The 57,671-nt window shown below is 42.4% G+C and carries 46 protein-coding genes (1 of these 46 running past the window's edge); 21 read left to right on the top strand and 25 right to left on the bottom strand.

Features of this window, described 5'->3' with window-relative positions; all coding sequences use genetic code 11:
* The 5 genes from PR766_RS16465 to PR766_RS16445 all read left to right on the top strand — a co-directional run.
* Positions 1-537 carry the 3' portion of a M48 family metallopeptidase gene (locus PR766_RS16465; RefSeq protein ID WP_006660532.1) on the top strand. 219 nt of this gene lie to the left of the window's left edge, so only the last 537 of its 756 coding nucleotides appear in the window; its start codon lies beyond the left edge, outside the window; the stop codon is at positions 535-537.
* A 236-nt stretch (positions 538-773) separates the two neighbouring features.
* Positions 774-1,415 carry a lysophospholipid acyltransferase family protein gene (locus PR766_RS16460; RefSeq protein WP_006663196.1) on the top strand — a complete coding sequence of 214 codons (642 nt, stop codon included), beginning with the start codon at positions 774-776 and terminating at the stop codon, positions 1,413-1,415.
* Entirely contained in the window at positions 1,412-2,356 is a 945-nt protein-coding gene (locus tag PR766_RS16455) for a phosphatidate cytidylyltransferase (RefSeq protein ID WP_006660530.1), read from the top strand. The genes PR766_RS16460 and PR766_RS16455 overlap by 4 nt, the downstream gene beginning before the upstream one ends.
* Before the next feature lie 406 nt (positions 2,357-2,762).
* On the top strand, positions 2,763-3,740 hold the full coding sequence (gene pfkA, locus PR766_RS16450) for a 6-phosphofructokinase (protein WP_154636058.1): 978 nt from the start codon (positions 2,763-2,765) through the stop codon (positions 3,738-3,740).
* Positions 3,741-3,920: 180 nt separating this feature from the next.
* Positions 3,921-4,937: a sulfate ABC transporter substrate-binding protein gene (locus PR766_RS16445; RefSeq protein WP_154601267.1), complete on the top strand. Its 1,017-nt coding sequence runs from the start codon at positions 3,921-3,923 to the stop codon at positions 4,935-4,937.
* A 68-nt stretch (positions 4,938-5,005) separates the two neighbouring features.
* On the opposite strand, the gene PR766_RS16440 is transcribed toward PR766_RS16445, so the two are convergent.
* From PR766_RS16440 to PR766_RS16430, 3 genes are all read right to left on the bottom strand, one after another.
* Entirely contained in the window at positions 5,006-5,956 is a 951-nt protein-coding gene (locus PR766_RS16440) for an OmpG family monomeric porin (RefSeq protein WP_006660527.1), read from the bottom strand.
* A gap of 520 nt (positions 5,957-6,476) precedes the next feature.
* On the bottom strand, positions 6,477-7,247 hold the full coding sequence (tpiA, locus tag PR766_RS16435; protein WP_006663192.1) for a triose-phosphate isomerase: 771 nt from the start codon (positions 7,245-7,247) through the stop codon (positions 6,477-6,479).
* A 217-nt stretch (positions 7,248-7,464) separates the two neighbouring features.
* On the bottom strand, positions 7,465-8,070 hold the full coding sequence (locus PR766_RS16430; protein ID WP_006663191.1) for a DUF1454 family protein: 606 nt from the start codon (positions 8,068-8,070) through the stop codon (positions 7,465-7,467).
* Between the two features lie 52 nt (positions 8,071-8,122).
* Here PR766_RS16430 and PR766_RS16425 point away from each other — a divergent pair, with 52 nt between their 5' ends.
* Positions 8,123-8,545 carry a DUF805 domain-containing protein gene (locus tag PR766_RS16425; RefSeq protein WP_006663190.1) on the top strand — a complete coding sequence of 141 codons (423 nt, stop codon included), beginning with the start codon at positions 8,123-8,125 and terminating at the stop codon, positions 8,543-8,545.
* Between the two features lie 11 nt (positions 8,546-8,556).
* Here the strand turns inward: PR766_RS16425 and fpr are convergent, their stop codons facing one another.
* Positions 8,557-9,303, bottom strand: coding sequence for a ferredoxin--NADP(+) reductase (gene fpr, locus PR766_RS16420; RefSeq protein ID WP_112860534.1), 747 nt, complete (start codon positions 9,301-9,303; stop codon positions 8,557-8,559).
* Between the two features lie 440 nt (positions 9,304-9,743).
* Here fpr and emrD point away from each other — a divergent pair, with 440 nt between their 5' ends.
* A complete protein-coding gene (gene emrD / locus PR766_RS16415) occupies positions 9,744-10,928 on the top strand; it encodes a multidrug efflux MFS transporter EmrD (RefSeq protein ID WP_036962605.1) in 1,185 nt (394 codons plus the stop codon).
* Between the two features lie 61 nt (positions 10,929-10,989).
* Here the strand turns inward: emrD and PR766_RS16410 are convergent, their stop codons facing one another.
* The 3 genes from PR766_RS16410 to PR766_RS16400 form a co-directional block, all read right to left on the bottom strand.
* Positions 10,990-14,982 (bottom strand): hypothetical protein, encoded by a 3,993-nt coding sequence (locus tag PR766_RS16410; protein WP_154636057.1) that lies wholly within the window; start codon positions 14,980-14,982, stop codon positions 10,990-10,992.
* A 219-nt stretch (positions 14,983-15,201) separates the two neighbouring features.
* On the bottom strand, positions 15,202-16,728 hold the full coding sequence (glpK, locus tag PR766_RS16405) for a glycerol kinase GlpK (RefSeq protein WP_006663187.1): 1,527 nt from the start codon (positions 16,726-16,728) through the stop codon (positions 15,202-15,204).
* A gap of 53 nt (positions 16,729-16,781) precedes the next feature.
* Positions 16,782-17,612 carry an MIP/aquaporin family protein gene (locus tag PR766_RS16400; protein WP_154636056.1) on the bottom strand — a complete coding sequence of 277 codons (831 nt, stop codon included), beginning with the start codon at positions 17,610-17,612 and terminating at the stop codon, positions 16,782-16,784.
* A 304-nt stretch (positions 17,613-17,916) separates the two neighbouring features.
* Here PR766_RS16400 and zapB point away from each other — a divergent pair, with 304 nt between their 5' ends.
* Positions 17,917-18,156, top strand: coding sequence for a cell division protein ZapB (zapB, locus tag PR766_RS16395; RefSeq protein WP_006660518.1), 240 nt, complete (start codon positions 17,917-17,919; stop codon positions 18,154-18,156).
* Positions 18,157-18,393: 237 nt separating this feature from the next.
* Here zapB and rraA read toward each other — a convergent pair whose 3' ends face one another.
* From rraA to priA, 7 genes are all read right to left on the bottom strand, one after another.
* Complete coding sequence (gene rraA, locus PR766_RS16390; protein ID WP_006660517.1) at positions 18,394-18,912, bottom strand: ribonuclease E activity regulator RraA; 519 nt, start codon at positions 18,910-18,912, stop codon at positions 18,394-18,396.
* 119 nt (positions 18,913-19,031) lie between these two features.
* Positions 19,032-19,949: a 1,4-dihydroxy-2-naphthoate polyprenyltransferase gene (locus tag PR766_RS16385; protein ID WP_006660516.1), complete on the bottom strand. Its 918-nt coding sequence runs from the start codon at positions 19,947-19,949 to the stop codon at positions 19,032-19,034.
* Positions 19,950-20,120: 171 nt separating this feature from the next.
* Entirely contained in the window at positions 20,121-21,455 is a 1,335-nt protein-coding gene (gene hslU, locus PR766_RS16380; protein ID WP_006660515.1) for an HslU--HslV peptidase ATPase subunit, read from the bottom strand.
* Positions 21,456-21,466: 11 nt separating this feature from the next.
* A complete protein-coding gene (gene hslV / locus PR766_RS16375; protein WP_006660514.1) occupies positions 21,467-21,997 on the bottom strand; it encodes an ATP-dependent protease subunit HslV in 531 nt (176 codons plus the stop codon).
* A gap of 168 nt (positions 21,998-22,165) precedes the next feature.
* Positions 22,166-23,005: a cell division protein FtsN gene (gene ftsN, locus PR766_RS16370; protein ID WP_230086770.1), complete on the bottom strand. Its 840-nt coding sequence runs from the start codon at positions 23,003-23,005 to the stop codon at positions 22,166-22,168.
* Between the two features lie 72 nt (positions 23,006-23,077).
* Complete coding sequence (gene cytR / locus PR766_RS16365; protein ID WP_006663185.1) at positions 23,078-24,106, bottom strand: DNA-binding transcriptional regulator CytR; 1,029 nt, start codon at positions 24,104-24,106, stop codon at positions 23,078-23,080.
* Positions 24,107-24,393: 287 nt separating this feature from the next.
* Positions 24,394-26,592, bottom strand: a complete 2,199-nt coding sequence (priA, locus tag PR766_RS16360) for a primosomal protein N' (RefSeq protein ID WP_006660511.1) — start codon at positions 26,590-26,592, stop codon at positions 24,394-24,396.
* Positions 26,593-26,817: 225 nt separating this feature from the next.
* Between priA and rpmE the strand changes: the two genes are divergently transcribed.
* Positions 26,818-27,033 (top strand): 50S ribosomal protein L31, encoded by a 216-nt coding sequence (rpmE, locus tag PR766_RS16355; RefSeq protein WP_004265313.1) that lies wholly within the window; start codon positions 26,818-26,820, stop codon positions 27,031-27,033.
* Between the two features lie 100 nt (positions 27,034-27,133).
* Here rpmE and PR766_RS16350 read toward each other — a convergent pair whose 3' ends face one another.
* The 4 genes from PR766_RS16350 to metJ all read right to left on the bottom strand — a co-directional run bounded on the left by PR766_RS16350 (position 27,134) and on the right by metJ (position 30,322).
* On the bottom strand, positions 27,134-27,868 hold the full coding sequence (locus PR766_RS16350) for an outer membrane protein (protein ID WP_006660510.1): 735 nt from the start codon (positions 27,866-27,868) through the stop codon (positions 27,134-27,136).
* A gap of 68 nt (positions 27,869-27,936) precedes the next feature.
* Positions 27,937-28,650, bottom strand: coding sequence for an outer membrane protein (locus tag PR766_RS16345; protein WP_154636055.1), 714 nt, complete (start codon positions 28,648-28,650; stop codon positions 27,937-27,939).
* A gap of 266 nt (positions 28,651-28,916) precedes the next feature.
* Complete coding sequence (locus PR766_RS16340) at positions 28,917-29,642, bottom strand: outer membrane protein (RefSeq protein ID WP_036962578.1); 726 nt, start codon at positions 29,640-29,642, stop codon at positions 28,917-28,919.
* 362 nt (positions 29,643-30,004) lie between these two features.
* Positions 30,005-30,322, bottom strand: coding sequence for a met regulon transcriptional regulator MetJ (gene metJ / locus PR766_RS16335; protein ID WP_154601261.1), 318 nt, complete (start codon positions 30,320-30,322; stop codon positions 30,005-30,007).
* A 327-nt stretch (positions 30,323-30,649) separates the two neighbouring features.
* On the opposite strand from metJ, the gene metB reads away from it, so the two are divergent.
* The 3 genes from metB (at position 30,650) to ppc (ending at position 37,283) form a co-directional block, all read left to right on the top strand.
* Positions 30,650-31,804: a cystathionine gamma-synthase gene (gene metB / locus PR766_RS16330; RefSeq protein ID WP_006660506.1), complete on the top strand. Its 1,155-nt coding sequence runs from the start codon at positions 30,650-30,652 to the stop codon at positions 31,802-31,804.
* A gap of 17 nt (positions 31,805-31,821) precedes the next feature.
* The gene (locus tag PR766_RS16325) at positions 31,822-34,263 is read left to right on the top strand and encodes a bifunctional aspartate kinase/homoserine dehydrogenase II (protein WP_006660505.1); all 2,442 of its coding nucleotides are present in this window, start codon (positions 31,822-31,824) and stop codon (positions 34,261-34,263) included.
* 380 nt (positions 34,264-34,643) lie between these two features.
* Positions 34,644-37,283: a phosphoenolpyruvate carboxylase gene (gene ppc / locus PR766_RS16320; protein ID WP_006660503.1), complete on the top strand. Its 2,640-nt coding sequence runs from the start codon at positions 34,644-34,646 to the stop codon at positions 37,281-37,283.
* A 62-nt stretch (positions 37,284-37,345) separates the two neighbouring features.
* On the opposite strand, the gene gadC is transcribed toward ppc, so the two are convergent.
* The 4 genes from gadC to argE form a co-directional block, all read right to left on the bottom strand.
* Positions 37,346-38,884 carry a glutamate:gamma-aminobutyrate antiporter gene (gene gadC, locus PR766_RS16315; protein ID WP_006663179.1) on the bottom strand — a complete coding sequence of 513 codons (1,539 nt, stop codon included), beginning with the start codon at positions 38,882-38,884 and terminating at the stop codon, positions 37,346-37,348.
* 76 nt (positions 38,885-38,960) lie between these two features.
* On the bottom strand, positions 38,961-40,361 hold the full coding sequence (locus PR766_RS16310) for a glutamate decarboxylase (RefSeq protein WP_006660500.1): 1,401 nt from the start codon (positions 40,359-40,361) through the stop codon (positions 38,961-38,963).
* A gap of 629 nt (positions 40,362-40,990) precedes the next feature.
* A complete protein-coding gene (gene metF, locus PR766_RS16305; RefSeq protein ID WP_006660499.1) occupies positions 40,991-41,878 on the bottom strand; it encodes a methylenetetrahydrofolate reductase in 888 nt (295 codons plus the stop codon).
* Positions 41,879-42,125: 247 nt separating this feature from the next.
* A complete protein-coding gene (gene argE, locus PR766_RS16300) occupies positions 42,126-43,280 on the bottom strand; it encodes an acetylornithine deacetylase (protein ID WP_006660498.1) in 1,155 nt (384 codons plus the stop codon).
* 102 nt (positions 43,281-43,382) lie between these two features.
* On the opposite strand from argE, the gene argC reads away from it, so the two are divergent.
* From argC to argH, 4 genes are all read left to right on the top strand, one after another.
* Entirely contained in the window at positions 43,383-44,387 is a 1,005-nt protein-coding gene (gene argC, locus PR766_RS16295) for an N-acetyl-gamma-glutamyl-phosphate reductase (RefSeq protein WP_036967104.1), read from the top strand.
* 34 nt (positions 44,388-44,421) lie between these two features.
* Positions 44,422-45,198 carry an acetylglutamate kinase gene (gene argB / locus PR766_RS16290; RefSeq protein ID WP_006660496.1) on the top strand — a complete coding sequence of 259 codons (777 nt, stop codon included), beginning with the start codon at positions 44,422-44,424 and terminating at the stop codon, positions 45,196-45,198.
* A 56-nt stretch (positions 45,199-45,254) separates the two neighbouring features.
* Positions 45,255-46,475: an argininosuccinate synthase gene (locus PR766_RS16285; protein WP_006660495.1), complete on the top strand. Its 1,221-nt coding sequence runs from the start codon at positions 45,255-45,257 to the stop codon at positions 46,473-46,475.
* Positions 46,476-46,552: 77 nt separating this feature from the next.
* Complete coding sequence (gene argH, locus PR766_RS16280) at positions 46,553-47,932, top strand: argininosuccinate lyase (RefSeq protein ID WP_036979236.1); 1,380 nt, start codon at positions 46,553-46,555, stop codon at positions 47,930-47,932.
* A 46-nt stretch (positions 47,933-47,978) separates the two neighbouring features.
* On the opposite strand, the gene PR766_RS16275 is transcribed toward argH, so the two are convergent.
* Positions 47,979-48,332 carry a hypothetical protein gene (locus tag PR766_RS16275; RefSeq protein WP_006663176.1) on the bottom strand — a complete coding sequence of 118 codons (354 nt, stop codon included), beginning with the start codon at positions 48,330-48,332 and terminating at the stop codon, positions 47,979-47,981.
* Between the two features lie 1,114 nt (positions 48,333-49,446).
* Between PR766_RS16275 and oxyR the strand changes: the two genes are divergently transcribed.
* A complete protein-coding gene (oxyR, locus tag PR766_RS16270) occupies positions 49,447-50,352 on the top strand; it encodes a DNA-binding transcriptional regulator OxyR (protein ID WP_006660491.1) in 906 nt (301 codons plus the stop codon).
* Positions 50,353-50,447: 95 nt separating this feature from the next.
* Here oxyR and sthA read toward each other — a convergent pair whose 3' ends face one another.
* Complete coding sequence (gene sthA / locus PR766_RS16265; protein WP_006663175.1) at positions 50,448-51,848, bottom strand: Si-specific NAD(P)(+) transhydrogenase; 1,401 nt, start codon at positions 51,846-51,848, stop codon at positions 50,448-50,450.
* Positions 51,849-52,184: 336 nt separating this feature from the next.
* Between sthA and fabR the strand changes: the two genes are divergently transcribed.
* Both fabR and PR766_RS16255 read left to right on the top strand, forming a co-directional pair.
* Positions 52,185-52,841 carry an HTH-type transcriptional repressor FabR gene (gene fabR / locus PR766_RS16260; protein ID WP_006663174.1) on the top strand — a complete coding sequence of 219 codons (657 nt, stop codon included), beginning with the start codon at positions 52,185-52,187 and terminating at the stop codon, positions 52,839-52,841.
* Positions 52,842-52,855: 14 nt separating this feature from the next.
* Entirely contained in the window at positions 52,856-53,245 is a 390-nt protein-coding gene (locus PR766_RS16255; RefSeq protein ID WP_006663173.1) for a YijD family membrane protein, read from the top strand.
* An 85-nt stretch (positions 53,246-53,330) separates the two neighbouring features.
* Here the strand turns inward: PR766_RS16255 and trmA are convergent, their stop codons facing one another.
* Positions 53,331-54,428, bottom strand: a complete 1,098-nt coding sequence (trmA, locus tag PR766_RS16250) for a tRNA (uridine(54)-C5)-methyltransferase TrmA (protein ID WP_154636066.1) — start codon at positions 54,426-54,428, stop codon at positions 53,331-53,333.
* A gap of 484 nt (positions 54,429-54,912) precedes the next feature.
* On the opposite strand from trmA, the gene btuB reads away from it, so the two are divergent.
* Both btuB and murI read left to right on the top strand, forming a co-directional pair.
* Positions 54,913-56,796 (top strand): TonB-dependent vitamin B12 receptor BtuB, encoded by a 1,884-nt coding sequence (gene btuB, locus PR766_RS16245; RefSeq protein WP_036962591.1) that lies wholly within the window; start codon positions 54,913-54,915, stop codon positions 56,794-56,796.
* Complete coding sequence (gene murI, locus PR766_RS16240) at positions 56,741-57,604, top strand: glutamate racemase (protein WP_036962593.1); 864 nt, start codon at positions 56,741-56,743, stop codon at positions 57,602-57,604. Before btuB ends, murI begins: the two co-directional genes overlap by 56 nt.
* The last annotated feature ends 67 nt before the right edge of the window (positions 57,605-57,671 follow it).

Here is a 57,671-nt window from a genome sequence, read left to right as displayed (position 1 = left end):
AACAAAATTGCTAAAGCGTTGGGTAGTGAAGTTGAAGGAACGCCAGTTAACTATAAAGTTTACATGACTAAAGATGTCAATGCATGGGCGATGGCAAATGGTTGTGTACGTGTATACAGCGGTCTGATGGATATCATGAACGACAACGAAGTTGAAGGCGTTCTGGGGCATGAAATGGGTCACGTTGCTTTAGGTCATACCCGTAAAGCGATGCAAGTTGCTTATGCAGCGGTAGCCGCTCGTACCGCGGTAGCGGCATCAGGTAACGATGTAGCGACTCAATTAAGTTCTTCACAATTAGGTGAGCTGGGTCAAAAACTGGTTAACTCTCAGTTTTCTCAACACCAAGAAAGCCAAGCGGATGATTTCTCTTATGATCTGCTGAAAAAACGTGGTGTAGATACCAAAGGTTTAGTGACTGGTTTTGACAAATTAGCAAAATTGGGCAGCAAAGAAACCAGCATGTTTGATTCTCACCCACCATCAGATGCGCGAGCACAACATATTCGTGACCGCATTGAGGCAGATAAAAAATAATTTTTATCTCTAATGGTATTAATGGGGAAGCTAAGGCTTCCCCATTTTTTATCTGGCGTTTGGGTTTTATAGATATTTTGCATTTTATCTCAATTCTGGTGGTAAAAAGAAAGTCACAAATCAGAACTTATCCTGTTGTACTCTTGCTCGGCGCTGCCTATCTTATTAAGAAAATACGATTAAGAATTTTTTTATCATTGCCTTATTTGTGCTCGATGAAAGAGCAAGGAAAAAAGATGGAAAAAACACAGCGAGTTTCTCTATTGGCGAAAGGAATGGGAATGCTGTTGTCCGGCACTTGTCGTTTATTAACAGGAGTCCGTACACGTTGGGTAGGATGTCAGCCTGCAATTACTCCCCGTATTTACTATGCCAATCATTCAAGTCACCTCGACGGTTTAGTGATTTGGTCGGGATTACCGCCATTAATGCGCCATTTTGTTCACCCTGTTGCTGCCAAAGATTATTGGGACGGTTCGTCATTTCGTCGTTATCTCGTTAATAACGTATTTCGAGCTGTGCTGGTGGATAGAAAAGGGGACAAGCCCGCTAAAGAGTCTGTCCTTGAACCGCTAGAAGCGGTACTCACCGCTAACCATTCGCTGATTTTATTTCCTGAAGGAACCCGTGGAGATGGCGAAGAGCTCGGTAGCTTCAAAAGCGGGATTTATCATTTAGCGAAAAAATACCCCAATGTTGAAGTGGTACCAGTGTATTTGGAAAATTTAAATCGAGTACTACCGAAAGGAACAAAGCTCGTGGTTCCTATCATTTGCTCAGCAACTGTCGGTAAGCCGTTATCACCGTTAACGGAAAACGAAAATAAAGCAGATTTTTTGCAAAGAGCAAAAGCTGCACTTGAGGAGATGATGCCATGAGTCTTTGGGATGGCGAATTAGCCCTATTATTATCCGGTGTTTTCGGTGTCTTGATGGTCGCCAGCGTCATTGGCGGCATCTTGGCGTACCGTTATTCTGGCGAGAAAAGCAATCCGACGATTGATAACCTGAATGCGCGCATCCGTGCTTGGTGGGTGATGTGTATTATCTGCGTTTTGGCGGTAGTGATTGGTCATATTGGCGTGGTGATTTTATTTGCGCTGATCTCTTTCTTTGCATTAAGGGAGTTTGTGACGTTAGCGCCAACGCGTCGTAGTGATCACGAGGCGCTTTTCTGGTGTTTCTTTGTCTTCCTGCCGCTGCAATATGTATTGGTTGGTATTGAATGGTACGGGATGTTTTCGATTTTTGTCCCTGTATTTGTGTTCTTATTTTTACCGACACGCATCGCTTTGGCTGGGGATACCTATCATTTCCTAGAACGTACCGCCAAAATTCAGTGGGGCATGTTGGTCACGGTTTTTTGTTTAAGTCATGTACCCGCGTTATTGATGCTGAATATTGAAGGGTATCAAGGGGAAAACGTGAAGCTGTTGCTGTTCCTAATTGTGGTGACGCAAATTTCTGATGTGCTGCAATATGTCTTCGGTAAGCTACTCGGTAAACACCCTATCGTGCCTAAGTTGAGCCCAAATAAAACGGTGGAAGGGTTTATCGGCGGCATATTAAGCTCGGTGCTCATTGGTATTTGCTTGTACTGGGTCACCCCATTTAGTTGGTGGGCGGCGGGGTTAATGTCATTGGCGATTACGTTAATGGGCTTTGTGGGTGGTTTGTGTATGTCTGCAATTAAGCGTGATAGCGGGATTAAGGATTTTGGCGCGATTATTGAAGGGCATGGCGGAATGCTAGATAGAATTGACTCTTTATGTTTTGCCGCACCTATTTTCTTCCATTTAACCCGTTATTTTTATACTTAATTTTTATATTACGGGCAAATCGCTAAATAGCAAAAAGCACCGTCGGGTGCTTTTTTTATAGGAAAGTCGCGTTCAGCTTGTAATGATGGCGTCGCATATAGATTAACATGCTATCATCGAGACTTAATTTGTACTTCGAAGTAAGATGATTGTGCGCGATAGGTTGATTTTCGTCATTTGAGCTAAAATTATGTAATCGAGATCACAAGAAAACATAAAAATTGGCGGTAAAACGCATGCATAATCCCTGCGCTGTCGTATTATTTCGCTAGGTGAATCAATTCAGCACTATGGTGTGGTGAGTATTAACTGCCTGTTAGGCGGAACAGTTTGCCAGGCGAAAGCGGAAATAGTGCGGTAGTTTTTTCATAGATTTGCAATTTATGTTCATTAATCAGAGGTCATCATGGTCAAGCAGATTAAAAGAATTGGGGTTTTAACGAGCGGTGGAGACGCACCGGGTATGAACGCAGCAATTCGCGGCGTGGTTCGTGCGGCGTTAGCGGAAGGCTTGGAAGTTATGGGTATTTTTGATGGATACCTCGGTCTTTATGAAAACCGTATGAAGCCATTAGACCGTTATAGCGTTTCAGATATGATCAACCGTGGCGGCACATTCTTAGGTTCTGCACGTTTCCCTCAATTCCGTGATGAAAAAGTCCGTGCGATAGCAGTTGAAAACCTGAAGAAAAATCATATCGATGCACTTGTTGTCATTGGTGGTGATGGTTCTTACTTAGGTGCAAAATGCTTAACTGAATTAGGTTTCCCATGTATTGGTTTACCTGGCACGATTGATAATGACGTTGCTGGAACAGACTACACAATAGGTTATTTCACTGCGCTAGAAACCGTTGTTGAAGCGATTGACCGCTTACGCGATACATCCACTTCCCATAAACGCATCTCTATCGTGGAAGTGATGGGGCGCTATTGTGGTGATTTAACGCTATCTGCGGCGATTGCGGGCGGCTGTGAATTCTTAGTGCTGCCAGAACAAGAAATGCCATTTAACCGTGAAGAATTATTAGCTGAAATTAAGCGTGGCATTGAAAAAGGTAAGCGTCATGCGATTGTGGCGATCACTGAGCACGTTTGTGATGTTGACGAGTTAGCGAAATATATTGAAGCAGAAACTCACCATGAAACCCGTGCGACGGTATTAGGGCATATTCAGCGTGGTGGCTCGCCAGTGGCTTATGACCGTATTCTGGCTTCTCGTATGGGCGCATATTCTATTCAGCTATTGCTTGAAGGCTATGGCGGGCGCTGTGTTGGGATCCAAAATGAAAAATTAGTTCACCATGATATTATTGATGCGGTAATGAACATGAAACGCGTCTTTAAGAAAGATTGGCTGGAAACAGCGAAAAAACTGTACTAATTTTTCTCCTCTGTCATTGCAAATCTCACCGGTATGGTTGGCCATAGGCTGATCATATCGGCGAAGATTACGCATATTCCCTCCGATATTCCTCTTATGTATAAGATTTACCTTTTCGGTATTTCCCGTTGTTGCGGGTATCTGTCAGCCTGATTCTGTTTTCAATTAATGGAGAAAAGGATGATGGTACGTTTCTGGCAAAGTTCTCGCTATCCCATAGCGGCATTCTCTTTATTGTTATTAACTGCGGGGGCATGGGCGAAAGACATTCAAATATTAAATGTCTCTTATGACCCAACTCGTGAGTTTTATCGCCAATATAATCAGGAATTTGGTGATTATTGGAAAGCGAAAACAGGGGATACCGTCACAGTACGACAATCACATGGTGGCTCTGGTAAACAAGCAACCTCCGTTATTAACGGCTTAGAGGCGGATGTCGTCACGCTTGCATTAGCATATGATGTCGATGCGATTGCCCAGAGTGGCAAAATTAATTCCGGTTGGTTGAAAAAACTACCAGATAATTCAGCTCCTTACACATCGACTATTGTCTTTTTAGTGCGTAAAGATAACCCAAAAAATATTCGTGATTGGGATGATTTGATCCGTAAAGACGTTTCAGTCGTGACGCCAAACCCTAAAACATCAGGGGGAGCACGATGGAATTATTTGGCGGCATGGGGATATGGATTAGAAAAAAATCATCATGATCCTGAAAAAGCCAAACAATTTGTAAAACAGCTATATCAAAATGTGGAAGTGCTGGATTCCGGAGCGAGAGGGGCAACGAACAGTTTTGTCGAGCGCGGTATTGGTGATGTTTTGATCGCGTGGGAGAATGAAGCACTATTAGCGATTAATGAATTAGGGGCTAAAGGGGATTTTGAAATCGTCACGCCAAGTATTTCTATTTTGGCGGAGCCAACAGTTGCGGTTGTTGATAAGACCGTGGACAAGCGAGATCATCGTGAAGTGGCACAAGCCTATTTAGAATTCTTGTACTCGCCAAAGGGACAAGAAATTGCCGCGAAAAATTATTATCGTCCTCGTGATGCTCAAGTCGCGAAAGCGTATCAAGGGCAATTTCCTCAATTGAAATTACTCACCGTTGATGACAATTTTGGTGGCTGGCAAAAAGCACAGAAAACACATTTTGCTAACGGCGGAGTTTTCGATGAAATCATTCGCCGTTAGCCATTAGAGAGAGAAAAAATTCAGTATCTAGCCGCCCTTGATAGCTGGAGGGCGGCTAGGTATATAGCTTACCAGCTATATTTCACACCCAATTGACCAAGATACATCGTCTGCTTATTGCTATTCCCTGATGTTTTTTCATTGCCTTTCGGGTATTTCCAGTTAGTCGGTTCGTAAGCCGCGCCCGCCCATAAGGCTAACTTAGGCGTCACTTTGTATTCCACTTGAGTTCCGATGCGGTAGCCGCTGCGTAATTGCTGGGTTGTATATCCTTTATTGTTGTATTCAATGTCAGCAATGAGATAACGGAAATAAGGGGAAATACTCCAGTTTTGGTTAATGGTGACTGGTAAGCCAAGGCGAATCTGACGTTGTAAAGATTGCGTAGTGAATTCATTATCCCACGCTTTATCGCTGTAATAACTGAGTCTGGCCTTAATATCATCGGTGAGTTTGTAGCTCACGCCCACTTCTGATTCAAATTCGTAGCTGTTGGCTTCATAGAAATTGCTGTAATAGTAAAAAGCCCCCCAAAAATCAAATGTCCATCTGCTATCAAGGTAGATTGAACCTGAAGGCATTAGCCAATACAAACTATTAGATGAACGGGATTGTGTACCTGGAGTTCCATCATTTGATTCTTTGCGATAGGTAAAATTGATATCGAGATTAGAGATTTTATCCTTGATAAATTGTTTGGTTGCTCCGATTTGGGTTCGGTTACGAATGTAGGAATCGCGAGAGTTGGAAAAGTTCTTTCCGTGATTTCTTAATGATTCTCGGTGTTCTAGATCAAAAGACCACGTTGATGTTGGATTAGTTAGTGATAACTTACCAATCATGCTGGCTTTGTCATACACTTTGTTATTCTGTGAGTCTCGTTGACCTTGATACTCTTCAAGCTCAAGATACACATTGGTTTTGACTCGCCAATGGTCTTCAGTGGATTGAGAATAACTGATGGTTGGAAAAATGATTGCTGTGCTAAGAATTAAACCTGTTATAGACTTCATATTCATCCTTTATAGAATGCTTTAATTATCTAATGATTTTATTTTCAATGGGCGCACAAATTAATTATAAAAGATTGAATATGGGTTTTTGTATTGAAAGTCCAAGGGTTTAATTACAATTAATAAGGTTCATTGATATCTTTGATATATTATTAGTGTGATGACTAAAATATTATTTTCTTAAATAATCGGCAAGCCGATGCAAGCAATCTAAATGAACTTCCGTGATATTGTCTATTGTTATTTTTTGATGTGATAGCTATTTAAATTAGTGGGTTAGCTAATGTCGCCGCATCTATCAGTCTGTGTTTATTCGGTTTTTTATCGTTATTTCCAATGAGAGTGAAGATAGTCTGATATTTATATTGTCACTATTTTAATGTGGAGTTAAACATTGTGATTTGATTTTCATGTCATAATTTTAAAATTATTTATAAATATTGGTTTTTATTATTTAATCTTAGGGTATTAAAAATAAAAACGCCTATTTAAATAAAATAGGCGTTTAATTAAAAATAAAACGTAATTATTTTGATTTTTTAGCTTCTGCTGCAGCTTTAACAATGACGGCGAAAGCATCTGCTTTTAAGGACGCTCCACCCACTAGAGCACCATCAATATCCGGTTGAGTGAATAACTCAGCAGCGTTGCTTGCGTTAACTGAACCGCCGTATTGAATAATGACTTGTTCAGCGATAGCGGCATCTTTCTTCGCAATGTGGCTACGAATGAATTTATGGATAGCTTGTGCTTGTGCTGGCGTTGCTGATTTGCCTGTTCCGATAGCCCAAATTGGTTCATAAGCAATAACCGCACCTTGGAATGCTTCGGCACCTAATGTGTTTAGAACAGCATCGATTTGGCGAGCACACACTTCTTCAGTTTTGCCAGCTTCATTTTCAGCTTCGCTTTCACCGATACACAGAACTGGGATTAATCCTTGCTCTTTCAGCACTGCGAATTTTTTCGCAACGAACTCATCGCTTTCTTTGTGATAAGTACGACGCTCTGAGTGACCGATGATGATGTATTTTGCACCGATGTCTTTCAGCATTTCAGCTGAAGTTTCACCAGTGAATGCGCCAGACAGGTTGACGTCAACGTTTTGTGCGCCTAATGCGATGCGGCTGCCTGCAATAGCGTGTTTAGCTTGAGTTAAGTAGATAGCGGGTGGTGCAATCGCCACGTCACAGCCATCAACGCTGCTCAGTTCATTACGCAGACCAGCAATCAGCTCATTGACCATCTGGGTGCTGCCGTTCAGTTTCCAGTTACCCATTACCAATGGATGTCGCATGTTATTTCCTCCAACCAAGAAGTTTGAATGATTAATCAATTAGTTTTTCATCACGCGATCAACGAATTACGCGCAACGAGACGTTTCTGTCACTGTTCCTGCATTATAGGAACAATGGATAATAATAGCTTTGCTTTTCATCATGCTTATTGTCAGAGCGTGATCATCATCCATTTAGTCTATTTATTGACTTTGAAAACTTATCGTCTTCGAGTGCTTATTGCTCTAGCTTAATCGGTTCAACAGCAAAAGTAAGCACATTATTATCACTTTTTACCAAAATATACCGTAACGCACCCAATCTTGCCTCTTCAGCACGCGTTGGATTTTTATTTGCCATAAATTTGTTGAGTGCGGCTGTTAGCTCAGGGGCTTTATCCATTGAAACGTTAGGATCAAATTGGTGGATGATGGCGATAATATAACGTTCAATTAATTGTCGATTCTCTTGTGCATCCGCTTCATTGTCAGTAGGGAGCAAAGTGATCTGCAAGCTTTTAATTTTCTCGCTGCCTCGCTCAAGAACAGCGGAAGAGTATATTTGCTGATTAATGCGTGATGCAGCACGGATATAGGGTGCGGAGATATCTTGGCTAGCAATAACTTTGTATTCATGAAGATACAAGTCTTTATACGTTTGATTGAACTGATTGCGTAGCTCTGGAATAGTGAGATTAAAGGTCGGCGCATCGGGCGCCAAATAAGCCACGCTTAAGTCAGTATCGGGTAAAGTGGGTACCTTTTGAGACAGCGCCATTTGTGGAAAATAGCATACAAAAGCGGTTATGATGATGGACATGGAACGGAATATTGGTTGAGCCATTTTTTCTGCCACTTATTCTTCAGAGATTAATATTGTATCAGGATTACACACAATGACATTACTACAATGGGCTTTTTCCTTTAAAGGCAGAATTGGGCGTCGACCTTTTTGGGCAGGCATAGCCAGCTGCTTTATTCTCGTAACTCTAATTTCGTTGCTGCAAAATGCGTTTTCCATCCCTGATGCTGTCATTGTGGTGTTCTTTATTTTACTACTGTATCCCCTTGCGGCGATTTTTACCAAACGCTTACATGATAGAGGCAAACCGGGAGGTTGGTTTGCTTTGATCGTATTGGCTTTTGCACTTTATTCCATCGATGTGAGCCAATTAGCCGATATTTGGCAATGGGGAATTGGGCGCTTCCTTCCACTGTTGATTACGATGATTATGTTGATTGATTGCGGCGTTTTTGTGGGAATGGAAACTGAAAATCCCTATGGAGAAAAGACAGATAATGTGGATTACCTGTCTTAGCAGTAAAACGATTACCAATATTGCTCGCTGGTAATATGCCCCGGTTTACGGCGTAAATGTTTTATTAGCCCATGAGTGTCTTTGAGTTTATCGCGGGTATCTCTCACCATTTCAGGGTTGCCACACAGCATAATGTGGCAATTTTCTGCGTCAATTGGTAGTCCCACAAACGTCTCTAACTGATGATCTTCAATTAATGCGGGAACGCGTCCATACAGTGAGCCGGCGACTTGTTCACGACTGACTACGGTTACAATGCGTAATTTTCCTGCGAATTGTCGCTCTAACTTCTGCATTAGTGGCAGGTAACTGAGGTCTTTTTGGTAGCGGACGGCATGTAATAGGACGATTTTATCGAAGCGTTCTAACCCTTTGTTCTCTTGTAAAATGGAGAGAAATGGACCAATTGCTGTTCCTGTAGAAAGCATCCAAAGATGCCGACATTCAGGAATTTCATCTAACACAAAGAAACCCGACGCTTCATCGGTGATTTGCAGTGTATCGCCAACCTGTAGCTCAGCAAGTTTTGGACTCAATTTACCATTTGGGACGATAACAAAATAGAATTCGAGTCGATTATCACTAGGGGCATTCACATAGGAGTAGGCGCGAGCAACGCGTTCTCCATTAACTTCAAGGGCAAGCTTGGCAAATTGTCCTGCAATAAACGGCTGAATTGGGGCATCAACCACTAAACTAAATAAAGTGTCCGTCCAATATTTGGTTTCTACTACCCGACCTGTTACCCAATTTGCCATAACTGTATCCTGTTATCGAAAAAACACAGAGAAAGTGTTCAGCACAGTGAATTATTTAAGATATACATTGCTGAACTTAATAGGATTTCATACTAGATCAGTTCATTGTTTATGCTTATCGATAAAGTGTTTTAGTGGATTATTCTGCAAATGGAGGGTTTGGTAATTTTAATGTACAGTTAAGTTGACAGAGGTGGCGAATATTACTGCCAATGCATTGAAAATTAAAATGGTGTTCCAGCTCGAAAAATTCATAAATTTTGTTATCTTAATCACATAAGAACAATTTCAATTGTTTGCTAGTTATATAATTCCAATGTAACGGGCAAAACAACAAACAAAAATCTATTATTTAATCCTGAATGCAGGTGTTTGCGTTATTAAACCTTAATAATGCGGCGCTATATTGTGCTCGGGAATTATGAGTGTCTGAGAGCAAAATGAGAAAGCTTGAAAATTTTAATTTATTATTGATGTTGATTGCCCTCGCTGCGGTTGGGCAAATGACTCAAACAGTCTATGTTCCGGTTATTGCTGAAATTGCTGTTTATTTCGGTGAGCCTTCCGGTTCTGTGCAACGCGTTATGGCGGCGTATCTGTTTTCTTACGGTTTTTCGCAATTATTATACGGTCCTTTGTCTGACCAAATTGGTCGCCGCCCTGTGATTTTAGCGGGTTTATCCATCTTCTTAGTGTCAACGGTTGTCGCCATTTTCGCGCCAACGTTAACCGTATTAACGGTCGCGAGCGGTTTGCAGGGATTAGGAACCGGTGTTGCTGGTGTGATGGTAAGAACCATGCCTCGTGACTTGTATAAAGGCACAGCGTTACGTTATGCCAACAGTTTGCTAAATATGGGGGTATTAGTTAGCCCGCTGTTAGCGCCGATGTTTGGTGGGGTATTGGCCTATTTCTTTGGCTGGCATGCCTGCTATATTTTCTTATTCTTACTGGGCGGTGGGGTATTGCTAAGCATGTATCGTTGGATGCCAGAAACCCGTCCAATCTCGCCAGAAAAGCATAATTTAGTGGCATCGTACCGTGAGTTATTGTCTAACGGCTCGTTCCTTTCTTACTTAACGATGTTGATTGGTGCATTAGCTGGGATCGCCGTTTTTGAAGCATGTAGCGGTGTATTGATGGGCGGAGTGTTAGGGCTGAGCAGTATCACGGTCAGTATTCTGTTTATTCTGCCTATTCCCGCGGCATTCTTTGGCGCTTGGTATGCAGGGCGTGAAGGTAAGAGTTTCTCGGCACTTATGTGGCAGTCTGTGCTGATTTGCTTAGCTGCAGGGGTCATGATGTGGGTTCCTGGTTGGTTCGGCATCATGAATACATGGACACTACTTGTTCCCGCTTCTATTTTCTTTTTCGGTGCAGGCATGTTATTCCCATTGGCGACAACGGGCGCAATGGAGCCATTCCCCTATTTAGCTGGTGCGGCAGGGGCATTGGTGGGCGGACTACAAAATGTGGGCTCTGGTGTGGCGACATGGGTGTCAGCGTTGATGCCACAAAATGGACAATTCAGCCTTGGTCTACTGATGTTTTTGATGTCAATGCTGGTGGTATTGTGCTGGCTGCCGTTAGCTCGCCGTATGAACCACACTGAGCGAATGGTTTAACCTAAGACTTTCGTTTAAGAATCTAAAATAAGGGGGCAATTAAGCCCCCTTATTTTTATCTTTATGCGGCTAATGGTACGAAATGCATGGCTTCAACCCATTGAGAAGCTTGTTGTTGTGCGCTGATTGAGTCCTCTTTCATTCCCGCCATGTGTGAAATGAGTGAGTTAAATTCCACAGGGCGGTCATAGTTTAACCATTCGCGATTTTCAGCAAGCGCATATTCATTTTGTTGGATAAGTATAGTGCTGGCGGTGGCGTCATCTTGTAAATGTGAGTCAATATGGACTTTGATACCCGCAATATTTAAGTTAGGGGTACTATCTATGGTGCCTTTGACGATCAACGTATCGTCTTGCACTGAAAGGTACCACGCTTCAAGTGGCGCATATTCTTGAAGCTCATCTCGCTCATCATAAACCAGTAGTGTGACCCAATAGTTGGTGTCGCTGTTAGTCTGTATACCTAATTGTTTAATATCGATCCGCTGATTGAGTTGAACATCAGAAAGCAGTCGAACGTCGGATACAACATGGGTTTCTGATGCAGATTGGCTATCGGAATATAAATTCAGATGGTTGAGGGGTGTAAACTTTGCCTCAGTATTTACTTGATGCTGATTGCAGGGCATTTTTAATGAAAAATATTGCTGATTAAGCCGCCCATTTTCAACCCACGTCGCGCACAAAGCTTGGTTGTCTCCATCGTATGCCCAAAATAATTTACTGCCTCGCCAGTAATTATCCATCTGCAATTCATTTGGTACTGCTTTACCATTACCGTGAATAAATAGGCGATTCGCTAATGATTCCGGATTTTTGTAGTGATAGAGCGTTGTATCATCTTGATTTTTTATAATTTCTAAACTGACTAACTCGCCTTTATTTGCAATATTCACATTGAGTTCATTTCCACCTAGGGAAATAGGCATTGTTTCCGTGAGTAATCCATTTTGAGTTGCATAGGTGATTTTTAAATGATGATTGGCATCAAGATATTCTTTGGATATTAAATGCCCTAGTGTTTGTGTGACGGTGAGCTGGCTATAAGGATGGAGTGAGCCATCAGCGAGAGATAAAAAAGAACCATTCAGTTGATAAACGGGCAGATATTCACGGGGTATTTCTTGCTCATCTATTCGAGCTAAAAACTGTTGAGCTCGATATGCTAAATAGTCGGCATGAGATAAGAAGGCATCATATTGTTCAGTGAAATGTGCATAGTCTCGAGGGTACATAGCAGGCATGATTTCACTATTTTGATCTTTATCGAAATAGGTCGTGTATTGTTGGCGATATTGGTCGAAGGCGATAGTTTCTCCATGACTTTCGGCTGCATAAGGATAACGTGAGCCTGTGGTGTGACCCAAACTTAGTCCATGCCCAAATGTTTCATGCCAGAGAATACTGGATTTAGTGATCCCGCCACCAAAATGATGAGTTGCTAGTCCAATCACCCCCGAGGACCCTCCACTCATTGGTAACCGATTGATAGAGGAATAAAAAAATTCTGAATATAGCTTGGTTCGACGAGCTGCTTTTTGGCTATCTTGATAGGCCCACCCAATTTGAGATCTAGAGGGTTCTTCAATGGTTTTTGGGGCATCGTATAGCAGATGAATCAAGTTGTTATCATCAGTATAAGCGTTTCCCTCTTTAATAAGGTAAGGGAATAAGCTCGGTTGTTTCGCCAGTGATGGGTAACTAAACAGTGAAAATTGATGAGTAGGAAGCTTTGCCGCAGCTTCTAGCCCCCAGCTTAAAGGTGAATAGGCATAACTGCCATGACCTGGTTGATATAAGCTTTTATTAGTTACATGAGCAATGATGGGTGTGACATGTTTAACGGGGGGAGAAAACCAACCTTCAGCATCAGTATAAGGTTGAATTATTGGTGTATCACCCGCCATGATTTGTATTTGGATCTCTGGTTGTATCCATTTCCCTCTAATCGGTGCAGTGTAGCTATTACGATGTAGATCTTGAGCTTCTATGCTGGGACTTTTGGGTCTTTCATCAATGTTTGTCGGCAGTTTTTGGGGACCAGTCAAAATAACTCGTTCGAGTTCTATTTCTGATTTATTACGAATAATAGCGACAATATCAGGTGCATTTGCGGCAGATGGGCTAATGAGGTCAACTTTTAATAATGCCCAGCGGTTGGCTGTCAATGTGAAATGGGGAGAATTAGGTGCAAGTAAGTGTGTTTGTGCCATTTGAACATTTAATACTTGCATGTCGGCTGGAGTTTTGTCGTCCCGTAATTCAGGTTGATGATAGATTGGGTCAGGAAGGGTAAAAGTTCTTTGACCGGGGATGGAGACATCTGGCGCGCTTTCAGACTGTAATTGAATCGACATTGGGGCTGATACCGAACCGTCCTCCATAACCGCAGAAACATCAAATTGGTCATGTCCTTGGAAGTGGCGCTGTTCATCAGGACGATATACCCACTCGCCTGTTTGGCTATTGAGTTCTACTTTGCCAAACAGCGGAGATTCAATGAGTTGAAAGTAGGCAATATCTTTGTGTGTTGGAAGCCTACCTGAAATAGCGCCAATGATGAGTTGATTAGCGTTTCCATTTGGATTTTCAACGATGAGAATTGGGCGCCTTTGGCTGTCTTTGAGCTGAAACTGAGAAACTATCATTCCTTCACATTTTAGCAATAATCGCCCTTGAGAATATTGGAGGGTGACAGGCGGTAATTCATTGGCAACCAGTTGCTGGTTAACTTCAGTTTCTATTTTGATGGCTAGCTCATGCCAAGAGTCAGATTCGGATAGCGTAATATCATCGAGCCTAAGGGCTATATTTTGGCGTGAACTATTGATAACCAAAGTGAAATAGTGGCTATTTTTTAGAATGTCATCTGTTAATGCTAGCGAATTTATCGATGTAGCAGGTAAAACCAACGTTTGTTGAAAACCATACGGGTTGAAAGTGGTTTGCTGGGGAGTTTTTTGGGTTATTGGCGGCGATTCAGGTTGGTTATTCGGAATATGGTTTGTGGGTACATAATGAAATGCCGTATCTGGGATCGCATGGATGGATTCACTGTCAGAAAATCCCCATCCTAAACGGATTTTGGGGGCTGTCCCCTGCGTTTTTGTTGTGATTTTAATGGGGATATGTTGGTTTTTATTCACTCTACTTAGGTAAACTTCACCGAATTCATTATGCTCGGCAATTATCTGAGTATTTGATCCAACTTCGAGAATGAGTTCTTCTGAATGGTACTGGGTATCAACATAAATACGAACATCGTCAAATTGCGTCGGTGTTATAACACCTTCATAAATCCATACCGTAGTGTCTGTGTTATCGGCTAATTCGCTATCATAGAAACTCAAATTTGTAATTGTGCAGTTGCTGCTTTCGACTCGTTTTTCTGGTTGGTAAGAGGTCACGAGAAGACCTGCAGATTTTTGCGTTGGCTGAATAGCCTGTGCTTCTTCATGGACATCAATGGGGGTTAATTCATTAAGTAATTGCTGAATGGGTAAGGATATTTCGTTTTCATCATTTTCAATGAGAATGACACTTCCTCCCGTCAGCTCCAGCCAATGTTTGATTAATTCAACTTGTAAGTCGTTTGCATCAGTGGCGAGTATGACAGTATTGTAATTACGATGCCATTGCCCGCTAGGTAAGAGTAAATCGACCAATTGAGCTTGGGAGCGAGGTTCACCATCACGCCATTGGTGAGGGGATTTAAAACTATCAATCCATAAACTATGTTGGGGGTGAAATTCAAAGCCTGAGAATTCACTAGAATCTACCGTACTTAATACGTAACTTGTGCGTTGTTCTCCCGGTAAACGGGGTTTATCGAGTAGCCAATTTGTGAGTGCAAATGCGTTCTGTCCGGCGAGATCTTGTTGTGGTGAGTTTTTTAAGCCGTCAAGATAAAAACTGTCTGCATGAATTTTCGCGACCCGACCTCGGTTTTTGTAGAGACCTAATTGTATCTCACCTTGCAGTATATCTTGATATATGAGTTGTACAGCATGTTGGTTTGAGCGACTAAAAATGCCTTTTTTTTGGTTATCCATAACCTGATCTCCTGAAATAAAAAATGAAAACTATTATTGCAGGAAACGATTTTAAATAAGCGAGTCGGTTCTTTCTAATTTATTATTAGTCTAGGTAACCATGATTGTATTTACTAGTTAACTATTTGTTTGCTAATTATAAATTAGTAATTTATTTCTGTAGTGGGAAATAAAAAAGCAGTGCCGAAGCACTGCTTTGATAGATAAAGAAAAATAATACTACGCGCGGTCTTCCCACTCTTGGGCGCGAGCAACGGCTTTTTTCCAGCCTTCGTATTTATAATTACGTTCTGTGGTTTCTATGCCAGGTTTAAAGACTTTCTCAATAGTGGCTTTACTTTGCAGCTCATCCAGACTTTCCCAGAATCCAACAGCAATACCGGCTAAATAAGCCGCACCCAACGCAGTACTTTCACGTACAGCGGGACGCTCGACGGATGTACCGAGAATGTCAGATTGGAATTGCATCAGGAAGTTATTGGCAACCGCGCCACCATCTACACGCAGCGCTTTTAGGCGTTCACCCGAGTCGGCTTGCATTGCATCAAGGACATCGCGAGTTTGGTATGCGATAGACTCCAGTGTGGCACGGATAATATGGTTGCGGTTTGCACCACGTGTTAAGCCAAAGATAGCACCACGAGCATAAGGGTCCCAGTAAGGGGCGCCTAATCCAGTAAATGCAGGGACAACATAGACACCATTACTGTCTTTGACTTTGGTTGCGAAATACTCTGAATCTGTTGCTTCATCAATGAGTTTCAGCTCATCACGTAGCCATTGAATGGATGCCCCGCCAACAAACACCGCACCTTCAAGGGCATAGTTAACTTCCCCTTTAGGACCGCAAGCAATAGTCGTTAATAGACCATGATTGGAGCGAACCGCCGTATTGCCAGTGTTCATTAATAAGAAACAGCCCGTTCCGTAGGTATTTTTCGCCATCCCTGATTTCACACATAATTGACCGTACAGCGCGGCTTGCTGGTCACCTGCAATGCCTGAAATTGGAATACGAGTCCCGCCTTTACCGCCGATGTTGGTTTGACCGTACACTTCGGAAGATGGGCGAACTTCTGGCAACATACTACGAGGAATATTCAGTGCTTTAAGGATTTTATCATCCCACTCTAAATTACGAATGTTGAATAACATAGTACGGGAAGCGTTGGTGTAGTCAGTCACATGTACTCGCCCTTGGGTCATTTTCCATACTAACCAAGTATCAACAGTACCGAACAATAATTCACCTTTTTCTGCGCGTTCACGAGCACCTTCGACATTATCGAGGATCCACTTCACTTTTGTACCGGAGAAATAAGGGTCAACGACTAAGCCTGTGTTTTGACGAATATACTCTTCGAGTTCTTTATCGTTGGTTTTTAAGTGGGTACAGAAATCCGCAGTACGGCGACACTGCCAAACAATCGCATTATAGACTGGCTTACCAGTTGCTTTCTCCCAAACGATAGTTGTTTCACGCTGGTTAGTAATCCCGATACTGGCGACTTCATCCGTGCGAATATCTGCTTTGGCAAGGACTTCAATCAACGTAGAACTTTGTGTTGCCCAAATTTCCATTGGGTCATGTTCTACCCAGCCTGGTTTTGGGTAAATTTGCGTGAATTCGCGCTGAGAAATGCTAACGATGTTTGCATCATGGTCGAGAACGACAGCTCGCGAACTGGTTGTGCCTTGATCAAGGGCGACAATATATTTTTTAACGATATTGGTTTCTGTTGTCATAATTTAAACCTGTTCAGCAATGGTTAAACATTGTTTGGGAATAAGAAGCGGTATTAAGAGTTTTTTTTCTCTTCTTCATCAGACTCACATGTCATGCAAGGTAGATGGCGACCAATTAATTTACGGTAACCGAATGCCCCTAGCAGACCACCAACAATCGGTGCAGTCAATGGGACAAGGAAATAAGGAATATCACGTCCGCCTGTTAGCGCAATATCACCCCATCCCGCTAAATAAGCCACGACTTTTGGACCAAAGTCACGGGCTGGGTTTAAGGCGAATCCAGTCAGTGGACCAAAAGAGCCACCGATAACAGCAATTAAGATACCAATGAGTAATGGTGCGAGTGGACCTTTAGGTACACCGTTACCATCATCGGTTAAACCTAAAATTAAGCAGACTAAAATGGCTGCAATCACGACTTCAATAAAGAAAGCATGGAGCACGCTGATTTGTGGGGCAGGGTATGTGGAGAAGACACCTGCGGTAAATAAACTTTCTTGTGTACCACGGACAATATGGTGAACTTGCTCGTAATCGAAAAAAACAGGGGAGTACATCGAATACACTAAGGCGGCGGCACAGAAACCCCCTAGCATTTGAGCGATAATGTAAGGAGCAACTTTTCGCTTATCAAAACAAGCAAATAGCCATAATGCCAATGTGACGGCTGGGTTTAAGTGGGCACCAGAAATTCCCGCAGTCAGGTAAACGGCAAGTGCAACACCGAAGCCCCAAATCACACTAATTTCCCAAAGACCTAATTGAGCACCTGCAATACGTACTGCTGCGACACATCCTAGACCAAAAAAAACCAACAGAGCAGTACCCAAAAATTCCGATATACACTGACCCGTCAGTGTTGAAGGCGTCATTTTGCTCATAAATGTTCATCCTGCAATAGTTGTTAAGATAGGTGTTTTGCACGAGTATAATTTTCGTTACAAAAATTTATTCTGTTAATTTAGCGGGAAAAAAGATAATCGAATATTGCTGTTTGTAAAAACTGTGTGTCAAATCACCAAAAAACGAAAACAAACAATCATTTTTAAGGTCGAATTCAAACATTTGAATAGTCACTCTCTCAACAATTAAAAGAATAATGTTTGTAATCAAGTGTAAGTCACTGGACAGAGAGGATCATGCTACTTACAATCGGGGGAAAGCGCTCATAAGGGAGATCAGAACATGTCATTTGAAGTATTTGAGAAACTAGAATCTAAAGTTCAACAAGCCATTGATACCATCGCATTATTACAAATGGAAATTGATGAACTAAAAGAACAAAACGGTGCATTAAACCAAGAGTTGCAAGCGACTAAGTCAGGTACTGAGTCTTTGGTTCGTGAGAATGAACAACTGAAGCAAGAGCAGGCAACTTGGCAGGAGCGTTTACGTACTCTTCTTGGCAAGATGGAAGAAGTCTAATTCCCTTCATACTTCAAGCCACAGGGGTGTTGGCTTCGTTTGGATACCCGAATCACATACTTGTGTATGCTCATCGGGATATCCTCCACTCGCCGCCTACCTGTGACTCGAATTATTTTGGGAATGCAGAGGAGTGTTTTCTGAAAGATGTAAAAAGTAGTAGAAAAACAGAAAGCGGAAAACAGAAAAGAAAAAGGCAGATAGTGATATCTGCCTTTTTTTGGAATTTGGTGGGGATTATTCGTCGATGGCTTCGTCGAAATCGTCGTTGGCTGCTTGGGTCAGTGGTTCTTCGGATAAGATCATGCCCGTGTTATCGGCATACAGATAATCGCCAGAGAAGAACGTTACACCGCCAAAATTGACACGGATATCGCTTTCGCCAACCCCTTCATCAGGGCAGCCCGCAGGAATTGCTGCAACGGCTTGAATGCCGAGGTCTAACTCCATTAATGCATCGACTTGACGGACGGCACCGTAAACAACAATACCTTCCCAGCCATTGTCTACCGCGAGTCGAGCGAGTTCAGCATCAATCAGCGCTTTACGCACTGAGCCTCCGCCATCAACAAGCAAGATGCGACCATGGCCGTCTTCTTCCAGCAAATCATACAGAATGCCATTATCTTCAAAGCATTTTACTGTAATGATTTGACCGCCAAATGAAGTACGTCCACCAAAGTTGGAGAATAAAGGTTCTACTACATTAACGCTTTCTTGGTAGATGTCGCAGAGTTCGGAAGTATCATATTTCATAGGATTTAGGTCTTTTTTGCTGCAAGAGGATGGTCAGTATATCCCTTTTCGTTACTGATTGGCAAAATTCCCGCCAAAAAATAGGCGGGAAAAGTCAAAAAAACAGCAAATAATTAAGACTATTTGCTCAGAATAACGCCAAGGGAGAATAAAACGTTGGTTACTAACGCGGTTTTTACCATGTTTTCTAACATTGGGCGCATTCCTTCAGGGGTAGGATCAGCAAGGACTTTACGAACATGGTTCATTAGCATCGGGACTGCCAGTAAAAATAGCCAACCAGCCCAACCCGTTAAGTAGATTAAATTAAAAAAGACCAAACATAAGATTGAGACGATGATAAGAATCGCGTGGTATATGCGGGCACCTTGTGGACCTAAACGCACGGCTAACGTGTTTTTACCCGCTTTAACATCGTTCTCGATATCACGCATATTATTGATATTTAATACTGCAACCGACAGTAATCCACAGGCAGTGGCTGGCAGAATAGTGATGACATTAAAGCTGTTGGCTTGCAGGTAAAATGTGCCAATCACACTTAACCAACCAAAGAAAATCAGAACGGAAATATCACCCAGACCAAGATAGCCGTAGGGTTTTTTACCGACGGTATAGGTAATTGCAGCGACAATTGCGACTAACCCTAAGCCAAGAAATCCGATAGCATCTTCAGGCTTTTCGCACGCGACAATAATCAGTAATAGGCCAGAAAGGCAAGCCGCGAAGATATTGAGCTTCAGGGCTTTTTTCATATCTTCTTTGGTGATAATCCCTTTTTGCATACCTCGCAAGGGGCCAATACGTTCAGCGGTATCTGAGCCTTTGACGGCGTCACCATAATCATTTGCGAGGTTAGATAAAATTTGCAATAAGCCTGCTGTAATGATTGAAAGCAGAGCCACTGGCCACTTAAAGTTGCCAGTAAAATAGGTCAATGCAGAGCCTGTCACGATGGCAATCACCCCTAATGGCAGGGTTTTTGGTCGTAAACTTTCTAGCCAAGCTTGTTTGCGGCTGATTGAAGATGAGTTCATGTAATTTATTCACCGTACTCGGATATTTCAATGGGTAACGTGGCTTGTTGCTGAGTGACCATTTGAATTATTGAGAGTAAATGTTTTTATTAAGTTGGGTTCAATATGTCAAAAGTGCAGCATTTTAGCTGCACTTTGTAAGGATACATGAAAACCTGATAATTAATAAGATTATAAAATAAATCTACTCAGATCTTCATCCGCAACGAGTTCGTCTAAGTGTTGACGGACATACTCAGCATCAATTGTAATGCTTTGTCCATCACGCTCACTTGCATCGAAAGAGATATCTTCCATCAGACGTTCTAGTACGGTATGTAAGCGACGAGCACCGATATTTTCAGTTGATTCATTTACTTGCCATGCAGATTCTGCAATTTTGCGAATCCCATCAGCGGTAAATTCAATACTAACACCTTCGGTTGCCATCAGCGCTTTGTACTGTTCAGTCAATGATGCATTCGGTTCAGTTAGGATGCGCTCGAAATCTTCCGTCGTTAGTGCTTCTAGTTCAACGCGAATCGGCAGACGACCTTGCAGTTCAGGGATCAAGTCTGATGGGCTAGAGACTTGGAATGCACCAGACGCGATAAATAGGATGTGGTCAGTTTTAACCATACCGTGTTTGGTTGAGATGGTGCAGCCTTCGATTAATGGTAGCAGGTCACGCTGAACCCCTTCGCGGGAAACATCTGGACCAGAGCTTTGACCACCGCGTTTACAGATTTTGTCGAATTCATCAATAAACACGATACCATTTTGTTCAACGGCTTCAATCGCTTGTTCTTTTAGCTCTTCAGGGTTAACCAGTTTTGCAGCTTCTTCTTCCACCAGCAGTTTGAAAGCTTCTTTGATTTTCATCTTACGAGGCTTCTGTTTTTGACCTGCTAGGTTCTGGAACATAGATTGCAGTTGGTTGGTCATCTCTTCCATGCCCGGAGGAGCCATGATTTCAACGCCCATAGGTGCCGCAGAGACTTCAATTTCAATTTCTTTATCGTCTAGCTGACCTTCACGTAATTTCTTACGGAATGCTTGGCGTGCTGGTGATTGTTCATCAACCGGCTCTGCTTGCCCCCAGTTATTTTTTGCTGGTGGGATTAAGACATCAAGAATACGTTCTTCCGCCATTTCTTCTGCGCGGTAACGGTTTTTCTCGATAGATTGTAAGCGCACCATTTTTACTGCTGAATCAGTAAGATCGCGGATGATGGAGTCAACTTCTTTACCAACATAACCCACTTCAGTGAATTTAGTTGCTTCAACTTTGATGAATGGCGCATTGGCTAGTTTCGCTAAGCGGCGCGCGATTTCGGTTTTACCTACCCCAGTAGGACCAATCATCAGAATATTTTTTGGGGTCACTTCATGGCGTAGATGCTCATTTAATTGCATACGGCGCCAGCGGTTACGCAGGGCGATAGCAACAGAGCGTTTAGCTTTATGTTGGCCAATAATATGGTTGTCGAGTTCGCTGACAATTTCGCGTGGAGTCATTTCGGACATGCTAGCAATCCTTATGATTTTGAAGAAATTTCTTCAAAGTTGACATTATGGTTGGTGTAAATACAGATATCTCCCGCAATCGCGAGGGCTTTTTCTGCGATTTCGCGGGCGCTTAAATCTGTATTTTCGAGTAAGGCGCGTGCAGCTGATTGTGCGTATGGACCACCGGATCCAATAGCAATTAGGTCATTTTCAGGCTGAACAACGTCACCATTACCCGTAATAATTAATGAAGTGTGTTCATCTGCGACGGCAAGCAGCGCTTCAAGTTTGCGAAGCATACGGTCGGTACGCCAATCTTTGGCTAATTCCACCGCCGCTTTAGTGAGATGTCCTTGATGGAGTTCAAGCTTACGTTCGAACAGTTCAAAGAGAGTGAATGCATCTGCGGTGCCACCGGCAAATCCTGCAATGACTTTGTCGTTATATAAACGGCGCACTTTGCGGACATTGCCTTTCATGACGGTGTTACCCATCGTCGCCTGTCCATCACCACCGATTACAACTTGGCCATTACGGCGAACACTTACGATTGTTGTCATGAGTTAGCCCCTGGTTTTTGTTACAAAAAGAATGCAGTTGATTTCGTTTTTTGATAGATAAATTTCAAGTGATAGTGAGTTATTCACTATCACTTGAAAGAGATTTAGCTCAAAAATAACTGCTTACGAGTACGTTAAAACAGTAGATGGGGGAGGTGAGGGGATTTTTCAACCCCCAGAAGCGCGAAGAATGCAACCACTCACGCCAACACCTGCCGCGCGGTCGCGCATGCTTTCGGCGGTAGACTTAGAATAAGGTCCTAACATGATGCGATGCCAGCCACCACCAGTGGTGACGCGGCTTTCAATTCCAGCAAAGGCAAGGGTTGCACGTACAGATTCTGCTTGCTCAGTCGTTTTGAATGAACCACATTGCACGATCATATTCTGCATTTTATTCACAGGGGTCGTTTCGGGCTTAGGCTCGGATTTAGGTTCGGGTTTTATTGCCGCTTGAGCCTGCTGAACTGGTGCGGCTGGGCGTGTCTCCGGTTTTGGTTCAACCACAGAAGGTTTACGCTGCGTCGGTGTTTCAATTGATTTTACCGGTTCGTTGATGACCACTTGTGAGCGCGGAACAGGTTTACCATTAAATGGAACCTCTTGCAGATTCGTCACTGGCTGGCGACGATCGGAGTCCATTTGCTCTAATAATTGGCGCTGTTCGGTGGTGAGATCAGACTGACGAATATTACCGCTATTCGTGTTTGGTTGTGCCGGCGAAGTATAATCTTGCCAAGGCTCCTCGAGCTCTCTTTTATAGCGCCAAGGTTCTTCAGGTTTAGGTGGCAGCGTGCTACCTGGTTTTGCAGCTTGAGTTGGGAGATTCGCTTGAGGAGCGTCTTTTTTATTGTGAGTAATAAAGAATAGCCCTCCTACGAATAAGACGACAATAGCAACCGCCACAAGTAACGTGGTTAATGGTAGCCCTTGGGCTTTCTTCGATTTGCCTTTGCTTTTTTTGCGAGCGGACGACCGTCCTCGAGCTACATAATCTTTTTGTGCCACGCTATTAATTCACTAGTTGTCAGTTGTAAATCGTTATTTTAGGCATATGTTACTTAACCTTAACGATTTTGCCTAGCATTTAGGCGCTTTTGTACTCTCTCTAACGATTAAATCAGAATCTAGGAGACGAGAACCTGGGGTGACACTATTTCCTTGTAGCTGTTCTAGCAGCAATAGCATCGCATGGCGACCAATTTCCCTACGAGGGTGATTGATTGTCGTCAGTGCGGGTAACGTATATTTTGCTTGCTCAAGGTTATCAAAACCGATAAACGAGATATCCTCTGGGATTTTTAGACCCATTTTTTTCGCTTGCCACATGGCTCCGAATGCCATGATATCAGTATGGCAAAAAACAGCGGTTGGTGGTTCGGGCAGTGAAAGCAATGTTTTTAATGCTTCGGCGCCGCTTTCATGGGAAAAATCGCCGCGCACAATATAGTTTTCTCTAAGCCCTTCACCAGTACGTAGCATCGCTTTTTTGTACCCTTCTAAGCGATATTGGCTATGGGGCATCTCTTCAGGACCCGCAATGCACGCAATGCGTTTATGTCCTTGCTTTAATAGGTAGTGGGTAGCATTGAAAGACGCCGTGAGGTTATCAATATGCACGGTGGGAAGTTTTAACTCTGGGGCAAATTCGTTCGCCATAACAATTGGTGGTAGGTTTTTTTGCTCTTCTGTTGATACATCAAACGGTAAGTTAGAGCCAAGCAATACCATGCCATCAATTTGCTTAGTGATGATAAGGTTGATAAAGGCATTTTCTTGTTTTTGTTGATGTTTACAATCACCAATGAGCACGAAGTAACCTTCGTGGGCGGCGATTTCTTCAATACCACAGATCACATCACTGAAGAAAGGATCGCTAATGTCTGGGACGATCGCCAGAATGGTTTTGGATTCATTGCGTTTATAGCTGCGGGCGAGGTTATGGGGATAATAACCCACGTCTAAGACAGCTTGCTCAACTTTTTGACGTGTTTGTAGGGAGACTTTTTCAGGATTCATCAACGTCCGAGAAACTGTCGCGGTTGATACTCCTGCTGCGCTAGCGACATCTTTCATGGTCGCCGTATTATTGTGCTTTTTACTTTCCACAACGCCTTCCTTTGTCTAGTTAATCGATTGCTTTTTTTGAATGGCGCAAACACGTCATTTAGCTAATTAAAAGACATTCTAATGAGTTTCACAATAATATCTGTTACCTAGTTTACATAAAAAGTGTGACTTGCATCATTTTTTAGAGCTGCCTCGCAAATTTAAAAAATAGTTATAGTGATAATCACTTAATCCAAATTCTGAATGCATGAGATTATAGCGAAAAAGAATGTTTAGTGATGATTGTCAGCGAGTTACATTACTCAAAACTCAGGTAAATAGCATGATTAACCGTCAGTAGGGTCCACATCAATATTCCATTTCACTTTGCGACTTTCCGGCTGTTTTAGTAACTCAGGCAATAGTTGCGCCATAAATTGTTGAAGGTAAGCGCGTGATGGATGCTGTAGTAGCAGCTGCCAACGAAAACGTCCGCCGCGTTTTGCCTGAATGGAGGGCGCTGGACCTAAAATCCATAATCGGGAGTCGCTTTGCGGGTGCTGACTAATATAGTGGCGGACATTTTGTAAAAACTGTCTCGCATCCTGATTATTATGATCTTCAGAGCGGATCAAAATATGGCTGGTGAATGGGGGCAACATGGCGACTCGACGCTCTTCGAGCGCTTCTGCGGAGAAGGCGTCATAACCACTTTCTAGCAAAGTCAGTAGAAGAGGGTGTTCGGGATGATGGGTCTGTAAGAAGACTTCCCCTTGTTTGCCTGCTCGCCCTGCTCGCCCTGACACTTGCACGTACAATTGTGCGAAGCGTTCTGCGGCTCTGAAATCACTTGAAAATAGTGCACCGTCAACATCCAGCAGCGCCACGAGGGTGACATCCGGAAAATGGTGTCCCTTTGCTAACATTTGTGTGCCGATCAGAATGCGTGCACCGCCTTCATGCACCGCGTTTAAATGTTGCTCTAATTCCCCTTTACGGCTTGTGGTATCACGGTCGATACGAGTCACGGGTACATCTGGGAATAATTCCGAAATACCTTCTTCCAACTGTTCCGTTCCCATACCAACAGGGACTAAGTGGGTTGAACCGCATTGCGGACATTGACGTGGAACAGGTCGCTGGCTATCGCAGTGATGGCAGCGTAACTGATGAAAATTTTGGTGAAGGGTGTAGTAGTGATCGCAACGCTGGCATTCTGCTATCCAGCCACACTCATGACAGATAAGGGCGGGTGAATAACCTCGTCGATTTAGAAATAAAATGACCTGATTATTTTGTGAGAGATGATTTTTAATGTGTTGAATCAGTAAATGGGATAAACCAAACTTGAGGGGTTGACCTTTTAAGTCAATTAAATGCTGCTCTGCCGGACGCGCGTTACCGGCTCGAATCGTCAAATTTAATTGCCGATACTTATTTTGCTGGACGTTACTCAAGGTCTCTAACGACGGCGTTGCGGTTCCCATGATGATGGGAATATTTTCTTTTTTGGCGCGAAATACGGCTAAATCACGGGCATGATAACGCCAGCCATCTTGTTGCTTATAAGAACTGTCATGCTCTTCATCGATAATAATGATGCCCAGATGGGCAAAGGGTGTGAACAGTGCGGAGCGCGTTCCAATAATAATGCCATTAGACCCTTGCTTAGCTCGTAACCAAACAGCTAGGCGCTCACTATCATTCAGTGCGGAGTGCAGCACATCAACAGGTACATTAAAACGTTCTCGAAATCGATTAATGGTTTGTGGCGTTAGCCCAATTTCGGGTACTAGAACCAGTGCTTGCTTACCTTGAGCTAGAATATTTTCCAAGACGCTCAGGTACACCTCGGTTTTTCCTGAACCCGTGATCCCTGCTAATAGCCAAGGTGAAAAATTATTATCTTCTGCACGGATAGCACCTACGGCGGTGGCTTGTTCGCTATTGAGTCGTAAACGTTCGCCACTCACTGCAAATTGAGACTGCCACTTTTCAGCAACAGGTTGAACGGGATGTAATTCAGCGTACTGTTTTTTCTTTAGTGCCTGTAAGGCACTTTCACTGATCTCTAATTCCCCAACTTGATGACGATAAATAGGGCGGCGACGTAATAATGCTAAAGCTTGTTGCTGTTTTGGGGATCGCTTTAGTTCATTAAGATCCGCAGCGTTGCCTTCTTCAGTGACTTGCCATTGCCAAATTGGCGTAAATTCGGCTGGTTTCCCTTGGCGTAGTAAGGTTGGCATCGCATGGAATAGCACTTCGCCAATAGGATAATGGTAGTATTGAGACGACCACAATAAAAGCTGCCAGAGATCATCTGGAAACAGAGTTTGTGAATCCAAAACCAGTTCCACGGTTTTTAATTGGTCTTCGGGAAACTCGCTTTTATCGCTCAGATTGACCACCACACCAAGGGCTTGGCGCTTACCAAAAGGGACCATGACTCGTCCACCAATGACGGGGATAGGCATATTTGAGCCCAAGAGATAATCAAATGTGCGATTTAAAGGAACAGGTAACGCCACCTGAACGACGATCATAGCTGGATTTCCGTCCGTTTTTTGTACAAAAATATGAAGGTATTCTGTTAGAGTAACATAAAAAGCACGCTATTTTCATTGCGTGATAAACAGATTTTCTGTATGATCCGCCGCCTTTGGTATCAATTAATTTTGTTTTGCCAATAAACTAAATTTAATCAACACGACGTGTGGTGTCCGGCGTTAGGGCTGGAATGGCGACACGGCCTTATTAGAGGTTCTCCCATGAAAAAAGGTATTCACCCGAAATACGAAGAAGTTACTGCAACTTGTTCTTGCGGCAACGTAATGAAAATTAACTCAACAGCTGGTCACTCTCTGAACCTGGACGTTTGTGGTAACTGCCACCCGTTCTATACTGGTAAACAACGTGATGTTGCTACTGGTGGTCGTGTTGATCGCTTCAACCAGCGTTTCAGCATCCCAGGTTCTAAAAAGTAATCGAACCTGTCACGTTGAAGTTGATTTAACGTATTCAGTAAAAAAAACCTGTTCATTGAACAGGTTTTTTTATTGCTTAAAACTAGCGTATATCTTGATGTTAGAATCGGTAAACAACACCAAACATAAAATCGTGGCTGGCTAGGTTTATGGTTGAGGTGTCCGTGGCATCTTTGTCGAAAGAATTTGGCATGGATATTTTATATTTACCGGCTTCGGTAAATCGATAGCCCAAGTCAAATGAGAGGTTGTCACTGAAAGCATATCGACCGCCCATTCCTAAGCTCCAAGCTAATTTATTAATCCTCTCAGATCTTGATTGGTTAGAATTTTGTTTGAGGCCAAAAATTTCAAACTCAGAGTGTTGTGTATTCTCATAGCGAGTACTGGCTAGTCCAAGTCCAAAGGAAATATAAGGCATAAATGCGGTTTGGTTTTTCATATCATAATAACCATTTAGCATTAGTGTGGTCAGTGTGGCTTCGTTTTTCATATCCGCGGAACTATTTGGAACGGTGGAAAGTGCATTAAGGCTGTGCGTATCGCTAACTTTCCCTCGCATACCCACTTCTAGCTCAGTGCGTATAGGTACTGAAAATTGGTCATAAAAATCATAGCCAATACCGATAAAATTACCAAAAGCAGGGTGACTTTTATCATTAAATTTTAAGGCTCTGAAATCAGATTTTTTTTCATTACTGTATTCGAATTTAGAATCATACATATTCAATACCGATACACCAATTTTACTTGATATATAAACACCATTATGACTGGATGCTATTGCTAAATTAGCAAACAACAAGCAACTCAAAGCTAAAAGTAAATTTTTCATTATTATGCCCTTATCCATGAGTGAATGACACCTTAACGATAATTAAGATGCTAGACAATATAGATAAATTAGAAACGGTATACTAATCCGAGCATAATATCGTGAGTCCTGATATTAGTTTCTGTTTTGTCTTTATTACCGGCTAAATCTGTTTCGGAAATTTGATATTTCCCAGCATCGAGAAAACGATAGCTTACATCCAAAGCTAGGTTATTATTAATTGTGTATTGAGTGCCAGCTCCTAAAGCCCATGTAAAGTTATTAATAGTGCTAGTTTTGGATGAATTTAAAACATCAGTAGGTGTATAGATAGTTGTTGATAAAACTCGGTTGTAATCTACACGAGCTAACCCTAAACCTATTGAAATATATGGTGTAAATGATGTTTGATTTTTGAAATCATAATAGTTATTGAACATGAATGTATTCACTCGAGCATTGTTTTTGATGTTAGCTGAAATACCAAACTCATCTGGACCATAAGTATGATATTGTGTTTCAGCTTTTTCTCTCATTGAAAGTTCTAATTCTGAACGTGCTGAAATGTTGAATTTTTCATGAAAGTCATAACCTAAAGAAATGCTTCCAGAAAAGACTGAGTCATTTTCATTTTTATCATGATATTCCGGACCATTTCCGCTAGGAGATGATGTTATTACTTTAGAATTATTAAAATTAACAATTGAATCTCCGATTTTTCCCGATAAATATAATCCGTTATTATTATTCGCTACAGCTAGGCTTGTAAATAGACCGCAGGTAATTATAAATATACTTTTCATTTAATTACTCCAATTAAACATTTTTCTTGAATATAATAATATTATAAGTGAAATGGTTTGTTTTATGATTGAATTGGAAAATTCAAGGTATATACCTATAAATAGGTGCGAAAGAGAATATTCGTTAGTTTTATGTATTGATTTTTATTATTTTTTGAATTAAATCACCATCATATACTGATTGTTGGATAATAATGGTGATTAAAGTAAAATAAATACATCTAAATCATCATTGAACAATAGATTAAGATGCGTACGAAAAATACTTAGAAACGGTAAGTTACACCAAACATAATATCGTGGCTTCTCACTTTTACTTTTGACGTGTTTTTTTGGTCATCTGCGTAGTAATTCGCTTCAGACTTCCCTGCATCTAAGAAGCGATATCCCATATCTAACGAAAAATGGTTATTCACTCGATATTGCGAACCTAACCCAACGCTCCATGCAAAGTTATTGGTGGTTTTGGATTGGGTATATTGCTCATGAGTATACTGATTCAAACTCACAATATGCTCATTATAGTCATAGCGCATTTTATGGTTGATACTCGCCATGCCCAACCCAACGCTGACATATGGGGTAAATTTAGTGGCATTCTTAAAATCATAGTATGTATTGACCATCACAGTATTTAATGTGATGTCCGTTTTGACGTCATCGGAACTGCTGAGAACTCCTGGGTCATTGAACGATTCAAGATTATGATTTGTTGATGCTTTTTCTCTCATGCCAAATTCAAGTTCAGTACGGATAGGTAACTTAGTGGTTTTAGCAAAGTCATAACCGACGGCGATATTGCCACCGAAAACCGAATCATGAGTATTTCCGAGATTGGTTTTTTCAAATTCGTTATCACTGGTTAACCATTTTTGGTTTGATACTTGAACAATGGAAGCGCCCATTTTACCTGAAACATACAGGCTTTCTACGCCCGCAATGGCTGTGCTAGACACTAAATTGAGTAAAGATACCGCAATAATTTTTTTCATTATAAATTCCATTTAGCTGTGTAATCGGATCGCGCAATATGAGTATAGATAACGATTTTTTTATCTATGCTGTATTCCTATAAAATTGTTATACACAGCATGCTTTATTATTTTTAATATCATTAAGCACTTGGCTGTAAAAATAACCTTTATAGGAAAAAATAATCACACTTTATTTGACGAATTAAAGGTTTGAGAGATTAACCCGTGATGATAAGTGCACATTGGTTATCGGCAGTAAATGAGTTTGCTTAACAGTATGAAGATAATGAGAATTAATGAGGGATATGATTAGATAAAGCGTAGGGTGGACCACACTCGACCCGCATGTGCGGATCGAGTGTTAAAAAATTACCGTGGAATTAATATTCCCAAGTATCTGGATCAATACCAAGCTCGCGCATAATCTCTTTCGCTGCTTCAGGGATCTCATCATTACGCTCTTTACGCAAATCATCATCATCTGGCAGCGGTTGACCAGTAAACGCATGCAAAAAGGCTTCGCACAGTAACTCACTGTTAGTTGCGTGGCGCAAGTTATTGACCTGACGACGTGTACGTTCATCCGTCAAAATTTTTAGTACCTTTAAAGGAATAGATACTGTGATTTTTTTGACTTGCTCGCTTTTTTTGCCATGTTCAGCATACGGACTGACATATTCACCATTCCATTCAGCCATGAGATACCTTGGATATGTTCATTAAATAATAAAAGTCATATGCGAGTGCCCATTTCAAAATTCTGAAGATGAATTTTTTTCAAGACATTCTCGACATACAGGTTAAGAGCAAATGGCATAAATCATTATTAAATACATTTAATAATCAACAAATTAAAGCCATTATTGCGCCAGAAACGGGATTCAACTATCCATTGGCACATAATTATTATGGCTGATTATTCCATTAGTTGTTATAAACGTAAAGAGGTTTAGACGTCCAGACATGTTGACGTCTAAATTTGCTTTGAGTATGATTTGAGCTATCCCATACTTGGAGAGACGTTTATGACATACAAGCCATCCACTATCGCGATACATAATGGACTGAATGAAGACTCGCAATTTGGTTGCGTTGTCCCTCCCATCTATTTATCCAGCACCTATAACTTTACCGATTTTAATGAGCCGAGAGCGCATGACTATTCTCGTCGTGGTAATCCTGGGCGAGATATCGTACAGCGGACACTGGCGCAGCTGGAAGGGGGAAGTGGTGCCGTAATGACTAACAGTGGAATGTCAGCTCTCCATCTATTATGCACGGTATTATTGCAGCCGGGCGATCTGCTCGTTGCCCCTCATGACTGTTATGGCGGAAGTTATCGATTGTTCAACAGCTTGAGCCAAAAGGGAGCTTATCAGGTTGAATTTGTAGATCAAAGCGATGAGTCAGCATTGCAAGCTGCCCTGGCGAAAAAGCCGAAACTTGTCCTCATCGAAACACCCAGTAACCCCCTACTGAGAATTTACGATATCCAGCATATTGCAGCATTAGCGCACCAAGTCGGGGCACTCGTGGTGGTGGACAACACCTTTTTAAGTCCCGCATTACAGCAACCGTTAGCGTTAGGCGCTGATTTTGTTGTACATTCTTGTACAAAATATCTTAATGGTCATTCAGATATTATTGCGGGGGCTGTGATTGCCAAGGAAGAGAAATGGGCTCTAGAATTAGCATGGTGGGCGAATAATATTGGTGTCACTGGGGGCGCATTCGACAGTTATTTATTACTTCGAGGCATGAGAACATTACTACCTCGTATAAAACAGCAGCAATCCAATGCGGGTGAAATCGTAAAATATCTTAAAACTCAGCCACTGGTGAAGAAAATATATTATCCTGCTTTGAGTGATCATCCGGGACATCACATTGCTGCCGCACAACAAGCAGGTTTTGGGGCAATGTTAAGTTTTGAATTTGCAGGAGATGCAGCGCAAATTCGTCAATTTTTACATGCGCTGACTCTATTTACATTAGCGGAATCTCTCGGTGGTGTAGAAACCTTGATTTCCCATACGGCGACCATGACCCATGCCGGCATGTCTTCTGAAGCGCGAGCTGCAGCAGGTATTACGGATAGTTTACTGCGCATTTCGGTTGGTCTAGAAGATAGTCAGGATCTTATCGCAGATTTGAGCCACGCATTTAAGGTTGCGTCATAACGTTAGCGGAGTTTTTGATGAGTGCAATAACAGCATTTGAGGTGATCCCTTGTCACCGACAGTTACATAAGTTTGGGGGAAGTAGTTTAGCTGATGTGAAATGTTATCAGCGTGTTGCTACCATTATGGCGAACTATAGCCAACCCGGCGATTTAATGGTTGTTTCTGCGGCAGGGAGTACCACAAACCAGCTGATTAGTTGGCTAAAATTGAGTCAGAGTGACCGCATTTCGGCTCATCAAGTGCAGCAAACACTGCGCCGTTATCAACAAGATTTGATCACCGGTTTATTACCGGAAGCGCAGGCAGACGAATTAAATTCACTTTTTATCGCAGATTTAGAGCGACTCAGCAGTTTATTGGACAAACCCATCAATGATGCCACTTATGCTGAAGTCGTCGGACACGGTGAAATTTGGTCTGCACGGCTCATGTCCGCTGTACTAGAACAGTTTGATATGGCAAGCGCTTGGTTGGATGCACGCGCATTTCTACGTGCAGAAAGAGCGGCTCAGCCTCAAGTGGATGAAATTCAGTCTCGCCAGCTGTTACAGCAACTACTCGTGCAATATCCGCAACGCCGTCTTGTGGTAACAGGCTTTATTTCCCGTAACCAAAAAGGTGAAACTGTCCTTTTAGGTCGTAATGGTAGCGACTATTCCGCAACCCAAGTTGGGGCATTAGCGGATGTGGATAAAGTGACGATTTGGAGTGATGTCGCAGGGGTATACAGCGCCGACCCTCGTAAGGTCAAGGATGCGTGTTTGCTCCCACTTTTACGTTTAGATGAAGCGAGTGAATTGGCTCGCCTTGCTGCACCTGTATTGCACACGCGTACTTTACAGCCCGTTTCGGTCAGTAATATTGATTTGCAGCTGCGCTGTAGCTACCAGCCAGAACAAGGCTCGACTAAAATTGAGCGTGTATTAGCATCGGGTACAGGCGCAAAAATTGTCACTAGTCACAATGATGTTTGCTTAATTGAGTTGCGTATTGCAGCAGGTCGCGATTTTAATCAGATTTGCAAAGATGTGGATTTATTATTAAAGCGCGTACAGCTTCGCCCACTGGCGCGGGGCATCCACCACGATCGTGCAATTTTGCAGCTTTGCTACACCTCAGAAGTGGTGGAAAGCGCATTGAATGTGTTGGAAGAAGCTGCGCTACCGGGGTCGCTTTCATTACGTGAAGGTTTTTCTCTGGTCGCTCTGGTCGGTGCTGGCGTGTGTAAAAAACCACTGCACAGCCACCGTTTCTATGAAGAACTCAAAGGACAGCCTGTTGAGTTTATCTGGCACTCAGAAGATGGCATTAGCTTAGTTGCGGTACTGCGTACTAATCAAACTGAACATATTATTCAAGGAATGCACCAAAGCTTATTCCGCGCCGAAAAGCGTATTGGCTTAGTGTTGTTTGGGAAAGGCAATATCGGAGCTCGTTGGCTAGAGCTGTTTTCAGTCGAGCAGCAAAATATTTCAGCACGCAGTGATTTTGATTTTGTGCTGGCGGGAGTTGTCGATAGCCGTCGTAGCTTACTGAATTACCAAGGTATTGATCCAAGTCGTGCGTTAGCCTTCTTTGATGATGAAGCGGTGGAGCATCAGGACGATAATCTGTTTTTATGGATGCGAGCACACCCATACGATGACTTGATTGTGTTGGATGTGACGGCCAGTGGTGAATTGGCTAATAGTTATGTGGATTTTGCCAGTTACGGTTTCCATGTGATCAGTGCAAATAAGATAGCGGGTGCGGCACCCACTCAGCAGTATCGTGACATTCGTGACGCATTCGCCAAAACAGGGCGTCACTGGCTGTACAATGCAACTGTTGGTGCTGGCTTACCGATCAACTACGCCGTGCGTGATCTCAAAGAAAGCGGTGATGCCATTTTGGCGATCAGCGGGATCTTCTCTGGGACATTATCATGGTTATTCTTACAATTTGATGGCTCGGTACCATTCAGTGAATTAGTGGAGCAAGCGTGGCAACAAGGATTAACGGAGCCAGATCCTCGCATTGATTTGTCTGGGCAAGATGTTATGCGCAAGCTGATTATTCTAGCGCGAGAAGCGGGCTATGATATTGAGCCTGATGAGGTTCGTGTGGAATCTTTAGTGCCAGCGCAAGCCGAAACGGGTTCACTGGATGAATTCTTCGAAAATAGTGCGGTGATTAACGAGCAGATGCAGCAGCGCTTAGAAGCAGCACGTGAATTGGGACTGGTTCTGCGTTACGTGGCGCGTTTTGATGCGGTAAAAGGCAAAGCGAAAGTGGGGGTTGAGGCGGTTAAACCTGAGCATCCTCTTGCGTCTTTATTGCCGGGCGACAACGTATTTGCGATAGAAAGCCGTTGGTACCGTGATAACCCATTAGTCATTCGTGGTCCGGGGGCTGGACGAGATGTGACTGCCGGTGCAATTCAGTCAGACCTGAATCGACTTTCTCAGCTTTTATAAACGGCATTACCCGTTATTATCCAAGGCGCACGGGGTAGATTGACTCGTGCGCTAACGCTGTTTCTCAAATTTTCTCATTCCTATTTTATTCTTAAGTAAGATTCATGACTTAAAAGTGCTGAATCGACGATAGATTGCGCTGAAACAATACTTAAATAAGAAAAATTAATAAAAATAGAGCTGTAATTAAATTTCATAAAAATCACCCAAAGCACTTTTTTTCTGATATGAATATAGGGTACAGGGTGAAATTCGCGGTCTGCATCACAAAACATAATTCTAGCCGACTGAAATTTTATTACAGGAAATCCAGCGCAGTTTGTTAACCGTTCACCAGAAGCGGGGTGGCATCCTGCCAACAGCACAAGATCAGGAGTCCCATGAATCAGCAATATTCCGCAATGCGCAGTAATGTCAGTATGTTGGGTAAGCTACTCGGTGATACCATCAAAGACGCTCTTGGTGAAGATATCCTCGACAAGGTTGAGTCCATTCGTAAGCTATCCAAATCCTCCCGTGCGGGTAATGAAGTTCAGCGCCAAAAATTATTAATGACCTTGCAAACACTCACTAACGATGAGCTACTACCCGTTGCGAGGGCATTTAACCAATTCTTAAACTTAACCAACGTGGCAGAGCAGTACCACAGTATTTCTCCTCATGGCGAAGCGGCCAGCAATCCTGTTGCCCTGCAAAAGCTATTTGGGCGCTTGAAAGAGCACGATTTTAGCCACGAAGATATTCAAAAAGCGGTTGAAGAGCTTTCTATCGAATTAGTTCTCACCGCTCACCCAACAGAAATTGCGCGCCGCACTTTAATTCATAAATTGGTTGAGGTGAACACCTGTTTATCTCAGCTCGATCATGATGATTTAGCCGACTACGAGCGTAACAATATCATGCGCCGTTTACGTCAGCTGGTGGCACAATCTTGGCATACTGATGAAATCCGTAAAATTCGTCCAACACCCATTGATGAAGCGAAATGGGGTTTTGCCGTGGTTGAAAATTCCTTATGGGAAGGTGTTCCTGCATTTTTACGGGAATTCAACGAACAGCTCGAAGAATCGATTGGCGCACAATTACCTGTTGAAGCAAACCCAATTCGCTTTACCTCATGGATGGGCGGTGACCGTGATGGTAACCCGAACGTCACCGCTGAAGTGACCCGCCATGTTTTATTATTAAGTCGTTGGAAAGCCGCAGATTTATTCTTAAAAGATATTCAAGTGCTGGTGTCTGAACTTTCTATGACGGAAGCAACGCCTGAATTGCGTGCTCTGGCGGGCGGTGATGAGGTGGATGAACCTTATCGTCAAATAGCCAAAAATTTGCGTAGTCAGTTATTCTCTACATTGGAATATTTGGAACGTCGCGTGAAGGGCGAGCAAGTCCTGCCTCCCGCAGATTTACTGACGGATAATGCCCAATTATGGGATCCGCTATACGCTTGCTACCAATCTTTGGTGGCCTGCAACATGAGCATTATTGCTAATGGCTCATTGTTAGATACTTTACGGCGTATCCGCAGTTTTGGTCTGCAATTAGTGCGCATCGATGTGCGCCAAGAGAGCACTCGTCATACCGATGCGTTGTCTGAGCTGACTGAATATTTAGGGCTGGGTAATTATGGCGATTGGTCTGAACAAGAGAAACAAGATTTCTTACTGACCGAGCTGCAATCGCGTCGTCCATTGATCCCACAAAACTGGCAACCAACGCCAGAAACGCAAGAAGTATTCGAAACGTGTCGCGTCATTGCCAAAGCGAAGAATGATTCCATTGCAGCTTACGTGATCTCAATGGCAAAAGTACCATCCGATGTTTTAGCCGTGAAATTGCTGCTAAAAGAAGCTGGCGCCTCAATCAAATTGCCAGTTGCACCCCTATTTGAAACGCTGGAAGATTTAAATAACGCGGAAAGTGTGATGACCAAGCTGCTCAGTATTGAGTGGTATCGAGATCTGATTGACGATCGCCAAATGGTGATGATTGGTTATTCAGACTCAGCGAAAGATGCCGGGGTGATGGCGGCATCATGGGCGCAATACCGTGCGCAAGATGCGTTGATTAAACTGTGTGACAAAGAAGGTGTGAAACTGACACTGTTCCACGGTCGCGGCGGCACCATTGGTCGAGGCGGTGCACCTGCACATTCTGCGTTGCTTTCTCAACCACCGGGAAGCCTAAAAGGTGGATTGCGTGTGACGGAACAGGGCGAGATGATTCGCTTTAAGTTTGGTTTACCGCAAGTAACCATTAGCAGTTTGGCGATGTATGCAAGTGCAATCCTCGAAGCTAACCTACTGCCACCACCGGAACCTAAAGAAGCGTGGAAATCGGTGATGAATTCCTTATCGGATGTCTCCTGCGCGATGTATCGTGATTATGTCCGCGAACAACCCGACTTTGTTCCTTATTTCCGAGCCGCAACGCCAGAATTAGAATTAGGTAAATTACCATTAGGTTCTCGACCTGCAAAACGCCGTCCTACAGGTGGGGTAGAAACGCTGCGCGCGATCCCTTGGATTTTTGCTTGGACGCAAAACCGTCTAATGTTACCTGCATGGTTAGGTGCTGGGGCAGCACTGAAACATGTTATTGAAAAAGAAGGCAAGCAAGCCGTTCTTGATGAAATGTGGCAAGAGTGGACATTCTTCAAAACGCGTATTGCGATGTTAGAAATGGTGTATGCGAAAGCGGATTTATGGCTGGCGGAATACTATGACCATTGCCTCGTGGAAAAACGCTTATGGCCGTTAGGGCAAAAACTACGTGACCAGTTATCGGAAGATATTAAGAGCGTATTGGCGGTGTCTAAAGACGAAGCCCTTATGGCAGATTTACCGTGGATCGCTGAATCCATCGCACTGCGTAACGTCTATACCGACCCACTTAACGTACTTCAAGCAGAATTACTTCAGCGTTCTCGTCAGCAAGAGCATCCAGACCCTCGTGTGGAACAAGCGTTGATGGTGACGATTGCTGGTGTCGCAGCGGGTATGCGTAATACAGGTTAGCAATTAATTACTGTCAGTAAAAAGGCTGCCAATTGGCAGCCTTTTTAGTTTATGGTCGAGGGTTATTTTTTGTTCTTATCATTATGAATTAAATGATAAGGAGAACGCGCCCGTGGATGGATAAAGAAATGGTTTGCGGGGGCATTGTGGGTTTTGATGTGCACCATGGAAACGTTAGTGGATTTTCCGGCTTTATTATGGAAAGCATAAATCACAAAAGGTAGCAGGAAGATTATCACAAAACTCACGGCTAGCAGTGTGACGTAAGTAGTGTCATCTGCGCCACCCGGTAATGAGCTTGGTGGGAAGAACGACACAACGAAAGCCAAAATTGAAATGACCAATCCAACAACGGCGATTAACAATTTAAGACCATTACCGCCCGGAATGTTGAATGCCCGTTTTTTATCAGATTGTTTGCAGACTAAATGCATATAACCCAAGAACAGCATAAAGTAGCTACACAGATAAATAACCACAGTTAACGCTAAGGCGATAAGGAAGGACATGTTTCCGCCGCCACCTGTATTGGTTAGCACAATAATGGCAACCGTGGTGATCAGCAATTGTGAAATAACTAATGTGACGGGCACGCCATTTTTATTCACTTTCGCAAAGCTTTTCGGCAGAATGCCTTTCTGGGCAGCCACATACATCCCACGGGAAGGTCCCACAATCCAAGATGCAATTTCTGCTAATACACCCAGTAACAGTAAAGCGGCAATAATTCGTACTGCCCAATCTAGGGTTGAATTAAAGTGGCTAACGAGCACTTCAAAGGTTTGTACCACACCAGCAGACAGGTTGATTTCACTGTTTGGGATCACCGCAGCAACAGATAACCCACCAATTGAACTGAGGCAAATTGCTGCAATCATCAGTAAAAACATTGCTGCTGGGTAATCTCGCCCAGGATTCTTCATCTCATTAACGTGAGTTGCAGAAGCTTCGACTCCCATGTAACTCAGGATAAACGCCACAAAGACGACTAAGGTGCCGATTTGTGTGAAATCAGGAATAAACGTTTTTGTGCTCATCTCGATAGCTAAAGGTGCACCGCTCGCGAGATAGCTGATTGCTAATCCAACGAGAATTAGAGCGGGTAATAAAATCCCAGCAAAGAAACCGACTTTTGCGATGCTGGCTGTATATTTTGTACCACCAAATTGGGTAAAAGCGAGTACCCATAAAATCACCAGTGCACCGATAGTTTTGGTGATGGGGTCGGTGTTTAATTCAGGCCAATTTAAAATATAGGATAGTGCCCCGAGCACAAAGTACAGCATCGGAATGAACCCTATCGCAATTTGTAGATAGCCAAATGAAATAGCTGCAAATCCCCAACGTTCTCCCAATGTGTTGGATACCCACGCGAAAATACCGCCTTCCTCCCAGCCTTCAACAGTTGCCATTTCGGCAGCGCAGAGGGCAACAGGAATAAACCACAGTAATCCCCCCAAGAGTAAAAAGAAGACTAAACTGAAACCCGATGTGGCGAATGTCGGATATTCATAGACTGCCATCACCATGGAAGCGGTGATCGCAAAAAAACCTAACAAGGTGAGTTGTTTTGCGGCCGGAGCTGCTGTTGACGTCGCCATGCTCATTCTCCTGTCATATGTTTCTGAAATCAGTCGGCGCACGAATGGATACGCCGACTGGATAAACGACTAAGGATTAGCTGTGATTGAATCCACCGCTTTCTTCTTCAGAAAGTGGTGTACTGACTGGGTGTTTCTCGAAATATTCGAGAGTACGCTTGAAGTCTTCAATGAGTAATGAGGCAAGGTCTAGGCTAACACCATGACGGACGAGAATACGTTGGATAACCAGATCTTCGCGGTTTGCAGGCATTGAGTAGGCAGGAACTTGCCAACCGCGACTACGTAATTTGTCAGCAATATCGTATAAAGAGTAGTTACTGTTTTTTACGCCATCTTTTAATTTCCATGCAAGTGCAGGGATACCTTTGGCACTATCGCCATCAAAAATCATCTCAAATGGACCCAGTTTTTCAATTTCACGGGCGAGATATTGGGCGGTGGCATAACACGCATTATGAATTTTTGCGTAGCCTTCGCGACCAAGGCGTAGGAAATTGTAGTATTGAGCAATAATTTGCCCACCAGGACGAGAGAAGTTCAAGGCGAAAGTTGGCATGTTACCGCCAAGGTAGTTCACATTGAAAATAAGCTCTTCAGGAAGGTCTTTCGCTTCACGCCAAACAACCCATCCAGCACCTAATGGCGCTAAACCGAATTTGTGCCCAGAGGCGTTGATGGATTTGACGCGTGGTAAACGGAAATCCCATTCCAATGTCGGCGCGCAGAAAGGTGCGAGGAAACCACCACTTGCACCATCCACGTGAATAGGAATATCTAAGCCCGTCTCTTTTTGCAGTTTATCCAGTGCATCATGTACGGCTTTTACGGGTTCATATTGGCAAGTGAAGGTCACACCTAATGTTGGAACAACACCGATAGTGTTTTCATCGACACGTTTGATGACCTCTTCAGGGCTCATAATCAGGCGGTCGCCTTCCAGTGGGATCTCACGCAGTTCGACATCAAAATAACGCGCAAATTTATGCCAGCAGATTTGTACTGGACCACAAATTAAATTGGGTTTATCGGTCGGTTTTCCTTTGGCGGCTTGTTTTTTACGCCATTGCCATTTTAACGCTAAACCGCCCAACATTGCCGCTTCAGAAGAACCAATGGTTGAACAACCTAATGTATTGAGTGCATCAGGGGAGTGCCATAAATCGGCTAGCATATGCACACAACGATTTTCAATTTCGGCAGTTTGTGGATATTCATCTTTATCAATCATGTTTTTGTCGATAGAGAGATCCATCAAACTGCGAATTTCATCATCAACCCATGTTTGGCAAAATGTCGCTAAGTTTTGTCGGGAATTACCATCTAGCATTAACTCATCACGCACCGCACTAAAGACATTTCGTGGGTCGCTTTCTTTGGTTGGGAATTTCGATTTTGGTAATGATTGGGATAAATCAAGTGATGCATAGATATCATCTAATTCACTATATTTTGAAGATACTGATTTATTATTCATACAACGAATCTCCTCAATAATTGAGACAGTATTACTAGGAAGGATCAGTGAACTTATATTTTCATATAAGCATAAAAATAAATTAGAATAAAGTCATTTAAGGAAAAGTCTTATTTTAATCGTGGTTATTTTGATGGTTTGTTTTCATAGTAAATATAATTTAAATTTGAAGTTAATCCAAAGTAACAATTTTACAACGCTGTTAATTTGAAATTTCACTAAGTCATTTAATGTAAAAAAGTGAGCTGTATCAATAGGATGTGATTTTTGGTGAGAGGGGTAAGTTATTGAAAATTAATATTTCTATGATGTGAGGTACTGTCATTATTAAAGATAACGTAGCGTTTTTCTAGGGTTTTAATGACATTGTATAATTCATCATTAAAAGACTATTTGTTTTGGATTGATCTATCTTCATATTTTAAATTAAAAGCTTACTGTATTTAATTCTATTTAGACGTGTTTTTGAAATTATTTCTGTAATATTCTTACTAAACCAGTCTAATAATGATGTGTTATATTTACTCTAATTTTGAGTGTAATTTACAAGTGACGTGATAAATAGGAAATATTATCGAGCTAATTCATTTCTGATGAAATAGCCCGATAAGTTATATGGAATAGAAGCGTTATTGCGGTCTGACACCTAAGGTATGGCAAATAGCATACGTTAACTCAGAGCGGTTTAAGGTATAAAAATGGAAATCCTTTACCCCTTCACGACTTAAAATTTTCACCATATCCATCGCAATCGATGCACCAACAAGATTACGGCTTTCAGGGTCATCATCTAACCCTTCATACATTCTGTTCATCCAACTTGGAATACGCACGTTGGTGAGCTTGGCAAAACGTTCGAGCTGGCGGAAGTTAGAGACAGGCAAAATTCCTGGAACAATTTCCACATCAATGCCGGTTGCAACGCAGCGATCACGAAAGCGTAGATAGCTTTCCACATCGAAGAAAAACTGAGTAATTGCGCGGTTGGCACCAGCCTCAATTTTTTTCTTTAAATTAATTAAATCTGCTTGGGCGCTTTTAGCTTCTGGGTGTACCTCTGGGTAAGCTGCCACTGAAATATCAAAGTCAGCTTCTGTTTTCAGTAACTCGACTAGATGCTCAGCATACAGCTCAGGCTTTTGGCTGTTATCGGGGAGATCGCCGCGTAACGCAACAATATGGCGAATACCGTTATCCCAATAATCCCGTGCGATAGCTCTTAACTCATCACGACTGGCATCAATGCAGGTTAAGTGAGGTGCTGCCACCAGCCCAGTTTTATCTTTAATGTCTTTAATGATGCTATGGGTTCTGTCTCGCTCACCGGAATTGGCTCCGTAGGTGACAGAGACAAAATTCGGCTTTAAGACTTTGAGCCTATCGATGGATTTCCACAGAGTTTGTTCCATTTCTGTTGAGCGAGGTGGGAAAAATTCAAATGAGACATTAATCTGCCCATCTAATTCAGCTAAATTTTGGTTCAACGCCTCGCGCTGATTTGCGTGAAAGAAACTCATACCCGTGACCTCGCCTTAACAGACTTATTATTTAATTATTAGTTTCACTATCCGATTATATACATCCATGTAAACCTCTATACGTTTAGACGTCTAGATAGAGATTACTTGATATTGAGCGAGAGTCAACCCTTAAATCAAATCTAGAATTGATGTTTTTTCAGGCACAACAAGAGAAAAATTCATGATGAAGAAAATGCGGAGCTTGGTCGGCTCCGCATAAAGTGCAAAATTATTCAGTAAAACACTATTCAGTAAAACAGAAGTGCTCGACCATTTGGCTGATGAGTTGGCGGGTTGGTTCAATAAAGCTCATATCGATGAACTCATCAGGCTGGTGGGCTTGTTCAATAGAGCCAGGACCGAGTACCAGCGTTGGGCAAAGTTCTTGGATAAACGGTGCTTCTGTACAGTAGTTAACGGTCTCTGCTTTTTTATTTAATAGCTGCTCAATCACAGCGACCATTTTATGGTCCGTTGGACACTCATAGCCAGGGATTGGGGGATGCATCTCTTCAATCGCTAAACGACCCGGCCATTTTGCACGAACTGGCTCAAGGGTTTCATTGAGAAGTTCGTCGAGATCTTGCAAGGTTAAACCCGGTAGTGGGCGAATATCCATATGCAATTCACAGCATCCACAAATTCGGTTTGCCGCATCACCACCATGGATATGACCAAAGTTCATTGTTGGATAAGGAATAACAAACGCGGGGTTGTTATAGCGTTCTTTCAATGTATTTCTTAGGGTCATCAGGTGAGAGATGGATTCATGCATTAATTCAATCGCATTCACGCCTCTATCGGGATCACTGGAGTGCCCTGATTGGCCCGTAATGCGGATAGCATTAGAAAGGTGACCTTTATGTGCTCGGATAGGCTGCAAGGATGTTGGTTCGCCGATAATGGCGAAATCAGGGCGTAATTCCGTGCTAGCAGCAAAAAAGCGCGCTCCTGCCATGGAGGTTTCTTCATCGGCGGTCGCGAGAATATGTAATGGGCGTTTTAAGGTGCTGAGGTCAACATCGCGCAGCGCATCAATAATGAAAGCAAAAAAACCTTTCATATCGGCGGTACCAAGCCCGTATAGCTTGCCGTCATGCTCTGTGAGCTTGAAAGGATCTTTACTCCAGCGTCCGTCATCAAATGGGACAGTATCCGTATGACCACAGAGCATCAATCCGCCATTGCCCTCACCAATCGACGCTAACAGGTTATATTTATCTCGTGTATCAGGGACCGGTTGAATATTCACCGTAAAGCCTAAGGTTTCTAACCATCCACCTAAGAGCTCCACGAGTGCTCGGTTACTCTGATCGAGTTGCGAATCGGTCGCACTGATCGACGGAGTGGCGATTAATTGACGATAAATCTCAATAAATGCAGGTAATTTAATATTCACTGTTGACAGCCTTTATCCATAATAGTATCAATATTCATGCACTTTATTTGAATAAAAATACACATTAAACTGTTTGGGTCACGAGTACAAGGTAGAAAACACATGTTGAACACACTCATTGTCGGGGCCAGTGGTTATACTGGAGCAGAATTAGCCGCTTACTTACAACGTCATCCTGAAATTCATCTTTCTGGATTGATGGTTTCTGCACAAAGTGCAGATGCGGGTAAATGCTTTTCTGATTTACATCCCCAGTATAAAGGCATCATTGATCTTCCGGTCCAACCCCTCACAGATGTGGCTGAGGCGGCAAAAGGTATCGATGTTGTTTTCCTCGCAACCGCCCATGAAGTGAGTCATGACATCGCGCCTCAGTTTCTTGAAGCGGGTTGTGTGGTCTTTGACCTTTCTGGTGCTTATCGTGTTCAAGATGCGGCGTTTTATCCGCAATACTACGGTTTCGAACATACAAACACCGAGTGGTTAATGCAAGCAGTTTACGGTTTAGCGGAATGGCAGGCAGATAAAATCCGCCAAGCTCAGCTGATTGCTGTACCGGGGTGTTACCCAACTGTTTCTCAGCTTTCATTAAAGCCGTTGATTGAAGCGGATTTACTCGATGAAAACATGTGGCCAGTGATCAATGCGACTAGCGGTGTTTCAGGGGCAGGGCGTAAAGCATCAATGACCAATAGCTTCTGCGAAGTGAGCTTGCAGCCATACGGTATTTTTACCCACCGTCATCAACCTGAAATAGCCACACATCTAGGTAGAGAGGTCATCTTCACGCCACATTTAGGCAACTTTGCACGGGGTATACTGGCGACCATCACTTGTAAAGTGAAAGCCGGCGTAACAACGGAGCAAATTAGCCAAACATTTAAAGGCGCGTATCACGATAAACCGTTAGTTCGTTTATATGACAAAGGTGTACCTGCACTGAAATCGGTTGTTGGCACGCCATTTTGTGATATCGGATTTGTATTGAAAGGTGAACACCTGATTTTAGTCGGGACAGAAGATAACCTATTAAAAGGTGCCGCCGCACAAGCGGTTCAATGCATGAATATTCGGTTTGGTTTCAACGAAACGCAATCATTACTTTAATGCTCTTATGGCAATTTATTAAGGATAAATCTCCATGCAACCTTTAGTCATTAAACTGGGCGGTGTGTTACTCGATAGCGAAGAAGCGCTAGAAAGATTATTTACGGCAATCCAAACCTATCGTCAGGCTCATCAACGTGAGTTGGTCATTGTGCACGGTGGTGGTTGTTTAGTGGATGAATTGATGCAAAAGCTGCAATTACCTGTCGTGAAGAAACAAGGGCTGCGTGTGACTCCAGCTGATCAAATTGACATTATTGTAGGTGCTTTAGCCGGTACGGCGAATAAAACATTATTAGCGTGGGCGATTAAACATCAACTACAAGCGGTAGGATTGTCTCTTGGGGATGGTCACAGCGCAGTGGTAACGCAAATTAATGATGAACTGGGTCATGTTGGTAGTGCAAAAGCGGGTGATGCGAAATTACTGAAGCTTTTACTGTCTTCGGGTTACTTGCCAATTATTAGCTCTATCGGGATCACGAATGATGGGCAATTAATGAATGTTAACGCTGACCAAGCCGCAACAGCGATTGCTCAGGCATTGAATGCGGATCTGGTACTGCTTTCTGATGTCAGTGGCATTTTGGATGGTAAAGGTCAAAAAATTGATGAAATGACCACCACCAAAGCACAGAAGCTGATTGAACAAGGCATTATTACAGATGGCATGATTGTCAAAGTGAATGCGGCACTGGAAGCGGCTTCTACCTTACAGCGCCCTGTCGATATTGCTAGCTGGCGCCATGCAGAACAATTGCCATCGTTATTTAATGGCACCGCAATCGGTACACGAATTCTCGCTTCTTGAGTCATGGACTGAATAAGCAAACAGACAAATAACGCATTTAATGGGATAGGTAAGTTATGAAAAAGGGCATTAAGAAAATTGTATTAGCGTACTCTGGTGGACTAGATACATCGGCGATCATTCCGTGGTTAAAAGAGAATTACGATGACTGTGAAGTCGTGGCATTCGTCGCCGATGTGGGTCAAGACAGAGAAGATTTAGTGGGCGTTGAGAAAAAAGCACTGCAATCCGGCGCTTCTGAATGCTACGTGGTTGACCTGCGTGAAGAATTCATCAAAGAGTATATCTACCCAGTATTGAAAACCGGTGCACTGTATGAAGGTAGCTATTTGCTGGGGACATCAATGGCACGTCCGATTATCGCCAAAGCTCAAGTTGAAATTGCGCTAAAAGTGGGTGCGGATGCAGTTGCCCATGGCGCAACAGGTAAAGGTAACGACCAAGTTCGTTTCGAAAGTACCTATACAGCATTAGCACCACAACTGAAAGTTATTGCACCTTGGCGTGAATGGGATCTGCGTTCTCGTGAAGCGTTATTGGATTACCTGAAAGAACGTAATATTCCAACGACTGCAAGCTTAGAAAAAATCTACAGCCGTGATGAAAACGCATGGCATATCTCTACTGAAGGTGGCGTATTGGAAAGCACATGGAATGCGGCTAACCAAGATTGCTGGGTATGGACAGTTGATCCGAAAGACGCACCAGATGAAGCTGAGCTGGTGACTGTTGGCGTGAAACACGGCGAAGTGGTTTCGGTGAATGGCAATACATTGTCTCCATTGGGTTGTTTAGAAACACTCAATACGCTGGGCGCAAAACACGGTGTGGGTCGTATCGATATTGTGGAAAACCGTTTAGTGGGTATGAAATCCCGTGGTTGCTATGAAACCCCAGGGGGCACCATCATGATGGCTGCACTACGTGGTGTTGAGCAGCTGGTATTGGACCGCGATAGTTACAAATGGCGTGAGCAGTTAGGTCTGGAAATGTCTTATGTCGTGTATGACGGTCGTTGGTTTGCGCCATTACGCCATTCTTTACAAGCCGCCGCAGAGTCATTAGCTCAGGATGTGACGGGTGAAGTGGTGCTAAAACTGTATAAAGGGCAAGTGACGGCTATCCAGAAGAAAGCAGATAAGAGCCTGTACTCTGAAGAGTTTGCAACATTTGGTGAAGATGAAGTTTACGATCACAGCCATGCTGGTGGATTTATCCGCCTCTACTCACTCTCTTCACGTATTCGTGCGCTGAAAGAGCAGAACAAAGCAAAATAGTTTTATTAGTATGACCCCGATAGCCAAATAAGGCTGTCGGGCAGACACTTATTTTATCAATCAGGTAGGGACTCGTTATGGCACTTTGGGGTGGACGTTTTAGTCAGCAGGCAGATCAACGGTTTAAACAGTTTAATGACTCACTGCGTTTTGACTATCGCTTAGCGGAGCAAGATATTATTGGCTCAGTCGCATGGTCAAAAGCATTGGTGACGGTTGGTGTGTTATCTGATAGCGAGCAAAAATCTCTCGAGCAAGCACTCAATGTGCTATTGGCGGAAGTGCAAGCCGATCCTGAAATTATCTTGCAAAGCGACGCCGAAGATATTCATAGCTGGGTTGAAGGTAAACTGATTGATAAAGTCGGTGATTTAGGAAAAAAATTGCACACAGGTCGTAGCCGTAATGACCAAGTCGCGACAGATTTAAAACTGTGGTGTAAAGACCAAGTGGCGCTGTTATTAGAAGCTGTGAATGAGTTACAAAAAGCGTTGGTCATCACCGCTGAAAATAACCAAGATGCAGTGATGCCAGGCTATACCCACTTACAACGTGCTCAGCCAGTGACATTCGCCCATTGGTGTTTAGCGTATAGCGAAATGTTGTCTCGTGATGAAAGCCGTTTGCAAGATACTTTAAAGCGTTTAGATGTCAGCCCATTAGGTTGTGGGGCGTTGGCGGGTACGGCCTATGATATTGACCGTGAGCAATTAGCATCATGGTTAGGGTTTTCCTCTGCGACACGTAACAGCTTAGATACTGTTTCTGATAGAGACCATGTATTAGAGCTATTATCGGATGCGAGTATCGGTATGGTTCACTTATCACGTTTCGCTGAAGATTTAATTTTCTTTAATAGTGGCGAAGCTGGATTTGTTGAGCTTTCAGATAAAGTCACATCGGGTTCATCCCTCATGCCACAAAAGAAAAATCCGGATGCACTGGAGCTTATTCGTGGTAAATGTGGTCGTGTTCAAGGGGCATTAACTGGGATGATGATGACCTTAAAAGGGCTACCTCTTGCTTACAATAAGGATATGCAAGAAGACAAAGAAGGGCTATTTGATGCATTGGATACTTGGTTAGACTGCATGCATATGGCGGTATTAGTATTAGATGGCATTCAAATTCGCCGTGCTCGTTGTGAAGATGCCGCTAAGCAAGGCTATGCGAATGCAACTGAGCTGGCGGACTACTTAGTCGCAAAAGGCGTTCCATTCCGTGAGGCGCACCATATTGTCGGTGAAGCGGTAGTGGCTGCAATCGCCCAAGGTAAGGCATTAGAAGAGATGGCGTTAAGTGATTTACAAAAATTTAGTGCTGCAATTCAATTAGATGTGTATGAGATTCTGTCTCTACAATCTTGCCTAGATAAGCGGTTAGCAAAAGGTGGGGTATCTCAAATGCAGGTGGCGAAAGCCATTGGGGATGCGAAAGCTCGTTTGAAGATGCAATAAAAAATGGGGGGTAGCATGACTACCCCAATTTCCATAACATTGACGCTTAGCTATATTTAATTGTTAACATTCCGATTTTTTTATCTTTATTCACCCAATTATAAGAATAGGAACTTCGACCACCATTCAGGACTGTCCAACCTTGAGTTTTCACTAATTTTTTGAGGTCAATATTATTAGCAACCATATCGTCATTGTCATCTAGGCAATTTAAAGTGACGTTATTATTACCGACTTCATTTAAGCATGCTCCATAGACAATCGCGCCAGTAAATTGGATTGTGCCACTGTGCCCATTGTTGTCTGCATAGGCATTGATAGCACTTAACGTTGGGACTAATAATAACGCCATGACAGCGCGAGAGAAGATTTTTTTAGTAATAGAAGTTAAATTTTTCATAATAGTATCCCCTAACTGATTTGTGTTTAATCAATTTATTTAATTGTATTAATTAGTAATTTTATTGTGACGTAATATATATATTGGCTACTTTTCTTTTTTCAATTACCTCGTTTTATTCGACGGAGGATATAATAAAACAAAAAACTCGATTAAGGTGTAAATATTGAAAATGAAATGTATGGGAATTTTAAAATTAAATTAAACAATATGGGATAATTAAAATATAGTATAAGCGTAAACACTTACCAATAAAAAACCATATTCAAACTGATTTTGAGATATTTTCGGTGCAAAAATTCAATTTATCATTTGTTTTTAGATAATAACTCCGGTTTATTCGTTTTGGTGCCATCCGCCTCATTAGGTGAGTGTAAATGTGTGTTTGATTTAATGTCGATTAATTTAATATATTCTTTTATATGTATTTACAAACTTTAATTAAATATGAAAGAGAATATAACAAAATGTTTCATTGCTATGGAATAGTACTTACACAATTTCACTCTTATTCTTGTTATTACCTAATTTTCAGGTATTAAATCTTATTAATGTGCCTCTGATTTGTTTTTCATTATCAGTTTTGAAAAGCTTTTAATAATCATATGGTATAAAAATATAAGCATCATTATCTAGATGGCTTAGAGCCAATACTCCGTACTGATATGACAAGCAAGGTATGGTTTACATTTGATATTATCGGTATTGAACAGGTCTTAGTTTTAACGTAGCTGACTGTTTTTTGCTGCGTCATTTAAGGTTGACAGTGTCTCTCACATTTTTTTGCCTCTTAATTAAAATATCTAAATTTTTGTTCAACTTGAGGTTGGTGAATATTAATTCTAAATATATTGGATATGTTAATTTGATATAAATTTTGTTACCTGAAATAAAGGTAATTTGGGTTTGTGATTTTGTTTGGTATTGTTTTTCCAAGGAAATAGCGAAAATACATTTACTTTCTTAGAGGAGCATTTTGTTTTAATCTCAAATGAGAGAAACCCTAAAAGCTTATCTAGCATTTTTTAATTTTATTGATAGATGAAACATTATGTATTCTCTATAATGATTGGTATTATCTATATAGATAGGCATAACGAGAGGAAAAAGGCGGATGAATATTCGTGATCTGGAGTACCTAGTTGCACTTGCTGAGCACAAACATTTTAGACGTGCTGCGGATTCTTGCCATGTAAGTCAGCCTACACTGAGCGGTCAAATCCGTAAGCTTGAAGAAGAGCTTGGCGTGATGTTATTAGAAAGAACCAGCCGAAAAGTACTTTTTACTCAACAAGGTTTACTGCTCGTTGAGCAAGCAAGAACGATTTTAAGAGAAATTAAAGTTTTACAAGAAATGGCAGCGTTACAAGGCGAAAGCATGTCGGGACCGTTACATATAGGACTGATCCCAACAGTCGCTCCCTATCTGCTCCCACACATTATCCCCGAATTACATCGAGTGCACCCGAAGCTGGAAATTTACTTACACGAAGCACAAACCCAGCAATTATTGGCACAGTTAGACAGTGGTAAATTGGATTGCGCTATTCTGGCAGAAGTCAAAGAAACAGAACCATTTATCGTGGTTCCATTATTTGAAGAGCCGATGAAACTCGCCATTTATGAAAGCCACCCATGGCATGACCGCGACACGGTTGAAATGGGTGAATTAGCGGGCGAGAAATTATTAATGCTAGAAGATGGTCACTGTTTGCGTGATCAAGCGATGGGATTCTGCTTCCAAGCAGGCGCAAAAGAAGATACACATTTTCGTGCAACCAGCTTAGAAACACTGCGCAACATGGTAGCGGCGGGTAGTGGTATTACATTACTACCTGATTTGGCGGTACCACATGAAGCTTGCCGTGATGGGGTTTGTTATTTGAATTGTATTGAGCCTGAACCTAAACGCCGAATTGTTCTGGTCTACCGTCCGGGTTCTCCATTACGTGGTCGTTATGAGCAGCTAGCTGAGACCATCTATAGCTCAATGGATAAGTATTATAGAAATAAAAAGTAAGAACTCAGATTAAATGCAGCAAAAAGCGTTGAAACAAAAAAAGTGATTGCGGGAGTCAACCCTGCAATCACTTACATGGAAAGCGTTATTATCGGTTAAAATAGTCGATTTAGACCATTCAGCGCCGCAACACGGAACGCTTCTGCCATGGTAGGGTAGTTAAACGTAGTATTAATAAAGTATTCGATGGTATTTCCTTCACCTTTTTGTTCCATAATGGCTTGACCGATATGAATAATCTCTGCCGCCCGCTCACCGAAACAGTGAATACCTAAAATTTGAAGCGTTTCTCTGTGGAAGAGAATTTTCAAACTACCTACATTCATTCCTGCAATTTGAGCTCGCGCTAAATGTTTAAATTGAGCACGACCCACCTCATAAGGAACTTTCATTGCCGTCAATTCTTGTTCTGTTTTACCCACAGAACTGATTTCTGGAATGGTATAAATTCCCGTTGGAATATTTTCAACTAAATGAGCATTGCCTAAGCCTGATGTGATTGCACGAGCTGCAATCCGACCTTGATCATACGCGGCGGATGCTAAACTTGGATAGCCAATGACATCACCAACAGCATAGATATGCTCGTTGCTGGTACGATAAGCATGATCAACTTTGACTAATCCACGTCCATCGGCTTCAATACCAACATTCGCTAGACCGATATTATCGGTATTACCCGTACGTCCATTCGCGAAAAGTAAACAGTCAGCTTTCACTTTCTTGCCCGATTTTAGGTGAACGATAACGCCGTCATCTAAACCTTCAATCTTTTCATATTCTTCGTTGTGACGGATAACAACGCCACTATTCCAAAAGTGATAAGACAGTGCGTCAGACATTTCTTGATCAAGGAATGCGAGTAAGTGATCACGGGTATTGATCAAATCGACTTTGACCCCTAATCCACGAAATATTGATGCGTACTCACAACCAATCACACCCGCACCATAAATAATGACATGGCGAGGTTCATGAGAGAGGTTGAGGATAGTATCGCTGTTGTAAATTCGGGAATGAGTAAAATCGACATCAGGAGGACAATAAGGGCGTGAACCAGTCGCAATGATAATTTTATCCGCGCTAAGGACATCGCAACTACCATCTGCATAGCGCACACTAACATGCTGATCATCAACAAAAGTTGCTTCACCAGAGAACATTTGGCAACCATTGCGTTCATAAAACCCTTCACGCATGCGAGTTTGCTGACTAATCACCGTTTCGGCATGGGTAAGAATTTCAGAAAAAGAGGAGCGTAAATTGCGGGAATTATCACTGTATAGCGGGTTTTGATTAAATTCGATAATTCTACTGACAGCATGACGGAGCGCTTTAGAAGGGATAGTACCCCAGTGGGTACAGCCGCCGCCGACACTGTTATAACGTTCTATAACAGCAACGTTTTTTCCTTGTTTGACCAGCCCCATAGCGGCACCTTCACCACCAGGACCTGAACCAATGACAATTGCATCAAAATGGGTATGTTGTTGCATGAGGTAAGCCTGTTTTAATTCTAGGGACGTTGTGATAGTAACATTCGTTTGCCATCTTGTCTCAATTCGAAATCCTAAAGACAAATAAGTATAGAAAGTAGATAAAAATAAAGAAGCGCTAAGTATATAAAAAATTTATGAAAAAAAAGTCGATAAAAGACACAGCGTAGAAAAAACGAAGTTGGGTGAAATTCTGAAAATGGGAAAATTGATGGGAGAGTCATCTTTTCACTAAACTAGATTAATGATTTTCAGGTATGCTTAGGGAATGGGCGCATTCAAAAGTGATATTTTGATCTATTCGCGACGTTTTAATTGTAGAAAACTAGGAAAATCGTGAGCAATACTATTGGCGTTAGAGCAAAACAAAAAGAAAAAACTCGTCGTTCGCTTGTGGAAGCGGCATTTAGCCAATTAAGTGCAGAACGCAGTTTTACTAGCCTCAGCTTACGGGAAGTCGCCCGTGAAGCGGGTATTGCACCAACTTCGTTTTACCGTCACTTCAAAGATGTTGATGAACTTGGACTCACCATGGTTGATGAAAGCGGATTGATGTTACGTCAGCTGATGAGACAAGCACGTCAACGTATCGCAAAAGGCGGGAGTGTGATCCGTACATCAGTCTCCACTTTTATGGAGTTTATAGGTAATAACCCGAATGCGTTTAGGTTATTATTGCGTGAGCGTTCAGGAACTTCTGCTGAATTTCGTGCCGCAGTCGCACGAGAAATCCAACATTTTATTGCGGAATTAGCGGATTATCTTGAATTAGAAAACCGTATGCCTCGTTATTTCACTGAAATGCAAGCTGAAGCGATGGTCACCATAGTGTTTAGTGCGGGTGCCGAAGCGCTTGATATTGATGAAGAAAAACGTCGTCGCCTCGAAGAGCGGTTAGTATTACAGCTACGTATGATAGCTAAAGGTGCTTATTACTGGTACCGCCGCGAGCAAGAAAAACAAAATGATACAGACCCTGACTTAACCGAATAGTTAAAGGAGAGACAATGACGGAACACAAAAATTATGAGAGAAGCACATTACTGCTGTCTTTAGTAATTGGCTTATCGACTCATGGAACGTTCTCTACCCTGTTTAATTCCCTTGTGGAATTTTCTATTTTCCCCATCGTTACGTTAATTTTGGCTGTTTACTGTTTACACCAGCGTTATTTACACCAAGCCATGCCAATGGGATTACCAAAATTTGTCGCAGGTAGTTTTTTCTTAGGTATGTTCGGCTATGCTGCAATTTTACGCGTCCAACATCCTGATGTTGGTTCTAATTTTATCCCTGCAACCGTAATTGTCATTATTGCATTGTGGATGTATACCAGCTGGAAAGCGCGTAAAAAAGATCTGCAAGAACAAGCACTAGAAAGCGAAACTGAGCATTAATATTTTCCCGAATATTAATAAGCTATAAAAGAAACGCCGCGACATTATAGTGCGGCGTTTTTTATGGGATGTTTATAGTGAAGAATTAGCGTCGAGTTAGTAGCACACCACTTTCCATATGATGGGTGTATGGGAATTGATCAAACAACGCGAGCTTTTCTATTCTATGGGTTTTGGTGAGCTCAGCTAAATTATCGCACAGTGTTTCAGGATTACAGGAAATATACAGAATATGATCATATTCTTGTACTAACTGAACCGTTTTGTCATCTAAGCCACTACGCGGAGGGTCAACAAAGATAGTATTGCACTGATAATCCGCTAAATTAATGCCTTCTAAACGGTTAAATTCACGTACACCATTCATGGCTTGGGTAAAATCTTCCGCCGACATTCGGATAATCTGCACATTATCTATTTTGTTAGCTTCAATATTGTATTGAGCCGCATGCACGGAAGGCTTGGCAATTTCAGTGGCTAAAACCTTATTAAAATTTTGAGCTAGCGCTAATGAAAAATTACCATTCCCACAGTAAAGCTCTAATAAATCGCCTGTTGAATGTTGAGTTGCATCAATTGCCCACTCTAACATTTTAATATTTACCTGCGCGTTAGGCTGAGTGAAACTATTTTCAACTTGACGATAAACCATGTCTTTACCTTTTACAGGTAAGATTTCATCAACATAATCGTGGTCGAGCATAATTTTTGTTTTGGAGGCACGACCAATAATTTGAACGTCGAAACCTTTCGCAACGAGATCTTCTTTTAATTGTTTCGCTTGTTCAGTCCACTCATCCCCGAGTTTTTTATGGTAGAGCAGAGAAACGATTAGCTTATTGCTTAGCGTAGATAAGTAATCTATCTGAAATAATTTATGGCGTAGTAGTTCAGTGCGTTTTAATAAAGGATGCAGTTCAGCCATCATGTCATTGATTAGCTGGCTAGCGACTGGAAATGACGTCATTCGGATACGTTCTTTAGTCTCTTTATCAAACATAATATGAAATAGGTCATCGCCTTCGTGCCAAATTCTAAATTCTGCACGCATCCGATAATGGGATGTTGGTGATGAAAAAATTTCAGGTTCAGGCGCAGCATAAGGGGCCATTAAGCTCTTCAGGCGGTCAACTTTCTCTGCAAGTTGCAGTTGGTAATCTTCGGTGTGCAAGGTGTTTTGCATCATATGGCCCCATAAAACAGTCAAAATTCACGTCAGGGGCGAAATTGTAGGGCAAGCTGCGAAGATGTCCAGTTTTCATTATCGATTCATGGACACTGATAACTATTCAATTTAGGATTATGTGCTGTGGTTGAGGGAATTTGGTGAGAGTCCAGAACTGACGCGCAACGGTAATTAAGGTATCCCCGTCATTCTTCAAGCTACATGGGTGTTGGCATCGCTCGGCTATCCTAGTCACATACTTCAGTATGCTCCTAGGAATATCTTCGCTTGCCGCCTACATGCAGCTTGAATTATTTAGGGGATATAACAGGTCGAATTTTCATTTTATATATCGCTTCATATTTCATATATAGAAACCCAACTTGTCACTTTATAAGTCCGATACCTACCACACTTCTTATCGCTTTGTTGAATTTCAGCGCGGATCTGATTTTCGGCGTCGCGGAATGTTAATTCTATTGATTTTCCGAGTGTAAATATAATGAATAATAACAAGTCGCTACCACTATCGGTGGCAGCTCTGGCAGTGTTGTGTGGCATTTCCTCGTTGGCAAGTGCGAATCCAAGCTCGGCTGATGCAATGGTGGTGTCGGCTAACCGTTTCGAACAACCCATCTCTTCTATATTAGCGCCAGTCACTGTTGTGACCCGTGAAGATATTGATCATTGGCAGTCAAATACCGTGATTGATGTATTAAGGCGTTTGCCGGGTGTGGATGTTGCTCAGAATGGGGGAATGGGGCAACAAAGTTCCCTCTTTATTAGAGGAACAGAATCACGCCATGTTTTGGTTTTAATTGATGGTGTTCGTCTTAATCAAGCGGGAATTTCTGGTTCTTCGGATATGAGCCAAATTCCAATCTCATTAATTCAGCGTATTGAATATATTCGTGGCGCCCGTTCAGCAGTTTATGGCTCTGATGCGGTAGGTGGTGTTATCAATATCATTACGCGTCGCGATAATGATGGAACCACATTAAATGCGGGCATTGGTTCTTATGGCTATCAAAACTATAACGGTTCAACACAGCAAAAAATTGGTGAAAATACAACCGTTACGGGCGCAGCGGCTTATACCTATACAAAAGGGTTTGATGTGGAGGCAAGAGGAAATACAGGAGGACATCCCCAGCCAGACAAAGATGGTTTTCTTAATAAAACATTATGGCTAGGTGTGGAACATCAATTTACCCCAGATGTTTTAGCTTATGCTAGAGCTTATGGGTACGATAATCGAACAAATTATGATGCCTCTGAATTTGCTGGTATTTTGGCTGATACCCGTAAGCTATATAGCCGCACCTATGAAACTGGAGTTAAATATCATCAGGAGAAATACTCTACTTCATTAATGGGCAGCTATAGTCACGTTAAAGATTATAACTATGACCCAAGATATGGAAAATACGGTAAAGGTTCTCGTGCTGATGATTCGAAACAGTATAACGTTCAATGGGGAAATAATTACCAATTTGAAAATGGTACAGTTTCGGCTGGCGTTGATTATCAAAAGCAAACCATTGAAGCGGGAACATCTTCATTACCAAACAATGAATCAATCAATAATACCGGAATCTATTTAACGTCTCAGCAAGCAATCTCTGCTTTTACTATTGAAGGAGCTGTAAGGTCTGAAAAACACTCAGAGTTTGGCTGGCATACAACATGGCAAGCAGGCGCTGGATGGGAATTCATTGATGGGTATCAGCTAATAGGCTCTTATGCTACGGCTTATAAAGCACCAAACATTAGCCAACTATATGCTTCAGCGCCATATGGCAATCCAGACCTAAAGCCAGAAGAAAGCAAGCAATGGGAAGGTGGGGTGAAAGGGCTCACAGGTCCTTTAAATTGGCAATTAGTTGCATATAAGAATGAAATTACCAATCTTATTGATGCGAAAGCCGAAACTAATTGGGGATGGCAAAATGTTGGTGAGGCGACAATAAAAGGTATCGAGTGGAACGGAGATATGGATACCGGAATATTCCACCATCAGCTTACATATCAATATACCGATCCTAGGGACGATAAAACGAATAAAGTCTTAATTCGTCGAGCTAAGCAACAAATCAAATATCAACTAGATTGGAATGTTGCCAATGTAGATTGGGGGCTAACTTATCAATATATTGGCTCTAGATATGATAAAGACTTCGGTCAATATGATACTAGTACTGGTGACTATAAAAGATTAAAACTCGGGGGCGTTAGCCTTTGGGATATCACTGCTGCATATCCAATCACTTCACATCTCACAATTCGTGGTAAAATAGCTAATATGTTCGATAAAGACTATGAGACCGCGTATGGTTATCGCACCGCTGGAAGAGAATATTTCCTCACAGGAAGCTACAACTTCTGATAACAACCTATCTGTTCGCCCGACCATTTTGGTGTTTGACTCTGGAGTGGGCGGGTTATCTGTCTATCGTGAAGTCAAAAAACTGATCCCAAATGCACACTATATATATGCATTTGATAATGAAGCCTTCCCTTATGGTGAAAAAAGTGAAGAGTTTATTATTGATAGGGTGTACCAAATCGTTAATGCCATCGCAAAAAAACACCCACTCACCATAGCCGTTATTGCCTGCAATACAGCAAGTACGGTGAGCTTACCCAACTTACGAGCTCATTTTACTTTTCCTATTGTGGGTGTCGTTCCTGCTATTAAGCCGGCGACGAAGCTGACGCGTAATGGGGTAGTGGGCTTACTTGCTACGAAAGGCACGGTGAATCGAGAATACACTAAAGAGCTTATTGAGCGTTTTGCGACAGACTGCAAAGTGATTTCTTTAGGTTCAGCGGAACTAGTACAGTTAGCAGAAAGAAAATTACATGGCGAATGCTTACCGCTCGATGAGATCGCTCAAGCAGTCAAACCATGGCTAAAAATGAAAGAAGCACCTGATACCGTGATCCTAGGTTGCACCCATTTTCCTCTTATAGTAGAAGAACTCGAAAAAGTGCTTCCTAACGGTACTCGATTTATTGATTCTGGCGCCGCAATTGCCAGAAGAACCGTTTGGCTCATCAATAATCAGGCTGAAGTAACAGATTCAAATGAAGAAGACTTTGCTTATTGCTTATTAATGAATGAGAGTTTACAAGAATTACGCCCTGTTTTAGAGGCTGAAGGCTTCAAATCGCTGAAAAAACTGGCTATTTAAGCCAAATTCGTTGAAAAGCTGAGCGAACGAAAAAAAAACATCAAAAAAAGGGTTGCCAGATTTTTCT

This window comes from Providencia sp. PROV208, assembly GCF_028479465.1.
Classification (GTDB): domain Bacteria; phylum Pseudomonadota; class Gammaproteobacteria; order Enterobacterales; family Enterobacteriaceae; genus Providencia; species Providencia alcalifaciens.
Note: the sequence above shows the minus strand (reverse complement) of the source record. Positions and strands in the feature narration are given on the sequence as shown.

Bases quoted from the DNA above. Each gene is read 5' to 3' on its own strand.
- PR766_RS16460 (WP_006663196.1), top strand. From the start codon at position 774: ATGGAAAAAACACAGCGAGTTTCTCTATTGGCGAAAGGAATGGGAATG.
- PR766_RS16455 (WP_006660530.1), top strand. From the start codon at position 1,412: ATGAGTCTTTGGGATGGCGAATTAGCCCTATTATTATCCGGTGTTTTC.
- pfkA (WP_154636058.1), top strand. From the start codon at position 2,763: ATGGTCAAGCAGATTAAAAGAATTGGGGTTTTAACGAGCGGTGGAGAC.
- PR766_RS16445 (WP_154601267.1), top strand. From the start codon at position 3,921: ATGATGGTACGTTTCTGGCAAAGTTCTCGCTATCCCATAGCGGCATTC.
- PR766_RS16440 (WP_006660527.1), bottom strand. From the start codon at position 5,956: ATGAATATGAAGTCTATAACAGGTTTAATTCTTAGCACAGCAATCATT.
- tpiA (WP_006663192.1), bottom strand. From the start codon at position 7,247: ATGCGACATCCATTGGTAATGGGTAACTGGAAACTGAACGGCAGCACC.
- PR766_RS16430 (WP_006663191.1), bottom strand. From the start codon at position 8,070: ATGGCTCAACCAATATTCCGTTCCATGTCCATCATCATAACCGCTTTT.
- PR766_RS16425 (WP_006663190.1), top strand. From the start codon at position 8,123: ATGACATTACTACAATGGGCTTTTTCCTTTAAAGGCAGAATTGGGCGT.
- fpr (WP_112860534.1), bottom strand. From the start codon at position 9,303: ATGGCAAATTGGGTAACAGGTCGGGTAGTAGAAACCAAATATTGGACG.
- emrD (WP_036962605.1), top strand. From the start codon at position 9,744: ATGAGAAAGCTTGAAAATTTTAATTTATTATTGATGTTGATTGCCCTC.
- PR766_RS16410 (WP_154636057.1), bottom strand. From the start codon at position 14,982: ATGGATAACCAAAAAAAAGGCATTTTTAGTCGCTCAAACCAACATGCT.
- glpK (WP_006663187.1), bottom strand. From the start codon at position 16,728: ATGACAACAGAAACCAATATCGTTAAAAAATATATTGTCGCCCTTGAT.
- PR766_RS16400 (WP_154636056.1), bottom strand. From the start codon at position 17,612: ATGAGCAAAATGACGCCTTCAACACTGACGGGTCAGTGTATATCGGAA.
- zapB (WP_006660518.1), top strand. From the start codon at position 17,917: ATGTCATTTGAAGTATTTGAGAAACTAGAATCTAAAGTTCAACAAGCC.
- rraA (WP_006660517.1), bottom strand. From the start codon at position 18,912: ATGAAATATGATACTTCCGAACTCTGCGACATCTACCAAGAAAGCGTT.
- PR766_RS16385 (WP_006660516.1), bottom strand. From the start codon at position 19,949: ATGAACTCATCTTCAATCAGCCGCAAACAAGCTTGGCTAGAAAGTTTA.
- hslU (WP_006660515.1), bottom strand. From the start codon at position 21,455: ATGTCCGAAATGACTCCACGCGAAATTGTCAGCGAACTCGACAACCAT.
- hslV (WP_006660514.1), bottom strand. From the start codon at position 21,997: ATGACAACAATCGTAAGTGTTCGCCGTAATGGCCAAGTTGTAATCGGT.
- priA (WP_006660511.1), bottom strand. From the start codon at position 26,592: ATGATCGTCGTTCAGGTGGCGTTACCTGTTCCTTTAAATCGCACATTT.
- rpmE (WP_004265313.1), top strand. From the start codon at position 26,818: ATGAAAAAAGGTATTCACCCGAAATACGAAGAAGTTACTGCAACTTGT.
- PR766_RS16350 (WP_006660510.1), bottom strand. From the start codon at position 27,868: ATGAAAAATTTACTTTTAGCTTTGAGTTGCTTGTTGTTTGCTAATTTA.
- PR766_RS16345 (WP_154636055.1), bottom strand. From the start codon at position 28,650: ATGAAAAGTATATTTATAATTACCTGCGGTCTATTTACAAGCCTAGCT.
- PR766_RS16340 (WP_036962578.1), bottom strand. From the start codon at position 29,642: ATGAAAAAAATTATTGCGGTATCTTTACTCAATTTAGTGTCTAGCACA.
- metJ (WP_154601261.1), bottom strand. From the start codon at position 30,322: ATGGCTGAATGGAATGGTGAATATGTCAGTCCGTATGCTGAACATGGC.
- metB (WP_006660506.1), top strand. From the start codon at position 30,650: ATGACATACAAGCCATCCACTATCGCGATACATAATGGACTGAATGAA.
- PR766_RS16325 (WP_006660505.1), top strand. From the start codon at position 31,822: ATGAGTGCAATAACAGCATTTGAGGTGATCCCTTGTCACCGACAGTTA.
- ppc (WP_006660503.1), top strand. From the start codon at position 34,644: ATGAATCAGCAATATTCCGCAATGCGCAGTAATGTCAGTATGTTGGGT.
- gadC (WP_006663179.1), bottom strand. From the start codon at position 38,884: ATGGCGACGTCAACAGCAGCTCCGGCCGCAAAACAACTCACCTTGTTA.
- PR766_RS16310 (WP_006660500.1), bottom strand. From the start codon at position 40,361: ATGAATAATAAATCAGTATCTTCAAAATATAGTGAATTAGATGATATC.
- metF (WP_006660499.1), bottom strand. From the start codon at position 41,878: ATGAGTTTCTTTCACGCAAATCAGCGCGAGGCGTTGAACCAAAATTTA.
- argC (WP_036967104.1), top strand. From the start codon at position 43,383: ATGTTGAACACACTCATTGTCGGGGCCAGTGGTTATACTGGAGCAGAA.
- argB (WP_006660496.1), top strand. From the start codon at position 44,422: ATGCAACCTTTAGTCATTAAACTGGGCGGTGTGTTACTCGATAGCGAA.
- PR766_RS16285 (WP_006660495.1), top strand. From the start codon at position 45,255: ATGAAAAAGGGCATTAAGAAAATTGTATTAGCGTACTCTGGTGGACTA.
- argH (WP_036979236.1), top strand. From the start codon at position 46,553: ATGGCACTTTGGGGTGGACGTTTTAGTCAGCAGGCAGATCAACGGTTT.
- PR766_RS16275 (WP_006663176.1), bottom strand. From the start codon at position 48,332: ATGAAAAATTTAACTTCTATTACTAAAAAAATCTTCTCTCGCGCTGTC.
- oxyR (WP_006660491.1), top strand. From the start codon at position 49,447: ATGAATATTCGTGATCTGGAGTACCTAGTTGCACTTGCTGAGCACAAA.
- sthA (WP_006663175.1), bottom strand. From the start codon at position 51,848: ATGCAACAACATACCCATTTTGATGCAATTGTCATTGGTTCAGGTCCT.
- PR766_RS16255 (WP_006663173.1), top strand. From the start codon at position 52,856: ATGACGGAACACAAAAATTATGAGAGAAGCACATTACTGCTGTCTTTA.
- trmA (WP_154636066.1), bottom strand. From the start codon at position 54,428: ATGCAAAACACCTTGCACACCGAAGATTACCAACTGCAACTTGCAGAG.
- btuB (WP_036962591.1), top strand. From the start codon at position 54,913: ATGAATAATAACAAGTCGCTACCACTATCGGTGGCAGCTCTGGCAGTG.
- murI (WP_036962593.1), top strand. From the start codon at position 56,741: ATGGTTATCGCACCGCTGGAAGAGAATATTTCCTCACAGGAAGCTACA.